This window comes from Halonotius sp. F2-221B (assembly GCF_046719765.1).
In the GTDB taxonomy this organism is placed as follows: Archaea; Halobacteriota; Halobacteria; order Halobacteriales; family Haloferacaceae; genus Halonotius.
On sequence record NZ_JABEBY010000010.1, the window covers coordinates 44,802 to 97,613 of the forward strand.

The 52,812-nt window shown below is 63.9% G+C and carries 67 protein-coding genes, 2 tRNA genes and 1 pseudogene; 30 read left to right on the top strand and 40 right to left on the bottom strand.

Annotation, left to right across the window (positions count from 1 at the left end; all coding sequences use genetic code 11):
* The 4 genes from HKK80_RS08685 to HKK80_RS08700 form a co-directional block, all read right to left on the bottom strand.
* A partial coding sequence (locus HKK80_RS08685; RefSeq protein WP_411799204.1) for a PAS domain S-box protein occupies positions 1-2,684 on the bottom strand: 2,684 nt, incomplete at its 3' end.
* A gap of 116 nt (positions 2,685-2,800) precedes the next feature.
* Positions 2,801-4,291, bottom strand: a complete 1,491-nt coding sequence (locus tag HKK80_RS08690; protein ID WP_411799205.1) for an MATE family efflux transporter — start codon at positions 4,289-4,291, stop codon at positions 2,801-2,803.
* 111 nt (positions 4,292-4,402) lie between these two features.
* A complete protein-coding gene (locus tag HKK80_RS08695) occupies positions 4,403-4,630 on the bottom strand; it encodes a hypothetical protein (protein WP_411799206.1) in 228 nt (75 codons plus the stop codon).
* A 41-nt stretch (positions 4,631-4,671) separates the two neighbouring features.
* Positions 4,672-5,007 carry a hypothetical protein gene (locus HKK80_RS08700; protein WP_411799207.1) on the bottom strand — a complete coding sequence of 112 codons (336 nt, stop codon included), beginning with the start codon at positions 5,005-5,007 and terminating at the stop codon, positions 4,672-4,674.
* Positions 5,008-5,384: 377 nt separating this feature from the next.
* Here HKK80_RS08700 and HKK80_RS08705 point away from each other — a divergent pair, with 377 nt between their 5' ends.
* The gene (locus HKK80_RS08705; RefSeq protein WP_411799208.1) at positions 5,385-6,116 is read left to right on the top strand and encodes a hypothetical protein; all 732 of its coding nucleotides are present in this window, start codon (positions 5,385-5,387) and stop codon (positions 6,114-6,116) included.
* Positions 6,117-6,187: 71 nt separating this feature from the next.
* Here the strand turns inward: HKK80_RS08705 and HKK80_RS08710 are convergent, their stop codons facing one another.
* The 3 genes from HKK80_RS08710 to HKK80_RS08720 form a co-directional block, all read right to left on the bottom strand.
* Positions 6,188-6,889, bottom strand: coding sequence for a hypothetical protein (locus tag HKK80_RS08710; protein ID WP_411799209.1), 702 nt, complete (start codon positions 6,887-6,889; stop codon positions 6,188-6,190).
* A 74-nt stretch (positions 6,890-6,963) separates the two neighbouring features.
* Positions 6,964-7,359 (bottom strand): ArsR/SmtB family transcription factor, encoded by a 396-nt coding sequence (locus tag HKK80_RS08715; protein WP_411799210.1) that lies wholly within the window; start codon positions 7,357-7,359, stop codon positions 6,964-6,966.
* Positions 7,360-7,483: 124 nt separating this feature from the next.
* Positions 7,484-7,846, bottom strand: coding sequence for a helix-turn-helix domain-containing protein (locus tag HKK80_RS08720; RefSeq protein ID WP_411799211.1), 363 nt, complete (start codon positions 7,844-7,846; stop codon positions 7,484-7,486).
* Positions 7,847-8,010: 164 nt separating this feature from the next.
* On the opposite strand from HKK80_RS08720, the gene HKK80_RS08725 reads away from it, so the two are divergent.
* Positions 8,011-8,592 (top strand): response regulator transcription factor, encoded by a 582-nt coding sequence (locus tag HKK80_RS08725; RefSeq protein ID WP_411799212.1) that lies wholly within the window; start codon positions 8,011-8,013, stop codon positions 8,590-8,592.
* On the opposite strand, the gene HKK80_RS08730 is transcribed toward HKK80_RS08725, so the two are convergent.
* From HKK80_RS08730 to HKK80_RS08755, 6 genes are all read right to left on the bottom strand, one after another.
* The gene (locus HKK80_RS08730; protein WP_411799213.1) at positions 8,586-10,250 is read right to left on the bottom strand and encodes a bacterio-opsin activator domain-containing protein; all 1,665 of its coding nucleotides are present in this window, start codon (positions 10,248-10,250) and stop codon (positions 8,586-8,588) included. The two genes, HKK80_RS08725 and HKK80_RS08730, sit on opposite strands and share 7 nt — an antisense overlap.
* Positions 10,251-10,284: 34 nt before the next feature.
* A complete protein-coding gene (locus HKK80_RS08735) occupies positions 10,285-11,313 on the bottom strand; it encodes a sensor histidine kinase (RefSeq protein ID WP_411799214.1) in 1,029 nt (342 codons plus the stop codon).
* A gap of 153 nt (positions 11,314-11,466) precedes the next feature.
* Entirely contained in the window at positions 11,467-12,225 is a 759-nt protein-coding gene (locus HKK80_RS08740; protein WP_411799215.1) for a hypothetical protein, read from the bottom strand.
* Between the two features lie 223 nt (positions 12,226-12,448).
* Positions 12,449-12,733, bottom strand: coding sequence for a translation initiation factor eIF-1A (eif1A, locus tag HKK80_RS08745; protein WP_120084228.1), 285 nt, complete (start codon positions 12,731-12,733; stop codon positions 12,449-12,451).
* Positions 12,734-12,815: 82 nt separating this feature from the next.
* Entirely contained in the window at positions 12,816-12,953 is a 138-nt protein-coding gene (locus HKK80_RS08750) for a hypothetical protein (protein ID WP_411799216.1), read from the bottom strand.
* 225 nt (positions 12,954-13,178) lie between these two features.
* Positions 13,179-13,763 (bottom strand): archaellin/type IV pilin N-terminal domain-containing protein, encoded by a 585-nt coding sequence (locus HKK80_RS08755; protein ID WP_411799217.1) that lies wholly within the window; start codon positions 13,761-13,763, stop codon positions 13,179-13,181.
* A gap of 147 nt (positions 13,764-13,910) precedes the next feature.
* On the opposite strand from HKK80_RS08755, the gene HKK80_RS08760 reads away from it, so the two are divergent.
* Positions 13,911-14,387 (top strand): DUF3592 domain-containing protein, encoded by a 477-nt coding sequence (locus HKK80_RS08760; protein ID WP_411799218.1) that lies wholly within the window; start codon positions 13,911-13,913, stop codon positions 14,385-14,387.
* Positions 14,388-14,426: 39 nt separating this feature from the next.
* Here HKK80_RS08760 and HKK80_RS08765 read toward each other — a convergent pair whose 3' ends face one another.
* The 4 genes from HKK80_RS08765 to HKK80_RS08780 form a co-directional block, all read right to left on the bottom strand.
* Entirely contained in the window at positions 14,427-15,785 is a 1,359-nt protein-coding gene (locus tag HKK80_RS08765) for an MFS transporter (RefSeq protein ID WP_411799219.1), read from the bottom strand.
* Positions 15,786-15,936: 151 nt separating this feature from the next.
* The gene (locus tag HKK80_RS08770) at positions 15,937-17,982 is read right to left on the bottom strand and encodes a type II secretion system F family protein (protein ID WP_411799220.1); all 2,046 of its coding nucleotides are present in this window, start codon (positions 17,980-17,982) and stop codon (positions 15,937-15,939) included.
* Between the two features lie 8 nt (positions 17,983-17,990).
* A complete protein-coding gene (locus HKK80_RS08775; protein ID WP_411799221.1) occupies positions 17,991-20,126 on the bottom strand; it encodes a type II/IV secretion system ATPase subunit in 2,136 nt (711 codons plus the stop codon).
* 45 nt (positions 20,127-20,171) lie between these two features.
* A complete protein-coding gene (locus tag HKK80_RS08780; protein ID WP_411799222.1) occupies positions 20,172-20,972 on the bottom strand; it encodes an HD domain-containing protein in 801 nt (266 codons plus the stop codon).
* A 72-nt stretch (positions 20,973-21,044) separates the two neighbouring features.
* On the opposite strand from HKK80_RS08780, the gene HKK80_RS08785 reads away from it, so the two are divergent.
* Positions 21,045-21,482: a dCTP deaminase gene (locus HKK80_RS08785; protein ID WP_411799223.1), complete on the top strand. Its 438-nt coding sequence runs from the start codon at positions 21,045-21,047 to the stop codon at positions 21,480-21,482.
* A 28-nt stretch (positions 21,483-21,510) separates the two neighbouring features.
* Here the strand turns inward: HKK80_RS08785 and HKK80_RS08790 are convergent, their stop codons facing one another.
* A complete protein-coding gene (locus tag HKK80_RS08790; protein ID WP_411799224.1) occupies positions 21,511-21,987 on the bottom strand; it encodes a redoxin domain-containing protein in 477 nt (158 codons plus the stop codon).
* Between the two features lie 95 nt (positions 21,988-22,082).
* On the opposite strand from HKK80_RS08790, the gene HKK80_RS08795 reads away from it, so the two are divergent.
* From HKK80_RS08795 to HKK80_RS08825, 7 genes are all read left to right on the top strand, one after another.
* Complete coding sequence (locus HKK80_RS08795; protein WP_411799225.1) at positions 22,083-22,343, top strand: twin-arginine translocase TatA/TatE family subunit; 261 nt, start codon at positions 22,083-22,085, stop codon at positions 22,341-22,343.
* Positions 22,344-22,379: 36 nt separating this feature from the next.
* Positions 22,380-22,452, top strand: a tRNA-Arg gene (locus tag HKK80_RS08800).
* A 428-nt stretch (positions 22,453-22,880) separates the two neighbouring features.
* On the top strand, positions 22,881-23,858 hold the full coding sequence (locus HKK80_RS08805; RefSeq protein WP_411799226.1) for a transcription initiation factor IIB: 978 nt from the start codon (positions 22,881-22,883) through the stop codon (positions 23,856-23,858).
* A 171-nt stretch (positions 23,859-24,029) separates the two neighbouring features.
* A complete protein-coding gene (locus HKK80_RS08810; protein WP_411799227.1) occupies positions 24,030-24,272 on the top strand; it encodes a UPF0058 family protein in 243 nt (80 codons plus the stop codon).
* 116 nt (positions 24,273-24,388) lie between these two features.
* On the top strand, positions 24,389-25,129 hold the full coding sequence (locus HKK80_RS08815) for a ThuA domain-containing protein (protein WP_411799228.1): 741 nt from the start codon (positions 24,389-24,391) through the stop codon (positions 25,127-25,129).
* A 46-nt stretch (positions 25,130-25,175) separates the two neighbouring features.
* On the top strand, positions 25,176-25,298 hold the full coding sequence (locus HKK80_RS08820) for a hypothetical protein (protein WP_411799229.1): 123 nt from the start codon (positions 25,176-25,178) through the stop codon (positions 25,296-25,298).
* A gap of 57 nt (positions 25,299-25,355) precedes the next feature.
* Positions 25,356-25,574, top strand: a complete 219-nt coding sequence (locus HKK80_RS08825; RefSeq protein WP_411799230.1) for a hypothetical protein — start codon at positions 25,356-25,358, stop codon at positions 25,572-25,574.
* A 16-nt stretch (positions 25,575-25,590) separates the two neighbouring features.
* On the opposite strand, the gene HKK80_RS08830 is transcribed toward HKK80_RS08825, so the two are convergent.
* The 3 genes from HKK80_RS08830 to pyrB all read right to left on the bottom strand — a co-directional run bounded on the left by HKK80_RS08830 (position 25,591) and on the right by pyrB (position 28,076).
* Complete coding sequence (locus HKK80_RS08830; protein WP_411799231.1) at positions 25,591-26,451, bottom strand: hypothetical protein; 861 nt, start codon at positions 26,449-26,451, stop codon at positions 25,591-25,593.
* Positions 26,452-26,700: 249 nt separating this feature from the next.
* Positions 26,701-27,162: an aspartate carbamoyltransferase regulatory subunit gene (gene pyrI, locus HKK80_RS08835; RefSeq protein ID WP_411799232.1), complete on the bottom strand. Its 462-nt coding sequence runs from the start codon at positions 27,160-27,162 to the stop codon at positions 26,701-26,703.
* A complete protein-coding gene (gene pyrB / locus HKK80_RS08840; protein ID WP_411799233.1) occupies positions 27,159-28,076 on the bottom strand; it encodes an aspartate carbamoyltransferase in 918 nt (305 codons plus the stop codon). The genes pyrI and pyrB overlap by 4 nt, the downstream gene beginning before the upstream one ends.
* Positions 28,077-28,179: 103 nt before the next feature.
* Here pyrB and HKK80_RS08845 point away from each other — a divergent pair, with 103 nt between their 5' ends.
* Entirely contained in the window at positions 28,180-28,494 is a 315-nt protein-coding gene (locus HKK80_RS08845; RefSeq protein ID WP_411799234.1) for an ASCH domain-containing protein, read from the top strand.
* A gap of 18 nt (positions 28,495-28,512) precedes the next feature.
* Here HKK80_RS08845 and HKK80_RS08850 read toward each other — a convergent pair whose 3' ends face one another.
* Positions 28,513-28,848: a 2Fe-2S iron-sulfur cluster-binding protein gene (locus HKK80_RS08850; protein WP_411799235.1), complete on the bottom strand. Its 336-nt coding sequence runs from the start codon at positions 28,846-28,848 to the stop codon at positions 28,513-28,515.
* A gap of 353 nt (positions 28,849-29,201) precedes the next feature.
* Between HKK80_RS08850 and mvaD the strand changes: the two genes are divergently transcribed.
* Positions 29,202-30,188 carry a phosphomevalonate decarboxylase MvaD gene (mvaD, locus tag HKK80_RS08855; protein WP_411799295.1) on the top strand — a complete coding sequence of 329 codons (987 nt, stop codon included), beginning with the start codon at positions 29,202-29,204 and terminating at the stop codon, positions 30,186-30,188.
* A gap of 30 nt (positions 30,189-30,218) precedes the next feature.
* Here mvaD and hepT read toward each other — a convergent pair whose 3' ends face one another.
* Positions 30,219-30,665, bottom strand: coding sequence for a type VII toxin-antitoxin system HepT family RNase toxin (gene hepT / locus HKK80_RS08860; RefSeq protein ID WP_411799236.1), 447 nt, complete (start codon positions 30,663-30,665; stop codon positions 30,219-30,221).
* Positions 30,662-31,096: a type VII toxin-antitoxin system MntA family adenylyltransferase antitoxin gene (gene mntA / locus HKK80_RS08865; protein WP_411799237.1), complete on the bottom strand. Its 435-nt coding sequence runs from the start codon at positions 31,094-31,096 to the stop codon at positions 30,662-30,664. The genes hepT and mntA overlap by 4 nt, the downstream gene beginning before the upstream one ends.
* Positions 31,097-31,221: 125 nt before the next feature.
* Between mntA and HKK80_RS08870 the strand changes: the two genes are divergently transcribed.
* From HKK80_RS08870 to HKK80_RS08920, 11 genes are all read left to right on the top strand, one after another.
* Positions 31,222-31,410 carry a CbtB domain-containing protein gene (locus HKK80_RS08870; protein ID WP_411799238.1) on the top strand — a complete coding sequence of 63 codons (189 nt, stop codon included), beginning with the start codon at positions 31,222-31,224 and terminating at the stop codon, positions 31,408-31,410.
* Positions 31,411-31,412: 2 nt separating this feature from the next.
* Positions 31,413-32,132 (top strand): CbtA family protein, encoded by a 720-nt coding sequence (locus HKK80_RS08875; RefSeq protein ID WP_411799239.1) that lies wholly within the window; start codon positions 31,413-31,415, stop codon positions 32,130-32,132.
* Positions 32,129-32,476 carry a (2Fe-2S) ferredoxin domain-containing protein gene (locus tag HKK80_RS08880; protein WP_411799240.1) on the top strand — a complete coding sequence of 116 codons (348 nt, stop codon included), beginning with the start codon at positions 32,129-32,131 and terminating at the stop codon, positions 32,474-32,476. Before HKK80_RS08875 ends, HKK80_RS08880 begins: the two co-directional genes overlap by 4 nt.
* A gap of 88 nt (positions 32,477-32,564) precedes the next feature.
* Complete coding sequence (locus HKK80_RS08885) at positions 32,565-32,717, top strand: hypothetical protein (protein WP_411799241.1); 153 nt, start codon at positions 32,565-32,567, stop codon at positions 32,715-32,717.
* Positions 32,718-32,753: 36 nt separating this feature from the next.
* Positions 32,754-33,914: an NAD(P)/FAD-dependent oxidoreductase gene (locus HKK80_RS08890; protein WP_411799242.1), complete on the top strand. Its 1,161-nt coding sequence runs from the start codon at positions 32,754-32,756 to the stop codon at positions 33,912-33,914.
* A 44-nt stretch (positions 33,915-33,958) separates the two neighbouring features.
* Positions 33,959-34,375 carry a hypothetical protein gene (locus HKK80_RS08895; RefSeq protein ID WP_411799243.1) on the top strand — a complete coding sequence of 139 codons (417 nt, stop codon included), beginning with the start codon at positions 33,959-33,961 and terminating at the stop codon, positions 34,373-34,375.
* On the top strand, positions 34,372-34,947 hold the full coding sequence (locus tag HKK80_RS08900) for a hypothetical protein (protein WP_411799244.1): 576 nt from the start codon (positions 34,372-34,374) through the stop codon (positions 34,945-34,947). Before HKK80_RS08895 ends, HKK80_RS08900 begins: the two co-directional genes overlap by 4 nt.
* A gap of 45 nt (positions 34,948-34,992) precedes the next feature.
* Entirely contained in the window at positions 34,993-36,345 is a 1,353-nt protein-coding gene (locus tag HKK80_RS08905) for a DEAD/DEAH box helicase (RefSeq protein ID WP_411799245.1), read from the top strand.
* Between the two features lie 111 nt (positions 36,346-36,456).
* Positions 36,457-37,575 carry an aminopeptidase gene (locus HKK80_RS08910; RefSeq protein ID WP_411799246.1) on the top strand — a complete coding sequence of 373 codons (1,119 nt, stop codon included), beginning with the start codon at positions 36,457-36,459 and terminating at the stop codon, positions 37,573-37,575.
* Between the two features lie 51 nt (positions 37,576-37,626).
* The gene (locus tag HKK80_RS08915) at positions 37,627-38,301 is read left to right on the top strand and encodes an SIMPL domain-containing protein (protein WP_411799247.1); all 675 of its coding nucleotides are present in this window, start codon (positions 37,627-37,629) and stop codon (positions 38,299-38,301) included.
* Positions 38,302-38,326: 25 nt separating this feature from the next.
* Positions 38,327-38,500 carry a hypothetical protein gene (locus HKK80_RS08920; protein ID WP_411799248.1) on the top strand — a complete coding sequence of 58 codons (174 nt, stop codon included), beginning with the start codon at positions 38,327-38,329 and terminating at the stop codon, positions 38,498-38,500.
* A 38-nt stretch (positions 38,501-38,538) separates the two neighbouring features.
* Here the strand turns inward: HKK80_RS08920 and lrp are convergent, their stop codons facing one another.
* Positions 38,539-38,997, bottom strand: coding sequence for an HTH-type transcriptional regulator Lrp (gene lrp, locus HKK80_RS08925; RefSeq protein WP_411799249.1), 459 nt, complete (start codon positions 38,995-38,997; stop codon positions 38,539-38,541).
* Between the two features lie 253 nt (positions 38,998-39,250).
* On the opposite strand from lrp, the gene HKK80_RS08930 reads away from it, so the two are divergent.
* Positions 39,251-40,138 (top strand): methyl-accepting chemotaxis protein, encoded by an 888-nt coding sequence (locus tag HKK80_RS08930; RefSeq protein ID WP_411799250.1) that lies wholly within the window; start codon positions 39,251-39,253, stop codon positions 40,136-40,138.
* A 6-nt stretch (positions 40,139-40,144) separates the two neighbouring features.
* On the opposite strand, the gene HKK80_RS08935 is transcribed toward HKK80_RS08930, so the two are convergent.
* The 5 genes from HKK80_RS08935 to HKK80_RS08955 all read right to left on the bottom strand — a co-directional run bounded on the left by HKK80_RS08935 (position 40,145) and on the right by HKK80_RS08955 (position 43,810).
* Positions 40,145-41,185 (bottom strand): ABC transporter ATP-binding protein, encoded by a 1,041-nt coding sequence (locus HKK80_RS08935; RefSeq protein WP_411799251.1) that lies wholly within the window; start codon positions 41,183-41,185, stop codon positions 40,145-40,147.
* Positions 41,182-41,997 carry an ABC transporter permease gene (locus tag HKK80_RS08940; RefSeq protein WP_411799252.1) on the bottom strand — a complete coding sequence of 272 codons (816 nt, stop codon included), beginning with the start codon at positions 41,995-41,997 and terminating at the stop codon, positions 41,182-41,184. Before HKK80_RS08940 ends, HKK80_RS08935 begins: the two co-directional genes overlap by 4 nt.
* Complete coding sequence (locus tag HKK80_RS08945) at positions 41,994-42,929, bottom strand: extracellular solute-binding protein (RefSeq protein WP_411799253.1); 936 nt, start codon at positions 42,927-42,929, stop codon at positions 41,994-41,996. Before HKK80_RS08945 ends, HKK80_RS08940 begins: the two co-directional genes overlap by 4 nt.
* A 91-nt stretch (positions 42,930-43,020) precedes the next feature.
* Positions 43,021-43,329 carry a hypothetical protein gene (locus HKK80_RS08950; protein WP_411799254.1) on the bottom strand — a complete coding sequence of 103 codons (309 nt, stop codon included), beginning with the start codon at positions 43,327-43,329 and terminating at the stop codon, positions 43,021-43,023.
* Positions 43,330-43,477: 148 nt separating this feature from the next.
* The gene (locus tag HKK80_RS08955; RefSeq protein ID WP_411799255.1) at positions 43,478-43,810 is read right to left on the bottom strand and encodes a carboxymuconolactone decarboxylase family protein; all 333 of its coding nucleotides are present in this window, start codon (positions 43,808-43,810) and stop codon (positions 43,478-43,480) included.
* Positions 43,811-43,843: 33 nt separating this feature from the next.
* On the opposite strand from HKK80_RS08955, the gene HKK80_RS08960 reads away from it, so the two are divergent.
* On the top strand, positions 43,844-44,566 hold the full coding sequence (locus tag HKK80_RS08960) for a molybdenum cofactor guanylyltransferase (protein ID WP_411799256.1): 723 nt from the start codon (positions 43,844-43,846) through the stop codon (positions 44,564-44,566).
* 80 nt (positions 44,567-44,646) lie between these two features.
* Here the strand turns inward: HKK80_RS08960 and moaA are convergent, their stop codons facing one another.
* On the bottom strand, positions 44,647-45,666 hold the full coding sequence (moaA, locus tag HKK80_RS08965; RefSeq protein ID WP_411799257.1) for a GTP 3',8-cyclase MoaA: 1,020 nt from the start codon (positions 45,664-45,666) through the stop codon (positions 44,647-44,649).
* A gap of 141 nt (positions 45,667-45,807) precedes the next feature.
* Between moaA and HKK80_RS08970 the strand changes: the two are divergent.
* The 3 genes and pseudogenes from HKK80_RS08970 to HKK80_RS08980 form a co-directional block, all read left to right on the top strand.
* Positions 45,808-46,074: pseudogene (locus tag HKK80_RS08970) on the top strand (MFS transporter); the annotation flags it as partial.
* 97 nt (positions 46,075-46,171) lie between these two features.
* A complete protein-coding gene (locus HKK80_RS08975; RefSeq protein WP_411799258.1) occupies positions 46,172-46,549 on the top strand; it encodes a 6-pyruvoyl trahydropterin synthase family protein in 378 nt (125 codons plus the stop codon).
* Positions 46,550-46,552: 3 nt separating this feature from the next.
* Positions 46,553-47,332 (top strand): hypothetical protein, encoded by a 780-nt coding sequence (locus tag HKK80_RS08980; protein ID WP_411799259.1) that lies wholly within the window; start codon positions 46,553-46,555, stop codon positions 47,330-47,332.
* 125 nt (positions 47,333-47,457) lie between these two features.
* Here HKK80_RS08980 and HKK80_RS08985 read toward each other — a convergent pair whose 3' ends face one another.
* The 4 genes from HKK80_RS08985 to HKK80_RS09000 form a co-directional block, all read right to left on the bottom strand.
* Positions 47,458-47,652: a cold-shock protein gene (locus tag HKK80_RS08985; RefSeq protein WP_021040194.1), complete on the bottom strand. Its 195-nt coding sequence runs from the start codon at positions 47,650-47,652 to the stop codon at positions 47,458-47,460.
* A 162-nt stretch (positions 47,653-47,814) separates the two neighbouring features.
* On the bottom strand, positions 47,815-48,081 hold the full coding sequence (locus tag HKK80_RS08990; protein WP_411799260.1) for a hypothetical protein: 267 nt from the start codon (positions 48,079-48,081) through the stop codon (positions 47,815-47,817).
* Positions 48,082-48,210: 129 nt separating this feature from the next.
* Positions 48,211-48,870 carry an HAD family hydrolase gene (locus tag HKK80_RS08995; protein ID WP_411799261.1) on the bottom strand — a complete coding sequence of 220 codons (660 nt, stop codon included), beginning with the start codon at positions 48,868-48,870 and terminating at the stop codon, positions 48,211-48,213.
* A gap of 45 nt (positions 48,871-48,915) precedes the next feature.
* Positions 48,916-50,259 carry an AAA family ATPase gene (locus tag HKK80_RS09000; RefSeq protein WP_411799262.1) on the bottom strand — a complete coding sequence of 448 codons (1,344 nt, stop codon included), beginning with the start codon at positions 50,257-50,259 and terminating at the stop codon, positions 48,916-48,918.
* Between the two features lie 424 nt (positions 50,260-50,683).
* Here HKK80_RS09000 and HKK80_RS09005 point away from each other — a divergent pair, with 424 nt between their 5' ends.
* On the top strand, positions 50,684-51,202 hold the full coding sequence (locus HKK80_RS09005) for a hypothetical protein (protein ID WP_411799296.1): 519 nt from the start codon (positions 50,684-50,686) through the stop codon (positions 51,200-51,202).
* Between the two features lie 186 nt (positions 51,203-51,388).
* On the opposite strand, the gene HKK80_RS09010 is transcribed toward HKK80_RS09005, so the two are convergent.
* The 5 genes from HKK80_RS09010 to HKK80_RS09030 all read right to left on the bottom strand — a co-directional run bounded on the left by HKK80_RS09010 (position 51,389) and on the right by HKK80_RS09030 (position 52,725).
* A tRNA-Trp gene (locus tag HKK80_RS09010) sits at positions 51,389-51,566 on the bottom strand.
* A gap of 73 nt (positions 51,567-51,639) precedes the next feature.
* Positions 51,640-51,864 carry a DUF5795 family protein gene (locus HKK80_RS09015; RefSeq protein ID WP_411799263.1) on the bottom strand — a complete coding sequence of 75 codons (225 nt, stop codon included), beginning with the start codon at positions 51,862-51,864 and terminating at the stop codon, positions 51,640-51,642.
* A 95-nt stretch (positions 51,865-51,959) separates the two neighbouring features.
* A complete protein-coding gene (locus tag HKK80_RS09020) occupies positions 51,960-52,106 on the bottom strand; it encodes a hypothetical protein (protein ID WP_411799265.1) in 147 nt (48 codons plus the stop codon).
* A gap of 161 nt (positions 52,107-52,267) precedes the next feature.
* Positions 52,268-52,531 carry a hypothetical protein gene (locus HKK80_RS09025; protein WP_411799266.1) on the bottom strand — a complete coding sequence of 88 codons (264 nt, stop codon included), beginning with the start codon at positions 52,529-52,531 and terminating at the stop codon, positions 52,268-52,270.
* Complete coding sequence (locus HKK80_RS09030; RefSeq protein WP_411799267.1) at positions 52,513-52,725, bottom strand: hypothetical protein; 213 nt, start codon at positions 52,723-52,725, stop codon at positions 52,513-52,515. The genes HKK80_RS09025 and HKK80_RS09030 overlap by 19 nt, the downstream gene beginning before the upstream one ends.
* Positions 52,726-52,812: the final 87 nt, after the last annotated feature.

The window sequence follows — 52,812 nt, forward strand, 5'->3', positions numbered from 1 at the left end:
GTGTCGTCATTGAGGTCGTCGTCGATATCGACTGACGGCTGGTCTGTCGGCGACTCCATGGCCCTCGAATCGGTATCGCCAGTACGCAGCGGCACCCGAACGCTGATCGTCGTCCCGCTGTCGCCGGTCGTCGCGCTGATCGAGCCGCCACAGGCGATCGCCAGCCAGTTGACCATCCACAGCCCGAGGCCGCTGCCGTGTCGGAGCGGATCTTCGGCCCCCTCCTCGACGACGACCAGCTCCTGCTCGGAGAGCCCCGGCCCATCGTCGGCGACCGTCAAGAGGAGGTCATCGCCGGCGACAGAGAGCGTCACCCGCACCTCGACGGCCGACGGCTGGTCGTCGTGATGGCGGATCGCGTTGTCGACCAGCTCCTCGATGATCCGGGTGACCTCACCGTCGACCCGCCGATCTGCGATCTCGCCGTCGATATCACAGACACAGCTCGCGCCATGCTCGGCGGCAGTTTCGGTGGCGGTCTCACAGAGCGTGTCGACAGATTCCCAGGGTTGTTCGGCCGGATCATCACCCAATACGGCCTCGATCTCACGGGCGGTTTCGGCCTGGGAGTGGACGTGTTCGATCCGATCGCGGATCGTCTGGAGGGAGTCCTCGATGGCCGCCGGCAGCGCGTCCTCGCCGATCGCCTCCCGAACCCGGTCTTCCAGAAGGCCAGTTTGGCCGGTGATGACGTTGACACTGGCCCGCAGATTGTGCCGGAGAACGCGGTTCAACACGGCAAGCCGCTGTTCGCGCAGCAGCTTGTCGGTGATATCGAACTGGACGGCGACGTAGGCCTCCGGCTCGCCCTCGTCGTTGGTGACCGGCGAGATCGTCTCCTGGAGGATATACCGGTCGCCATCCTTCGTCCGGTTGATCACCTGTTTCTCGAAGATGTCGCCGGCGGTGATGGTGTCCCACAGCTGTTCGTAATGCTGGTCGCTCATCTCGCCGGATTTGAGGATGCTGTGGGTCGAGCCGACGGCCTCGGCCGCGCTGTAGCCGGTCAGCTCCTCGAAGGCGGGGTTGACGTACTGAATCACGCCGTCGCTGTCGGTGATGCTGATGGCGACGCCGGCGTGTTTCATCGCCTCCTCGTACTGAAGGGCTTCCTCGTGGGTTTCGATCGTCGAGACGACCTGCGGGATGCTCTCGCCGATCTCCCCGATGACCTCCCGCTCGACGGCATCGAAGCCGGTCGGCGCGGTCGTATACACCCCGAGGACGAACGCCTGCTGGGCGTCGAATCTGACCGGAACCGCCAGACACTCGGTGAGATCGTGATCAGCAGCCCGCTGGCTCCATTCGGCGGCTGTGTCGTCGACGGCAACATGGCTTGTCGAGTCGGTCGTCGCGGCATCGATCACCGGCTCCGCCGCGGGGGTGTCGTCGGCGAGCCACTCGGCGTAATCGGTGGCCTCGCCGGCAACAACGCCAGCGACCGGCTCGGTATCGGTGTGGAACTGCCGACCGCCGGTGTCGTCGGCCGGGCCGCCATCGCCGGACAGCGAACGATCGGCGGCAGATGGATCGGCGGCGGCGACCGGCACCAGCCACACGAGGTCGTAGGCTCCCACCGCGGCCATGCGCTCGGGGACGCGTTGGATCAGCTCCCACGGTGCCGGTGATTCCAGCAGCGCGTCGGTCAGATCGCGGTTGAGCCGGACGAGCCGCTCGATCCGGGTCACCCGGGTTACATCCTTTAGCGTAATGATCTCCTCGGCGAGAGCCGCATCGTCGATCGACGAGCGGGTGACCTCGTAGGTTCGCTGCCGACCGCCGACGGTGTAGGTGCGGTGACCCGTCTCGCCGGGTGGGAGCGACGCCAGCCCATCATCGATCGCGGCCAGCGGTCGCCGCGGGATCGTCTCCCTGTCGAGAATCGTCGTCGCCTCGTCGTTGTAGGCGATGACCGTCGCCGAGCTATCGAGAACGAGTCCGCCGACGGCGACGCTATCGGCCAGCGTCGACAACCCCGGCGAGCTGTGGTTGGCAAACTCACTGCGGGCATACCGGAGGATGCCAACGGCAAAGACGGCGACACCGAGCGGTTCGTAGTTGATGCGCAACAGCGGCTCGACGGCCGAGGAGACGGCGTAGGGGACGAGCGACAACGCGGTCACCCCGACCAGCGCGTACAGCACCCTCGGCCGGCTGTCGCTTCGCTCGAAGGATTCAAACAGCCAGCCGAAGCCAAGGAAGGCGACCGCGTACACGATCCCGGTGACAAACCAGTGGATCGCCCCGTAGCTAAACTGAAGATACGAAAACGGTGTCGTCGCCGCTGTCGTGGTGTAATAGAGCCCGTGGATCGGGTTGGTGATCTTGATCCCGATAACGACCGCGAGCAGGAGCACGCTGCCGATCTGAAAGGTGCGTTGCCGGTGGTAGGAGCGGCCGGTGTAGGCCGACGCGAAGGCGACCCACGCGACGATCGTCGAGAGTCCGGCGATTAACCCACCAACATGAAAGATCCGCTGGGCCACCGGCGAGGGCGTCGCCAACTGAGCGGCGGTACACAGCGACCAGAGCCCGCTCAACGCAAGCAACCCACCGAGGCCGCGGCGGATGTCGGGATGGGACAGCCGACGAACACCGACGGTGCCGGCGAAACAGATCACCGCCGCAAGCCCGAAGGCGAGAACGTACACACCCCGAACCGAAAGAGGGTCGCTCACGACCATACAGTAGTGTCCGACACAGGTAGTAACAAAGTACCCTGTTGGGATTCCCAGTCGGTCGGAACTGGTGTGTGTCGTCGACGTGGCAGGTAGTCTGTCGTCGCCGACGTGGCAAGTGGTCAGTCGTCGCTAACAGCGGTCGGCTCCTCGGTCGGGTCGGGGTCGCTCTCGGCATCGGCCTCGGCGGCCGATCGCTCCGTCAGATCGCCGCCGCGCCAGCCGCCGCGCTCAAACCAGCCCGCGGCGACGACTGCCGCGACGATCCCGGAGACGGCAAAGGCAAACCAGATGCCGGTGGGGTTGGGTGCGGCGAAAAACCACCCGTCGATCGGGACGAGCCCCTGGGAGGCGACGTGGGCGATCGGCAGCCGGATAAACCCAAACAACAACACCGCGATGGCGGCGGCGGTCAGCGTCTTGCCGGCTCCACGGAACCCACCGCTGTAGGCCCGCAGCACCCCAACAAAGCCGAAGGTTGGTGCGATCCACCGGAGGAAGGTCGCCCCCTCGGCGACAACCGCCGGCGAGTCATCGAAGACGCGGATGATCTCCGGGGCGAACAGGAAGGTGACGACGCCGAGAACCGAGAGGAGCAGAAACGACGTTTTCGCCGCAAACCGGTTGGTGGCGACGACGCGATCCTGCCGACCCGCGCCGATATTCTGGCCGGTCATCGCCTCGACACCGCGGTCGATGGCGATCGCGGGCATGAAGATCATCGAGAAGACGCGGATGCCGACGCCGAAGGCGGCGACAACGGGGGTCGAAAACAGCGTCACGATCACCAACACGGCGTTGACCGAGATCGCTCGGCCGGTGTTTTCGACCGACGCGGGCACACCGATCCGGAGCAGCTTCTTACTGTAGGCGAGATCCGGGATCATCTGTCGGAGGTGGATCTGAATCCCGTGAGCACCCCGGAACATGAGCCACAGCCCGACAACCATCGCCGACCCGCGGGCGAAGACGGTGGCGATCGCCGCCCCTTCGACGCCGAGCTCCGGCAGCGGCCCGACGCCGAAGATCAACAGCGGGTCAAGGGCGACGTTGAGCACGACCGTCCCAAACATGACGAGCATCGGCGTGACGGTGTCGCCGGCCCCACGCATCAGCGCGATGAAGACAGTGAAACCAAAGAGGAACGGGAGCCCGAGGCTGATGACCTCCATGTAGTCGGTCGCCAGCGTCAAAACGGCTGGCTCCGCGCCGAAGACGCCCAACAGCTCGGCGACGAACTGAAAGCCGAGCGTCCCAAGCACGAGCCCCGCCAGCAGGGTAAAAACGACCGTTTGTGAGGCGGCGTACTCAGCCTGTTCGGGCTGGTCGGCACCGGTGTGTTGGGCGACGAGCACGCTGCCGGCGACGGTGAGGCCGAGGCCCAACGAAATAAACAGATACACCAACGGAAAGCCGAGGCTGATCGCCGCCAACGCCGCCGTGCTGTAGCGACCCAGCCAGAAGGTGTCGGCAAGATTGTAGCCGACCTGCAGCAGGTTGGTGATGACGATCGGAAACGAGAGGAAAAACAGCGATCGCGGGATCGAGCCGTCGGTGAGATCAAGCTCCGACTGGCTTTTAAACAGGCTCCCGAGGCGACGGCGGAGGCTCATCGGCGACCTCCAGCGGTCAGCTGATCGTCGACGGCGGGACAGCGAGCTCCGGCAGGAAACACGATTGTATGGTAGGGGACTGAGACAAATAAATCGTATTGTCGCGGGACACTACTCCTCGGTTTTGTGGTCGGCGATCCGCTGGAGCGCGTCGGCGATCGCCTCAACGGCGACGATGAACCGCCAGGTGAGATAGACGGCGAGTAGCGCGGCCGCCGGAACAACAACGAGGAGGAGCTGTTGGACGATGACCAGCGAGTACGCAGAGACCGCAAGGAGGGCAACGATGATCCCGGCAAGCTGTCCACGGGAGAGCGTCGGTGGCGACCACTCAGACATACGTGGTGGATGTGACGACAGCCGGATAAACGGTGGCTCCGTCAGTAGGCCTCGCCGACGACGCTGACGATCCCGTTGCCGGCCTCGACGAAGGCGAGTTCCGTCGGCGCGGTGCCGAGCGTGCAGGTCGCCGCGGCGTCGCTGCCGTCGGTCGCCGCCTGCACGCGGTAATCGCCAGGGGCGATCGGCAGATCGAGGCTTTCGATCGTCAGCGGCTCAAGCGTGACCGTTGTCTCGTGGACAGGGGTGCCATCGTCGCTGATGGTGACATCAACCGTCACCGTCTGTGCGCCCTCGTAGTTTCTGAGGAGCAACGCGTCGGTACAGCACTGTTCGGGTGGCGTCGTCGACTCTTGTGGCGGGGAGGCGAGTGGCATAGGAGGACTGTGGCACCGACACCACCTAAACCGCCACCACGTGTTTCAGCGTGGGAAACACGCCACAGGGTGTTTTTATGCGGGCGGAGAGAGCCTGCGGTGGGGATCGCCACACGACCGCGCTCCGCTCCGTTCGACGGTCACCACCCACTCCGAGATCGCCGCCCGTCGACCCCCCGCAACACGGCTACCGTCGTTTCCACGGTGTTGCCGACACACCGCCGCCGTGGTCAGCCGGACGGTGGCCAGACTTCGGCCCTCCCCATTCCCCGATATCGGCGGTCATCGAACCACCGCCGATCGGTTGCTACCCCCTGTGAGCCAAACCCATACACTCATTACCGATCCGTTGGTATGAGGGAGCAACCACCCGAGATATGAGCGACGCAGACCCGATTGCCCTCTCCGGCGGCGGCGTAACGGTTCACAAATCCTACCACGAAGCGGTGTATCCGGATCCGGCGATAGTCATCGTTATCGAACGGTTCGAGCCCGGCTCCCGGGAGGTGACACTCACCGAATCGCTGCCGGCCGACGCCGACGCGACGCTGGTGGAGTTCGACGCCGACACGGCCGACCACTGGACAGCGCGGACGGACGAACTCGAACTGACCGTCTCGCTGGCCGACGGCGAAAGCATCGAAACCGCCTACGCCTACGCCGGCGGCATCGCCGACGCGCCCGACGAGTGGCTCACACCCCCGAGTGTCGTCATCGAGGATGCCGACGGCAACGCGGTTCGGTTGGACCGCGCTGATGCCGAACCGCCGGAAACCGTCGTCGAACTACCGGACGCGGTGACCGCAGCCGACACCGACAGCGCGGCCCCCGGCTACGGCGACGGCGTTGCCTACGAGCCGCCGGAGCCCGAAGCCGTCGAACCCGGCGATGTCTACGGCCAAGACGAGGCGACACCCTATGAGGATCACACCGAAACAAGCCCGGAGTCGCTGTACGGCGAGATTGAAACCCGGTGGTCGGAGGAGGCCTCGGTTATCGCCGCACGATCCGCCTACGGTGAGGATGCGGCCTACGAACCCGAGGAACCGGAGGCTGTCGACGATGGGGAACGCTACGGCGACGACGACGCTGTCGAGGACGAGAGCTGACGACGCTGTCGAGGACAAAAACTGACGACGCCGTCAACGACGAAAACTGACGGCGAGAGCGACACGACCCGTCAGGCACCGCGAAGCGAGAGCGACCGTTCTCGGTCGAGGACGGTGTACCCCTGGGCGTCGAGCGCGGCGTCGTAATACCGCTGGGCGACCAGCCACGACGGCAGCCCACGGAGGCCGAACCGCCGGTCGCTCCGCACATCGATCTCGACGAGCGTGTTGCCATCCTGTTCGGTCACCGTCACATCGTAGCTCCCCCACGGCGAGCCGCCGGTAGTTGCTCGAAGCGTGAACTCGGCGGCTGCCGACGAGGGGTTCTCACGCGTTGCTGAGGACGCCTCACCCGCGGTCGATGAGGGCTCCTCGATCGTTGTCGTCATCGTGATCGAACGCAACCCGAGTAGATAGGAGAGTTCGTATGTAGCTCCGGTCTCCGTCGGTGTCACGCTGTCGGCGATCCCCCACTGGAGGGCGAGCACCGGCGGCCGCGGGCCAGCAAACTCGTCCCGAACGGCTGCTGGCGTGGCTGTCGTCCGAAAGCGGGCGGTTCCGCCTGTCGTGAACAACGGAACCCGGAAGACAGCGAGAACGATCACGGCGGCGAGGACGCCCTGCCACAGCGGCAGTGCGAGTATCAGTCCGGCGGCAACAGCTCCGACACACAACCCGGCCACACCGCTGGCGGCGCGTTCGAGCCGATGGTACCGTGTGACGACAGCGTCAAGCTCCAAGGAGCTGTCGTCGGCGTCGCTGGTGGAGGGCATTGTCGACGATGGTGGTCGGTTCGACAAACAGATTATGGTTTCCGGCGAGCAGTTGGGTGGTCTCGCCGCGGCCGTTAGGGTGACTCCGATGGGACTGACAGCGTGATCGATGCCTGCTCCTCGGCAGTGGGTGACTCGCCTGACGCCGCTGCGGTGTCGCCAAGATGGATGTCAAAGCCGTCGATCGTGAGTTCGAAAGCCTGCCGGTGGTGGCCGTCGGGATCGACCGTCATCGTCGGTTCGACGACACCGGCGGTCTCCAGGCGGTCGAGTCGGCGGTAGACGGTCGGCCGTGAGATATCGGCGCGGGCGGCGATCTCCCGGGCCGGCAGCGACTCGCCGCCGAGCGCGTCGACGACGGCGCGGGTGTACTCGTCGCCGAGCAGCCGAAGCAGCTGCTCGGGATCGACCGACTCCTCGCCGGCCGCTTCGTCGTGGGACGGGGGGAGCGTTGTTGGTGGGGTTGCCATCGGTAGCGTGATCATCGAACGATCGGGGCATCTATCATGGGGCTTCTATCACCAACCACACCGCGATCGGTGATCTAGCTATACAGAACGCGGTTGCGCCCGCGGTTGGTGGTGTCGGTGACAGCTACGCGCCGACCTCGACCTCGATACCGTCGGTGTCGACCCCGACCTGTAGCTCCTCGACAACGAGGTGGTAGCGTTTGCGGTGGTGACCGTCGGGATCGACAGCGACAGCCGTCTCGACGAGGCCGGCGGCCTCAAGCTCGTTGAGCCGGCGGTAGATCGTGGCCCGCGAGGCCGACAGTGCGTTGCGGAGCGTCGGGGCCGAGGCCGGGCGATCGGACAGCGCGTCGATAACCCGGCGGGCGTACTCGTCGCTCAGCAGCTCAAGGACGGCGTCGGGATCGACAGCGGTCGCAGGTCGGCTGTCGGCCCCCGTCGTCTCCGGCGGAAGCGCGTCAGCCGAGGGGTGCTGGGTCGTTGACATCCGTATCCCTCGGTTGGACTGGTGTGTAGCTATAGCCGGTGGCTACCAGTCACAAGCAGAGCGGCCGTCGGCCTCTAGCTATCCTCACTTCCGGCCCTGATCGCGGCGAGAGCCGGCATCGTCGTCCACCGGCTATTAGTACGGTGCCGTTCCACATTCAGGTAATGGGTGGGGGGCTCCACGTCGACGAACCGCGGGTGCTCATGGTCGACGACGAGAAGCAGGTCGCCGACGCCTACGCGTTGCGCCTGGAGGATGTCGCCGACGTAACCGTCGCCTACGGCGGTGAGGAGGCACTGGCCGTCGTTGAGGAGGGCCGTCCACCGGATGTCGTTCTTCTCGATCGGCATATGCCGGGGCTGTCGGGCGATGAGGTGCTTGCGGAGCTCCGCGACCGCGAGCTCACCACGCGGGTGATCATGGTGACAGCGATCGATCCCGACCTCGGCATCGTTGAGATGCCGTTCGACGACTATCTCTCAAAGCCGGTCGATCGCGCGGATCTGCATGCGGCCGTCGATCAACAGTGTCAGGTGTTGGCCTACGAACTGCTCGGCGACTACTTCCAGCTTGAATCGACCCGGGCGGTGCTTGCGGCCGACGCAACCGCGGCCACCGACGCCGACGACCGCCTTGCTGCGATCGAGGCCGATCTCGAAACGGCCGAACGGCGCGTTCGTGAGCTGCTGCCGGACGCCGACACGCTGCTGTCGACGTTTGACGGGATCGATCGGGAAGGTTACTGATCGCCACCGGCCGGCGTCGCGGGATCGGTCGCCAGAAACGCCGCGATCAGCTTGCGCTGGGCCCGGCGAAGATGGTACAGCAGCGTCGGGCCGGCGATATCGAGGCTGTCGGCGACCTCGGCGGCGGTACTCCCCCGCGGCGACTCGAAGTAGTCGGCAAGGTAGGCCGCCCGGAGCGCGGCCTGTTGGCGGTCGGTCAGCCGGTCGGCCAGCTCGTTGCGGAACGCCGCAACCGGCTCCGGGCTGGGTGTCGTTGCCTCCTTGGCGAGGAGGTCGGTGTCGGCGACCACGTCATTAACCGTTTCGAGCAGCCGCCGGGTGTTTTCCTCGGGCGGGGCTTCGGCGACGATCCGGGTCGAGCCGCCGCGGTAGGTCGCCGAGGTGATCGACGCCCCCCACCCCGTGAGCGCGGTCACCGGCGTCTCGCCGGCGACAGTCACCTGCAACAGCGGGTCGTCGCCGGCCCGGATCCACGACACGTCCGTGACCTGCTCGTAGGCCGCAAGTGTCTGCTCGATCGTGCGTGTGGTCGGAGTCCCCTCGGCAGCGGCGGAACTCGGGTCAGTAGCAGCAGTTCCCTCCTCCTCATTCTCATCATCCTCATTATCCTCATCATCCCCGTCGTCGGCCACAGCAACGATATCGGACTCCGGCGTAACATAACAGATGACCGGGCCGTCGCCGCGGGGGACAGCCCCCGACAGCGAAAACGTCGTGTCGGTTTCGGCGGCGGCTTGATCCAGCGGGATCGACTCCCCGGAAACCGACAGCGTCACCTCGGTTACGGTGTCAGCGACGAGCAGATCCTCCTGGCGGATCGACCGGATCGCAAAGCCGGCGACCCGGCCGAGGGTTTCCAGCCCGGCCCGTTCCTGCTCGCTGAACCCGTCGGCTTGGCCAGCGTACACCGAGAGGACGCCGTACACCGTCTCTTGATACTGTAACGGTACTGCCAGACAGGATTGGAGGCCGCTGGCGAAGGCGGCCTGCCGAACCCCACGGGGCGAGGACGCGTCGTCGGCGAAGGCATCGATCACCTGTGTCTCCCCGGTGTCGACGGCGCGTTGGCCCGGCAGGCTGTCGGTCTCGCCGAGGGCGGTGTCGATCCGGTCGCGAAGCTCCGGGGCGGTGCCGGCGGTGTCGACGACCCGGAGCCGGTCGGTGTTGAACTCCCGGTTGCCGACCCACACGAAGTCGTACCGATCGGCCCCGCCGAGTCGTTTACAGACTGATTGGGCGATCTCCTCGCGGTCGGCCGCGCCGATCACATGCTGGAGGACGCGGACGATCAGCGCGTCGATCCGCTGGACGCGATCGAGCCGGCGGTCGAGTCCCTCGACACGCTGTTGGAGGGCGTGTTTCTCGGTCGTCTCACGAACGAACAGCCGGAGACCATCATCGGCCTGTACGTCGACGGCGAGCCAGCGATCGATCCGGGGGTAATACTCCTCGAAGGCCGTCGGCGTCGGCTCGTCGTCAAGAATCTCACTAAGATGGTCGGCGGCGGAGGCCGGAAAGCCGGTCGCCAGCGGCTCGCCGACGGCGGCTGCGGGGGCGGTCTCGATGAGCGTCGCTGCCCGCTCGTTGACCGCGGTGATCTCGCCGTCGGTCGTCGCCTCGATCACGCCGATCGGGGCACTCGCCAAGGCCTCGTTCATCGGTCTGTGGTGAACGCGTGTACAACGTGTGGGCTCATGTGGTTGACGGCTCCTCCCGTGGATGGAACTCGAAGCGCGCGCCGCCGGCCGCGCTGTCGGTGAGTGCGACCGACCACTCGTGGGCGTCGGCGATCTCCTCGACGATCGTCAGCCCGAGACCGGTGCCGTGGCCGCTGTCGTCGCGGACGTAGCCCGAATCGAAGACCTGCTGGCGGTCGTCGGCCGGAACCCCAACGCCGTCGTCGGCGACAAAGAAGCCATCGCCGTCGCGGCCGACGGTAACGGTAAGGGTATCCTCACCGGTCTGCGACCGGCTGCCCGTGGAGCCATGCTCCACACTGTTCCGAAACAGATTCTCAAACAGTCGTTGGAGGCGGTCGGGATCGGCCGCCAGCGTCGGCAGCTCGTCGGCGATCGACAGCGACGCGGCCTCGGTGTCGACGGTCGCCCACGCGTCGGCGGCGACCGCTTCGAGATCGACGCCGGCCACCGGGTTGAGGGCGTCCTCGCCGCGAGCAAGAGTGAGCACGTCTTGAATGATGCGGGCCATCCGGTCGTGGGCGGCCGCGAGCTGTTCGAAATGTTCTGGATCGCCGGTTTCGCGGGCGGCCTGCAGGTGGGCGTCGGCCACGTCCAGCGGGTTCCGGAGGTCGTGGCTGATAACGCTGGCCAGGCGGTCGACAGCGACGGTTGAGGTTGCCTCGCAAGGGGTCAGCAGCGTGTATGTCACCGCCCCGGCGGGTCGGTCGATCGGCTGAAACCGGTAGCAGGCCGCGTCGCCGTCGCCGGCGGGATGCAATCGGAGGTGGGCATCGTCGGCGGCGTCACCACGGAGGACGGCCACGGCGTCATCGATCGCAGCCGACGACGCTGTCGACGCGGTGTGGGCGTCGATCCACGCCTCGACCGCCGTTCCGACGGGGTCACCGAACCGTCCGACAAAGGCGTCGTTGACGGTTGTGATGGCTGGCTCATCGTCCTGCTGGTCGACGCCGACGATCGGTACCGGCAGCGCGTCCGGCGGGAGTGGCGTCGCCTCGGGCGGGTCGGAAGCATCGTCCATGGGCGCTATCGACCGCGACGACCGGCGTCCCGATGACGACGGGGCTGGGTTCCGATGAGCAGGGCGACTCGATCCGTATCGATCAGCGACATATCCGCGTGTGATCGTCCCGTGGTGTAAGCCTCACCATCTAGTAATCGTCACGGCCGGCGGTTACATCGGCGACGGATCGACACCGGGTGGGGTTTGTCGCCGCCGGGTCGGTGGCTCGCCGCCCAGTTGACGGAACGCGTCGGCGAGAACGCCGTAGGTGACGACAACAGCCGCGGCGGTGGCGATTGCGGCGACGACCTGGCCGGCCGCCGGGCTGATCGCGGCGGCGAGCGTTCCGAGACCACTTGCGAGCCCGATGAGCGCGGCGAGTACCAGCAGCATCCCGAGCAGCCGCCAGCGGTTGCCGGTCGCCAGCGTCCAACTCCGGCGGAAAGCGGTCAGCGGCCCGGCGTCCTCGGTGGCGATAGCAAAGACCGTAAACTGGAGGCTGACAGCGAGATACAGCCCCGGAACGATCAACAGAAAGCCGAAGACGATCGGCGGCGTCATCACGAGCGTTACCGCCAGCGTCGACACCACCAGCCGGCCACATCGCCGGGTGAACAGCGACCGCGGAAGCGTCGCCAGAGCGGTCTGCTCCCGGCTCAACAGCCGAATCGAGATCGGGTAGCTTGCCAGCCCGAACAGCAGCGCGCCGACCGCGATCGCCGCGGCGACCAGCATCGAAACCGGCAGCGTCACCCCGACAGCCGGAACGTCATCGACACCGATCTGCTGTAACAGGTCGACAGCGAGGGTGTTTGTCGCGGCAATCAACACGATTTGGTAGACGAGCGTCAGGAGAAACACGACGAGGCCGCTTCGCGTCGTGCTTCGTCGGAGTCCGTTCTGGAGGGAGGCACCGATGCTGAGCGTCATAGCCGGCTGTCGGAGCGACAGCTGCCTAACGGGCGGTTTAGGGTTTCAGGGCCTGCAACCACGCCACCGACGTACCCGACAGCGGCACGACAGCCACCGCTCCGGTTCGGATGGCGGTCGTAACGAGGAGAGAGGGTTGATTGCGATCAGCAACGCTGGTGGGGATCGATTGCGGTCAGCAACGCTGGTGGGGATCGGTTGCGATCAGCAAAATCGAGACTCGTTAGTCGATGTGGCCTTCGCGGCGAAGCTGGTCGGCATCTTGGCTGTCGTATCGCCACTCGACATCAGCCTTCTCGTCTTGCCAATCCCACGGTTCGATGAGGACGATGTCGTCCTCGTTGATCCACGTGCGGAACCGCATCCGACCAGGGATGCGGCCCATCCGCTCTTTGCCGTCGTTGCAGCGCAGTCGAACGCGACCCCCGCCGAGCATATCGGTGACGACCGCGAACATCTCGTTTTCGTCTGGCATCCGGAGATCGTTCCGGCCTGATTCTTCTGACACACCATTGTAGGGGCTCCGAAGCCAGTTAAATCGTGGCATCTTGCCGTCACCGGCATGCGAGACGGTACCAGTCGTCCACCGCTCACCCCGTGTCGCTGTCGCGTCGCTGAAACAGCCACCGCAACACGAGATAGCCGATGAGCCCACCAACAAAGAGCACGACCGGGATCACAAACGGCCCAACAAGATCGAGCAGCGTCGTCAGTGGGCCAAACACCATACCGTCCCCTCAAGGGCCCGGGATGTAAATCTCTCGGCACCGAACGGCCGACCCGTTTCTTTCGTGGTGGTGAAACCTGAGGCAGGATGGACGAGCAGCGCGGCGCGGTTCGCTCACGCGAACCCCGAGTCGCCGCCTATCACGCATACTGGTTACCGTAGACGGTTACCGCCTCGACCGCCCACCGGGCGGCGGTCGAACGGTACCTTCCGACAGCAAACCGTATCAGAGCTTGACGGCCCCGTCATCCGGGGCGACCGCTGGAACCGTGTGCTGTACCTGTGTGTCCGCGCCGCTGTCGGTCGTGAGTGTGAGCTCAACCGCCTCCCCGCGGCGGAGCGACTCCAGGGCTGCCGTCTCGCCGTCAAGTTCGATCGCAAGCTTCGCCCGATCGGACGGGTCGCTGAGGACGCCGTCAGCGGCGTCACCTTGGAGCGGTTCAACAGTGAACGTCGGCCCTGTCGCATCCTGTGAGCCGTTGCTTACGAGCGTCGTCACCCCCTCAGGACTTCGATACTCCACTGTCGTGTTGTCCAACTCGATGGCGGTCGCATCGGCGGCCGGTTTCACGATGAGCTCCAGCCCGTCGAGTTCGGCTGTCGTCCCATCGACGACACCGACCGAGTAGGCGACCTCAAGCCGGTCGCTCACCTCCGCTGTGCTGCTCTCGCTCGTCTGATCGGATTGGTACTGCAGAAAGCCGGCTGTGTTGGTGACGACACCGGCGGTGGCACCCGCAACGAGCACCACCGAGATGAAGACGAGGAGCGTACCTGTCCCTACTTGTCCGCGCGAACCAGTGCTGAACATGGTAACCGCTACCCAACAGTTGTGGTTGAAATCCTATAAGTGTACCTGTGGCACAGCAGCGAACGGTGCTGTGACGCCACCACACGGCCGTCTCCAGGGCACCGCTGGTGATCCGGTTGTTAAGTAGCAGGATCGACTACGGTAGCTATGATCGACGCACCGCTTGGTGTGGTAGATCTCCTCGCCATCGGTGTCGTCGCTGGGGGGAGCCTCATCGCGGCTGTTGGCGGGCGGCGATACCGACGGCTGCGTGCGGTCACCCGGCGGGCCGTCGAGACGACCGGCACGATCAACCGGGTAACGATACAGCGCGTCAACGGTTCCGGTGGCTCACAGAGCTACGTGCCCGTTGTCGACTACGAGTATCGAACCCCGACGGAACGACGGGACGGAACAACCGTCTACCCCGGCAACAGCCGGTTTGCCAAACAGTTCGGTACCGAATCCGCCGCCGAGACGGTGGTCGCCGACTACGAGCCCGACACCCAAACAACCGTCTACTACGACCCAGATGAGCCAGCCCACGCATTTCTTATCGCCGAGCCACAGACAGCCCAGGCGATCACCACGGTCGTGATCGGGCTCACGGTGCTCCTCGGTGGGGGCGTACTTTTCATGGCGTAATAGCCCATGAGGTAACAACCCACAGCGTAACAACCCAGCTTAGACAGCCGCCTCGAACTCCTCGCCGAACACGAGGAAATACCCGGTTCCGATCATCCCGATCACGGCGGCGATCGTAAAGGCGATCTCAGGGCTCACAAACTCCCAGAGGTAGCCGCCGAGGGCGGCACTCGGGATCACCGCTGTGTTGCGCAGGAGATAGTACGTCCCCGTGACGCGCCCGCCAGCACCCTGTTTGGCCGGCCCGACGATCAGTGCCTTATGCGAGGGGAGTCCGGCAAATCGCAGCCCCGAAAACGCGAAGATGAGCACCATCGCCCACTGCAGCGGTATCACCGGAGCCAACACCGCCGGCCCGCCGATGAGGACGACGGGAAACAGCGCGTACACCGCAAACCCAACGGCGACCACGGGTTTGAGCCCAACCCGCTCGGCGGCTTTCGCGGCCGGAATCATCGAAAGAAGGGCGATCAGCATCTCGACGCCGAGCAAAGCACCGAAAAACGCCGGCGGCGAGAGGTCGATCGGAGACGAAAACCCCGCCAGCGAAACGGTCGTCTCGAAGCCAACCTCGTAGAATTGGGTGATCACCAACACGAAGAAGACGTACACCATCCCGTTGGCAAACCGGACGAGCGTGTCGCCGACCAACAGCGGGCGAAGCGGATCGGGTAGCTCCCGCAGATCGCGTTTGATCTGATCGATTCCCGCGAAAGAATCGCCGAGGGCGTCCTCGCTGGCGTCATAGAGGAGGTGTTGGGCAACCGTGCCGATGACACCGACGCCGACGGCGACAGCGAGGACGTACCGAAAACTCACCGTGAACGCGGGATGGAGATCGATGAGGACGGCCGCAACCACCGGGCCGATCAGAAACGCCGTCCGGCGAACCGTTTCGATGCTGGCAAAGCCGGCGGCCAGCCGCGAGGGGTCGGTCGCCTGCTTGACGACCGCAAACGTCGCGCCAAGCCCGAAGGATTTCCACCCCTGTGCGAACAGCAATCCGACGAAGATCCACACCCACGGCTGAACCGTCAGGCCGGCGACGCTGATCGCTCCGAGCGTCGGTGCGACCAGCCAGATCCCAAAGCCGAGCGTCGACAGCAACCCAAACAGGGTGAGCGCGTACCGGGAGCCGATCCGATCGGAGATGGCCCCACCCGGATACGGGAAAACCGCCGAGATGACGTTGCCGACGGTACCAAACAGCCCGACGACGAACCCCGAGGCACCAAGCGCGACGAGATACTCGGGGAGAAACCGACTCGTCATCTGGAAGCCGAGGCTGAAAGCGAACATCGCCACCGACAACACCAGCACGTCCCGCTGGAGGGCAAAAAACTGTCTGAGCGTCCCCAACAGCCCGGTCTGTTCGGCGTCGACGCGGGCGCGGCTCATCGATTGAGGTGGGAGTTCACTGCCGTTCTGTCAGCGGATTCACCGCGCCTTGCTCGCCGTTGCTGTGGGTGAAGGGTCATCGCTCGACCCGGAGGTAGGTCCATTACGGGGACAATATGTCTGCTCCAATATAGCGATTGGTACGGATGAGTTAGATCACCCGGAGGACGATCTGAGCGAGCACCAACAGCACCGCAACGTGTTTGACGCCGGCTCGGAGCCGGCCCTCGCCGAGGCGGCCGGCAACAAGGCCGGAACACACCGCCTGAACGGCTACAACCTGTGCGAGCAGTGTCTCGTAGGGATCGACGCTGGTGGCCACGCGGCCAACACGACCGACACCGGGGCCGGGAACCCCAGCGGTCGCCGGGGCACCAGTTGCCATATCAGCAGTCTCGATCGCCGGGATGAACGACACCGAGAGGGCGGCGATGATCCCGAGAAAGACGAGAAAGGCGACGTAGATCACGACGAGATACGTTGCCATCGCGCGCCGGCGACGCCGGGCGAGCCGCTGGCTGGCGCGGAGTTCCGCGGCGGCGATGGCGGCGACCGGCCCGATCCGATTGCTGGCGCGTAATGCGTTGGTGACCAACGCGACAGCACCGGTGACCGCCGGCGAGCGACACCGCTGGGCCAGCCGGCGGAGCGCGCTCGTCACGTCGGCTCCCCACCGTACATCACGCCGCGCCCGGGCAATCGGCTCCGAGAGCGCGCCGAGATCGCCGTCGGCCACCTGATCGAAGCCGTCGACAACCGAGAGGCCAGCCTCGTTGACACCGGCAAGCCGGTCGAGAAACGCCGGCACGGCGGCCGTGAGTCGGCGACGGCGGGCAGCACCGAGCTCGTAGGCGACCGCGTAGCCGCCACAGACGCCGATCGTTGCGACCGACAGCGGGTGGGTGGCTGTTGTGAGCGTCGCCGGCGACAGCCGCGGTGGCTCGGTGGTGACACCGATCCAGCCGACGGCGAGCGGAACGGTCACCAGCAGCGTCAGCCACGGGTTGGCCGCAAGCGTTGCCGCCGGCCGCCGCAGCCAGCGACGCCACTGCGACAGCCGATCCGCGATCAAAAGCAGCGACCGCTGAGGGGCCCAGTCCCGCGTGGTTGTCGTCGGTTGAGGCCGCGCATGGTCGCCCGGCGGATCGGTCGCTCGCTGCGACGGTTTCCTGTGATCGTGGGGTGCCGCGGGGAACCGCCGGCCCGCAAGCAGCCGGTTGAGCCCGAACAGAAAGCCGCCCGTCCCGATCGGGATGAGCCCGAAGGTGACCACACCCAACACCGGAAGCGTGTCGGTAACAACCAATCCAACGATCGTCAGCGTTGTGACCACGAACAGCGGGCCGACAACCAGGCCGGTCACATACCCCTCGGCAACGGTCGAAAGCCGGTCGAGAACCCCCTGTTGGCTGTCGACGGCAGCCTCACGGTACCGCTCATGCTGTTGGTGAAGGTAGTCGTCGATCGGTTGTCCGCTGTCGACAGCAGCGGCGAGATCGGAGGTGAACTCCGCGAACTCAGCCGACGGTGTGCGGTCGCTCGTCGCCGCAAGCGCGGAGATCACGTCCGCCCCGAAGTGGTCGATCTCGCGGACGGTCACCGCGATGGCGGCGGCGGTTTCGCCGTACACATCCTCGTGGGCAGCCACCGTCCGCAACACCGCCGGCAACGGCATCCCACTGCGAGCGAGGGCGTACATACACGCGACGGCGCGGGGAAGCGTCCGATCGATCCGTCGCTCGCGGGCGGCGGCTCGCCGATCGATGAGCTCCCACTGAAGTCGGTAGGTCGACACCCCGACAGCGATGGCGACGAGGAGGCTACAGCCACCCGCGAACGCGGCCGTCAGTATCGGCGGGGAAGCGATCGCATCGGTGCCGATCCGGCTGGTCTGCTGTGCCACTATTGCGGGCTCAGCACGGAGCAGGAGAACCACCGACAGCGTCGCCAATCCGCCAGTAAGGCCGGTGAGGACGGCGTACAAGGCGGTGCGGGCGGTAACAAGATCCGGTGGGCTGTCGGCGTGGATCGCCGCCAGCCGCGCGTGCCGCTCGCGGCGACCGGACGCTGGGACGAGCGGGCGACACCACGCGAGCGCGATGGCATCAAGGCCGCACCGCAGTCGATCCCCGAGCGACCGGATCGTCGCCAACAGGTCCGGCAGGCGGCGAGAACCGATCAGTTGAGTGGGAGTCATCAGCGCGATCAACTCCCCGTGGTCGACGATGGCGCGTCATCAAACTGGTCGGCGGTATCATCGGTATCATCGGTCTCCCAGATGGGAGCAGCGGCGTCCGATACCGCGGCATCGGCGGCGGTGTCAGGAGCCGTTGTCGACGAGGCGTCATCGGCGGATTCACGCGTCGGCGACGCGGCGGTGGGTTGGCTGTTCAGCACCGTCGCGGCGGTTGGCTGTGTCTCCCGGCGATCGGTGTCGTCGGCGTCGGCGGCGTCGGCGGCGTCGTAGTCGCCGAGGCGCGCGGTGAACTCGCGGTAGTCGGTCACCCCCTGCTCCCACAGCGTGTTCAGGAACTGTTCGCGGGCGGCAAGCTCCGCCCGCAGATCGGCGGGGTTCCAGCCGCGTTCGGCCCGAATCGAGTCCAGCACCTCGCTGTGCGATCGGGTGAAGCTATCATCCTGTGGCTGCCAGGCGACGGGATTGGCGTAATCGAGATCGCCCGTGCGGTCGTCGATCCCGCGGATCTCGGCGATGCGTTCGACCCGCCGGACACGCTGGCCCCCAAGGCGTCGCTGTGTCTGGACGGCACACAGATCCAGCGATTCGACCATCGTCCGCGGGAGGCCGATCGGCTCGTTTTCCAGCCGGGTAACGGCGGTCTCGATGGAGTCGGCGTGAATCGTCGACAGCGTCGTATGACCGGTGTTCATCGCCTGAAACAGCGTTTCGGCCTCCTCGCCACGAACCTCGCCGACGAGCAGATACTCCGGGCGATGCCGGAGCGCCGACCGCAGGAGATCGTACATGTCGATGGCGGTGCCCTCGGTCAGCTGCTCCCGGGTGACCGCCGCCAGCCAGTTGTCGTGGGCGAGGGTAAGCTCGCGGGTGTCCTCGATGGTGACGACCTTCGCGCCCGGCGGCACAAACATCGACAGCGCGTTCAGCGTGGTGGTTTTGCCGGCGGCGGTGCCACCAGCCACCAGCAGACTCTTGTTGTGCTCGATACAGAGCCAGCAGTAGGCCAACCCCGCGGCGTCGAAGGTGCCGCGCTCGATGAGGTCGATCGGGGTGAACGGATCGGCGGCGTACTGCCGGATCGTAAACGCCGAGCCGTGTGGGGTGATCTCATCACTGAGGCTGAGCTCCGCCCGCGAGCCATCCGGCAGCGTCGCCTCGACCAGCGGGTCGCCAACGCTGATGTGGTGGCCGGCTTGTTGGGCCAGTCGGACGACGAAATCGTCGAGTGCGGCGGGCTCAAAGGCAACGTTGGTTTTGAGGTCGGCGTGGGTTTCGTGGTAGATAAACACCGGATGGTCGGGGCCATCACAGGAGATGTCCTCGATGTTGTCGTCCGCCAAGAGCGGATCAAGCCGGCCATAGCCACGAAAATCGCGGTACAGGTAGTACCACAGCGCGTGGAACGTCCGGCTGTCGATGGTGATCCCATATCGCTCGATCAGCGCGGCGAGTTCGGTACGCAGTCGCTCGGCGGCGGTGTCGGCATCGGCGGCGTCAGCACCGGTAGCGTCAGCACCGCCACCGGCACCGGCGGCGTCAGCACCGCCACCGCCACCGGCACCATCAGCGTCGCCCCCGTCAGCAACGCGATCAGCAGCAGAGTCAGCGACTGGATCGTTGCGGTCGTCATCCGTTTCGGCAGCCGTGTCGACAACGGCTGCATCGATATCGGTGTCGTCGTTCGATCCCGCTGCAGGCGTGGCCGCCCCGATGTCGTGATCGACAGCCATCTCGCTGGCGTCGGTAGCGACATCGGCTGGTGGTTCGGTGTCACCGTCGCCGGTCTCGTAGAGCAACGGCGCGCGGATGTCGTTGCGGACGCGGTCAAGGAGTTCGACCTCGAAAGCATCGAGATCCGGCTCGACGGCGTAGTACGATCGGTCGCCGTCGGCGACATGTTCGGTGATAACAACGAAGGCGAACGGCCGGTTCACCCAGTAACGGTCGAGTTCCTGTTCGCCATCGGGAACCGAGAACGTCGCCAGCGGGTCGTCGACCGCGGGATCGTAGGGGCGAGGGTCGAACGTCGAGCCACGAAGCGCGCGGATGACCCGACGCAGGCGGGCCAGGAGCTCAGCAGCGATCGACCCATCGGGGGCTGCCGTGTCGGCGTCGATCGGTGTCGGGCGGTCGGAGTTCGACATGAGGTGGCGGCTGTGGCCGCCGCTTCCGGTTTAAACTCTCGCCGGCTACAGCTCGATCCGCTCAACCAGCCCGTCGTCGCCTTTCGTGTTGACCGCGATGATGCGAATCTGGTCTTCGAGCCGGGAGTTCGCCAGCTTTGCTTTCAGGAGATTGTCAACCTGATAGACACCGGCAGCGTTGTTCATCTCGATTTCGACCAAGACAGGGGTGTCGTCGCCGGCTTTGAGTCGCACGTCCTCGATGGCCTGACTGGAGAGGGTGTTGATCCCGCGGCCGCCGTGTTCGTAGGGGATGCGTGAGCGACCCCGCTCCATATCGAGGCCGTCGGCGATCCGGATGATCCCCGCCTCGGTTGTCAGCGGCGTCTCCTCGGTGTGATGGCAGAGGATTGCATGCAGCACCTCGCTTTTGAGTCGAACCGCGGTGTCAGTGTCGTAGCGATCCCCGAGCAGTCGATCGAGGAGGTCGGCCGCGAGCGGAATGGAGTAGTAGGAGTGCTCCTCGCGGTGGACAACGTGACCGATGTCGTGGAGCGTGGCGGCCAAGACGAGGATCACGGGCTCGAATCGCTCGTCGAGGCCCTGTTGGCTCGCGCCGTTGAACGCGACATCGGCCTGTTTCAGCAGTGTATACAGCCCAAGCGCGCGGTTGCGGACGATCTCGATGTGTTTCGGGCCGTGGTCGCTGTACCCCATCCGATCGACAGCGGTGACATTCTGGGCGTCAAGATAGGTCGTGATCTCGGGATCGCTGGTGAGTACCGGCAGGATGTCGTTGAGTGCTGTGTCAGGAAACGGGTGGTCGGCGTCGGGGTCGTACGCCGAGACGCCATCGGGTGATCGCATACCGGTAGCGTAGCCGCCCGGCGATGAAAAACCCACACCACTGCTTTACTGTCGGGTGTTGTATGGCGACATATGCCGACCACAGATCTCACCGCCTTCGTCGACGGCATCATCCACGAACCGACACAGACCGAGAGCCCAGGGGTCGATCTCACCGTCAGCGAGATCTACGAGATCACGGCACCGGGCCGTATCGATTTCGGCGGCGGCGAGTTAGAATCGGCCGACATCGAGCCTCATCCCTCGGCCAAACGCAACCCGGATGACGACTACGAGTGGTGGACACTCGACGCTGGCCAGTATCTCATCGAGTACAACGAGACGCTGTCACCGCCCGAAGACGTGTTCCTCGTTGTCCAGACCCGCGATGAGATCCTGACGCGCGGGGCGTTTCACCCGACGCTGCACACACAGGAACGCGGGCGTGTCCCTCTCAGCGTCGGCGGTGCCGGGCTCACACTCAAAGAAAACGCCCGTGTGTCGACGATCTGCCGCGCCGAGCGGCCGTGAGTATTCGTCGCACCGCGTCGGCTCCGGCTCAAGCCAGCGATTCGACTGCGTCGGCGACCGCGTCGTACTCGGGTTCTTCGCCGGGATTGTCCGCGCGCCATGCGTAGCGGACGGTTCCCGCCCTGTCGATGACGAAAACGGCTCGTTGGGCGATCCGTGAGAGGTTGATCTGTTCCCACTCGTCGACAACATCGTAGGCGTCGATGATCGCCCCGTCGTTGTCGCTGACGAGATCAAAACCAAGCTCGTGTTCAGCCCGGAATCGACTGAGGGCATATGGCAGGTCGGTGCTGATCCCGAAGACGCGGGCGTCGAGGTCAGTAAAGTCACTCAACTCGTCGCGGAACGTACACAGCTCCTCGGTACAGGTCGTCGAAAACGCCGCCGGGAAGAAGGCGAGGACCACCGGGCCACTGCCGGTGCAGTTCGAGAGTCGGAACGGTTCGGTCTCCGCGCCGACCAGTGGGGCCGCAAAATCGGGTGCATCGTCGCCAACGGTGAGCATACCGTCCCAACACGGCGATTTGCGTTGAAGATTACGGTTGGCGGCGCGGTAGACGGAGCAAAAGGCCTATATTCGCCACCGGAGTAGCCAGATACATGAGTGGTCTGCTTCCGCTGTTTGGTCCGGTCGGCCCAGAGATGCTCATCATCCTGCTCGTGCTCGTGTTGCTGTTCGGCGCGAACAAGATCCCAAAGCTTGCCCGCTCGACGGGTGAAGCGATGGGCGAGTTCAAAAAGGGTCGTGAAGAGATCGAGAAGGAACTGAACGAAGCCGCCGATCCGGATGCCGATATGGTCGAGGACGTCTCGGAGCTCGACGACGAAGAGCTTGAAACCGAGAAGGAATCAACGAACTGAGCCGCTTCGAGTCGCCGACCGCGAACCTGATTTTTGGGGCATGTGGCCTAGTGGACAAGGCGAGTGGTTCCTAACCGCTCGATCGTGGGTTCGAATCCCACCGTGCCCGCTGTCTGCGAACGATAGTGAGCAGCAGCGGCTACGGGGATTCGAAGCAGGGAGAACACGCGCAGCGGCAGCGAGCATGTTCGACCGTGGTTCGAATCCCACCATGCCCGTTTCCTCCCAGTGGGTCGGTCTCGGGCATGGCTGAGTCCCCCTCGCTCACTACGTTCGCTCGCGGGACTCCCACCATGCCTGCTGTCTGCGAGCGTAAGCAAGCAGTGACGACATGGCGAAACGAGCCATAGCAGCGCGGTAGCGAGCCTAATCCAAATATCACGAACGTTGCCCATGAAAATAGCACGTACGTAGCTATCACGGGGCTGAATTTGACCGGTATATTTATAAGCTTCGATCACGTGTATACCATACGGACTCGGCTCTGCCCCTACATGTTCTTTCTCCGGGCAGCGGCCATCCACACTCACCCAATCAATGAGCAACAGCACACCACGACCCTCACCAACCGTCCGACAGCACGAAACCGAATCCGAAACGGAGTCGGCCGATGAGACGACCCGCTGCCCCGAGTGTAGCGGCCAGCTCATCACCGACGAAGAACACGGCGAGACCGTCTGCCGTGAGTGCGGCCTTGTCGTCGAGAGCGACGAGATCGACCGCGGGCCGGAGTGGCGCGCCTTCGATAGCGCGGAACGTGACTCGAAGTCCCGTGTCGGCGCGCCGACGACGAACATGATGCACGACAAGGGGCTGTCGACCAACATCGGCTGGCAGGACAAAGACGCCTACGGCAAGTCGCTGTCCTCGAACCAACGCCAGAAGATGCAGCGGTTGCGGACGTGGAACGAGCGGTTCCGCACCCGCGACAGCAAGGAGCGCAACCTCAAGCAGGCCCTCGGCGAGATCGATCGGATGGCGTCGGCGTTGGGCCTCCCGAAGGCCGTCCGTGAGACGGCATCGGTGATCTATCGTCGCGCACTCGACGAGGATCTCCTCCCGGGTCGCTCCATCGAGGGCGTTGCGACCGCCGCGCTCTACGCCGCCGCGCGCCAGCTGAACAACCCGCGCAGCCTCGATGAGTTTGCCGCGGTCTCCCGGGTCGAGAAGATGGAGATGACCCGCACCTACCGGTATATCGTCCGCCAGCTCGGCCTCGAGGTCAAGCCGGCCGACCCCGAACAGTACGTCCCGCGGTTTGTCTCCCGACTCGACCTCGACGAGGAGGTCGAACGTGAGGCGCGGGCGTTGCTGCGGGCCGCCAAGGACGCCGCCGTCACCAGCGGGAAATCGCCGGTCGGTCTCGCTGCCGCCGCGGTGTATGCGGCCGCGCTGCTGACAAACCAGAAGGTCACACAGAGCCAGGTCGGCGAGGTTGCCGACATCTCTGAGGTCACGATCCGCAACCGCTACAAGGAGCTGCTCGAACTCGATCACGGCGAGTTGGTACAGTAGTCGAAGCCGAACCGGCGGAGCGTGAGCATCGTGGAACCCGGTGCTGATCGGTGTTTTTCAGCCGTCTACACGGGGGTTAGCGGCGAAACTACCGGGTCATATTGTGGGCGACCTATGGTAACCTATCTCAGGATACTACTATAACCCTCCAGTCGTTACGACTTGTTGCTCATGAAAAAGCAGGAGCTCATCCACCTACACGGCCTGCTTGCCGAGGTACGTACGCAGTGTGAAGCGTGGGAAGACAACGTTGATCTTACTGAGTACGAATCGCTTGGCATCAAGCCGACATCGATCCACAAATCAAAGACCGACCACAAAGCAGCTGTTTTCGAGCTGGCAAAAGGTATCACGTCCTCGATGGACGAGGTTGACGCCGAAACCGCCGAGCCGCTGGCGCCGAACGCGGACTAACACAGTTTCTCGCTGTGTGTTGCGCTACCCGTTGAGCCGTAGCACGCGGTTTGTCTCGATGCAGGACAGCCGGTGTCGACCCAAACACTATCAGCGACCGTCGACTCCGAGCGGCTATGACACAGGTGACCGTCTGGAACGAGTTTCGCCACGAACGCCAAAATGACACCGTCGCTGCGGTGTATCCTGACGGCATCCACTCCGTCATCGCCGACGCCCTCGACGAGGCCGGATTCGAGACCCAAACCGCCACCCTCGATGAGCCGGAACACGGGCTGACCGAGGCCGTCCTTGATGACACCGACGTACTGACCTGGTGGGGACATGCCGCCCACGACGAGGTGCGCGATGAGATCGTCGACCGCGTTTGTGAGCGTGTCCGCGAGGGGATGGGTTTGATCGTTCTCCACTCCGGGCACTACTCGAAGCCGTTTACCCGACTGATGGGCACCTCCTGTTCGCTAAAATGGCGGGAAGCCGCCGAAACCGAGCGGCTCTGGGTGCTCGAACCCGGCCATCCGATCGCCGATGGGATCGACGAACACATCGAGATCGATGAGGCCGAGATGTACGGTGAACGGTTTGACATCCCCGCGCCCGACACCCTCGTTTTCACCTCATGGTTCGAAGGCGGCGAGGTGTTCCGCTCGGGCTGTTGTTACCGCCGCGGCAACGGGCGGATCTTCTACTTCCGACCGGGCCACGAGACGTATCCGATCTACCACAACGAGTCGATCCAACGGGTGGTTGCCAATGCGGTCGCGTGGGCGGCCCCGGATGACGGCCCGACGCCGACGTTCGGCAACGCCGAGCCACGCGAGGACATCGACACAAGTGACGAACGAAGCGTGCACTGACTGTGTGAACCTAGCAGCTAAACCGCTGGCAGCCATACAGAGCCCAATGAGCGATGACGGTGATAGCACACAGGCCGGACTGACGCTGATGGTCGCCCTTGGTGGCGTCGCCCTCCTGATCTTTCTGCTTGGTGTCGGCGTGATCTACTATCTGAGCTATCTCGGATAGCCACACAGAACGCAAGAAAGGGTGATTTAAACCATCGGCGGTGGTTGGGAGAGCACGATGGCACGCGATCAGTCCGGCGGCATCGTAGGGTGGCTCGCGGAGTATCCGAATCTCAAAAGCATGCGGATCGGTGGATTCGGGCTGCTATTCGTCCTGTTTGGGGCGATCTATCTCTGGGTCAGCGGTGGCCTCACCGCGCTATCGCTCTTCGTATTCGGATTCTCCGCTGTCATGTGTCTGTGGATCATGTGGGCTGACTACTACACAAGTAAGTAGCCGCTTTTACCGCTCGCTATTCCGACCCATACGTCTTGCCGTCCTGCTGGTCTGCATCTTGGCGTCGGATCGCGGCCGACGCCTGAGCAGCATCGTAGCCAAAGAAGACCTCCTTCGCGTAGGTGCCAGCCACCTCGGCGGCCTGAATCAGATTGTCGACATCGACATCGACCGCGTAGAGCTCGATCGAAAACGGCGTTTCGGGGTCGGGGCCGTCGACCGCATAGCTACCGCCGAGTGCGCTCCGGAACCCGCGGGCCAGCGATTCCAGCCAGTATGTCGTCCCGTACTCCAGGTCGTAGAGCGGAACGACGAACTCATCGACATACGGCCGAAGGGCCGCAAGATCGATCCCCGCCCGCTCAGCGAGATGGCCCGGATAGGGGTCAGGATATAGCGTCAGGTACATGCGCCCCGGCACGCGCTCGCTGGCGGCGGCGACAAACTCGGTGATAATCGATTCGCGCCACGCCACCCAGTCGTCGAACTCGCTGGCGGCAAACCGTTGCTTACAGCGGTCACAACGGCAGTAGTCCTCTCGTGGGAAGCCAACATCATCGAGTCGGACAGCGTCGTTGGCGGCCGCACAGTCGCTGATCATCTCCAGTAACCCCTCTCGGTAGGCGTCGTGGGTCGGACAGATGTAATCCCAATCGAAGTACGCTCGCTCGCGGGTTGCTTTGTGGCCCTCGCTGTCGATGGGCACGAGGTCAGGATTCTCGCCCGCAGCAGCGTTGTCACCGAAACAGGAGACCATGTTGATCGCGCCCGTGATCGGCTCGTTGGGGCGGCCGGTGACATCCTTCACCTCATAGAAGGCACGGTCGAACTCCTCCCACTCGGTTTCAGGTTCGTTTCGTGTGACGATCCCATCCATAACGCCGGTTGGCGATAGCCGTGGGTAAGTGGTTCGCTCTTCGGTGTCGTGATGACCGCACGGAGAATCCGGCCCGCGCCGGGGAGAGTTATTCGTCGACGTTGACTTCGACAGGTTCGGTATCGCCCGAGAAGAGGACGTAGGCCAGTACGATGATGACGAGGACGCCAAGCAGTTTGAGTTTCTTGGACATACACCCACCAACAGTTGGGTGGGTAATAGGCTTTGCGTGGACAGGTCGTGAATGGCTTACTCGGGGTCGATGTGTGCGGCCAACTCCTCGCGGATGATCGTCCCACAGTAGGTACAGCGAACCCCCTCATCGACAACATCGAACTTTGTTTCGACGGGCTCGTTGGCGTTGGTGATACAGTTGCGGTTTGGACACGTCAGGAGACCAACGACGGTTTCCGGGCGGTCAACACGGTTCTTTTCGACGACATCGAACTCACGGATGATGTTGATCGTCGCCTCGGGGGCGATCAGCGAGATCACGTCGACCTCCGATTGGCTCAGTTCGCGGTCTTCGACCTTGACCACATCCTTCAGCCCCAACCGATCGCTGGGGACGTTCATCACGACAGAGACGCCCAACCCCGCGGAGCCGTCGATGCCAAGAATCGACAGCACGTTCAGGGCCTGGCCCCCAGAGACGTGGTCAATGACAGTGCCGTTGCGGATCTTTGAGACGCGAAGTTCACGGTCGCTCATAGTTCACCCTCCGACAGCAGGACATCAAGCAGTGCCATTCTGACCGGGACGCCGTTGTGCGCCTGTTCGAAGTACGTCGCCTGTGGCAGCGCGTCGACGGCGGGATCGATCTCGTCGACGCGAGGCAGGGGATGCATCACCGCAAGATCGTCGCTGGCGGCGTTGAGGGTGTCGGCGTCGATCTGGTACTCGCCGGCGATCTGTTTGTACTCGGTTTCGTCAGGGAACCGCTCGCGCTGAATCCGGGTCACGTAGAGCACGTCAAGTTCCGGAAGCACGTCGTCAAGTTCGGTGTGTTCGCGGAGTTGCGCGCCGGCGTTGTGGAGGTCAAACCGGACGCTGCGGGGGAGTTGAAGGCTTTCGGGGCTGATGAAATGTTGGCGCACGTCGAAGTTGGTCAGCGCGTCGGCAAGGGAGTGCACCGTCCGGCCGTACTTGAGATCGCCCATGATCCCGATTGAGAGATCATCGAGGCCGACGTTCTCGCGGATGGTGTAGAGATCAAGCAGCGTTTGACTCGGGTGGTGGCCCGCGCCGTCGCCGGCGTTGATCACCGGTACGTCGACGAACTGAGCGGCCATCTTTGCCGCGCCCTCGCTGGGATGCCGGAGCACGAGCGCGTCGGCGTAGCCTTCGACGACGCGGACGGTGTCGGCGAGGCTTTCGCCCTTTTTGACCGAGGAGGATTCGACCGTCCCCATGTCGGTTGTCGCCCCACCGAGTCGTTTGATCGCGGTCTCAAAGCTCATCTTCGTGCGCGTGCTCGGCTCGAAAAAGCAGAGGGCGAGGACGGCCTCCCGGTATCGGTCGGCGACCGCCCCGGGATCGGCGTCGATCTCCGCCGCTCGGTCGAGCACCGCCTCGATGTCGGCCCGCGAGAGTTGGGTCGCGGTGATGAGGTGGTCCTGACGCATTGTTCCAGGTGGGTCGCCGAACGCTCTTGAATCCCGCGGGTTGGGGTCGGCCGGCTTGCATCGCCAGCCGGATGTTTTTGCTGTTAGACGCTCAAACGCCAGTATGGCACACATCGATGCCGACACGCTGCTGCCGAACGGACACGTCAAGGAACTGGTCGCCGACGGCGAGATGACACAGCTCACCCGCGGACAGGCCTACGCCGACGAGGGCGATCACTTCGAGGTCGATGGCGACACCTACGCAGTCACGAGCGTCGAAGAACTCACCCTAGGTGACTTGACTGATGAGGATGCCCAGCGCGAGGGATCAGCAGACTTAGACGCGTACAAAAAGCGGCTCGTTAGAGCCCACGGCGGTGATTTTGAATGGGATGACGACGCAGACGTGGTGCGGCACCGATTCGAACCACAGTAGCGGCGTCGACACCGACAGTTAGTCGTCGTCAGCGGGCGCGGCGTCAGCGGCCCCGCTGGCTGCGTCAGTTTCGATGCTCGGCGGGTAGACACCGCGTTCGAGTTTGAGATCCGACTGCGGGCGCGCCATACAGGTCAGTGCGTAGTTTTCTTTCTCGTCTTCGGTGAAGCCGCGGGCAGCGGGCTGGGCCACGTCGCCCTCGATGATCTCGGCCGAACAGGCCAGACACATCCCGACGCGACAGGAGTACTCCTGTGCGATGCCCGCCTCCAGACAGGCACTGAGGATGGTTTCCTTGTCGGAGACCGTGATCGTCTCGTCGGTTCCGACGAACTCGACGGTGTAGTCGGTCATGTCTGCGAGGTTCGGTGACTCCGCCCAAAACTCTTGTTATGGGTTTCGTCGTCGACGGGAGGTCGGATTCGGGCACAGCCGACGGCGACGTTGAAAGACAGGAGCCGACAGGTGAAGCGGCCGGCCGATCAGCCGGCTTCTTGGCGGAATGAAAGGGCGAGCCGCTCTCGGCGAACCCGGACGACGCAAGCACCACAGTGAGCGAAGCGAACGAGGAGCGCAGCGAGTCCCGGGAGTCGAGAGCGGCGAGGGCTTTCTACACTGTGTCCAACCTGTAATCACCCAATCAAAACAGTATAGCCGACGATCCGGAACGCCTAACCCCCAACCGACCGCCATACCGACCTATGAGCATGAAGGCGACTGCGCGAGCCCACCCGATCCAAGGGCTCGTCAAATACCACGGGATGCGCGATCCGGAGCTCCGCCTGCCATACCACGACTCGATCAGCGTCTGCACCGCGCCGACGAACACGACGACGACCGTCGAGTGGCTGACCGATGTCGATGCCGAGGACGGCAACCAAGATACCTACCGCATCGACGGCGAAGTCGTTGAGGGCCGTGCCGCCGAGCGGATCAACATGGTCGTCGATCACGTCCGCGAACTCGCGGAGTTCGATCACGCCGTCCGCTTCGAAAGCGAGAACTCCTTCCCTTCGAACATCGGCTTCGGCTCCTCGTCGTCAGGCTTTGCGGCGGCCGCGATGGCACTCGTCGAAGCCGCTGGCCTCGATATGTCGCTGCCGGAAATCTCGACGGTGGCGCGCCGCGGCTCGTCGTCGGCCGCCCGCGCCGTCACGGGCGCGTTCTCGCATCTCTACGCCGGGCTCAACGACGAGGACTGCCGCTCATACCGACTGGAATCCGAGCTCGAAGACGACCTGAAGATCGTCGCCGCCCACGTGCCATCCTACAAGGAAACCGAGGAGGCCCACAAGGAGGCCGCCGAGAGCCACATGTTCCAGGCGCGGGTCGCCCACATCCCCGACCAGATCGTCGAGATGCGGGACGCGCTCCGGAAAGCCTCCTTCGAGCGCGTGTTCAAACTCGCCGAACACGACTCGCTGTCGCTGACGGCGGCGACGATGACCGGCCCCTCGGGGTGGGTCTATTGGCAGCCCGAGACGATTGCAGTGTTCAACGCTGTCCGCGAACTCCGCGAAGAGGGCGTCGAGGTCTACTTCTCAACCGACACGGGTGCGAGCGTCTACGTCAACACGACTGAGGAGTACGTCGATGAGGTCGAATCGCGGATCGCCGACATCGGCATCGAAACCGACGTGTGGGAGGTCGGCGGGCCAGCACACGTCCTGCCCGAAAGCGACGCGCTGTTCTGAAACACACCGACGCGCTGGCGACCAAGAAGATCAAGAAAACGCGTCTATCTCATCGAGATAGGAGCGCACTGCTACCAAGAAATCACGGTATCTGGTCAACTCCTGCAGCGCGTTGTACACCTCGTCGTGGTCGATGACATCGCCGTAGGTGTGTGCCAAGACGTTTCGGAAGCGAGCGGCTTGCGCCATTTCTTCGGCTGTCTCCGGCTCCAACACATCGAGATCAGCCAAGGCCATCATCGCCGCCGGGTTGCTCTCAGGGTGCACATCACGTTCGTGAACGACGATGGTTTCCGCAATATCGAGGACGGCTTCGGTTGTTTTGACGAAGCGTCGCTCAACCACGTCTCTCGTCTCGCAGTCGGCACGGTACGCCTCGCGTGACAGCGACTGTTTGTCAGCGAGTACAGCGAGACTCTTCTCAGCGGTTTCAACCGCAGTGACAATCCGTTCGATGTCGGCTTCGGAGAGCGTCATGCCAAGTGATCGTCGAGTGCAGCGAGCGCGTCATCGAACCGTTCGGCCGGCGACCGCTGGGTCGCGTCGGAATCAGTCAGCAGCTGATCGCGGAGCCGGCTCGCGTCCTGTTTTGTTCCGACAAGCTGCGTTCCGTCGTCGAATATCGACCGAACGAGTGCCGGTGGTGCGGCCCGGAGATCAACGACATCAACAGCATCTGTGCCGAGTTCAAGCGCGAGGTCGGTGCTGAGAGCCAGCCGCTGCTCAGTATGATCGGTGGCCACTGATGGCTGGTCGGTAAAGGCGACTGCCACGTCGATGTCGCTGGCGTCGGTGGCGTCACCACGGGCCAGCGATCCGAACAGAAAGCCGACCGTCACGGGGTAGTCGGTGAGAACCGTCCTGACCGTCTCGCGGACTGCGGCCTCGTCGGCGGTCGAAGGGGCCATATATAACTGTATAGCGGAATCAGACATAAGGATTCGGCCGCTGACCGGTCACGACCACAGGCCGGAAGCGACCGCCAGAACCGCAACCTTTACAATCTAATTTTCAAAAGGCAAAGTAGACTTTCATGACCTCGCAATCCGACACGGTCGCCGACCGGATCGACACCGCGCGCGCCGAGATCACGCCGACGACAGCCCTTGCGATCTTCGGCTTCGGCGCGGCGATCACGTTCACCCTGCTCGTCGTCCAGGAGCCGCTGGCTCACGAATCCCTGCACAACTTCCGGCACGCCGCCGGGATCGTCTGCCACTGACGATGTTTTTCACCTACCTCAAGCGCGGCCTGCTGGCCGGCGGCGTCGCCGGTCTCGCCTACGGGCTGTTTATGGCGACGGTCGCCAACCCGCTCGTGGGGTATCTCGAACACGCCCAACACGGCCACAGTCACGCGCCCGAGGGCGGTAGCGTCGTCGCCGAATCGACGACCGCCATCGTCAGCGTGGGCGGGGGGCTGCTGTGGGCCCTCTTTCTCGGCGGTTGCTTCGCGATCGCGCTGTATGTCCTCGAACCGGCGTTGCCCGGTCGCGGCGCGGCGAAAGGGTTCGTCCTCGCTGCGGGCGGCTTTTTAACCATCTCGGTGACGCCGTGGCTCGTCCTTCCGCCGTTTGCCCCCGGAGCCGAGCAGGCCCTGGCAACGGACACCAGATTCGCGCTCTATGCCGGCCTCGTCGTCCTCGGCGGAGCCATCGCCGCGAGTAGCGTCCTCGCGTACAACCGCGTCGAACCACAGAGTCGCGCGCTCGCGGTGGTTGCCGGCGCGCTGCCCGTCGTCGCCGCCATCGTGGTGCTGCCAGTGGTGTCGCCAACGCTGGTCACGCATCCGGAGCTGTCGGCTGACCTCGTCGCGGCCTACCGTGCGATGGTCGTCCTGAGCCAGGGCTCGATCTGGCTGCTCATCGCGGCGACGTCCGGCTGGCTCCAGCGACGGACGCCGTTCGAATCGACGACGACCGAGCCGACGCAGGCGACGCCATGAAGGATCGAACCGCCGACCACCGCGAGCGACTCGACGCCCACGTCCTCGTCTGTACGAACAGCCGCGAGGAGTACGACTGCTGTGCCGACGCGGGCGGTGAGGAAACGCTGGCAGCAGTCAAAGACTGGCTCCGCGAGCGCGACGCCTTCTGGTCGTCGGTGTCGGTCGTCGAAACCGGCTGTCTCGGCCTCTGTAGCGAGGGCGGCGCGGCGATTGCGATCCAGCCGCGCGACGAGTGGTACTCCGACGTGCAGCCCGAGGACGTGCCCGCGTTGCTCGAATCAGCGTTTGGCCCCGAGGCCGACCGCGTTGACACCGCCGCCAGCCAGCCGGCCGACGACTAACGGTAGCCGGTAAACCGACAGCCTGGCGGATTGAAAGGGCGAGACGCTATCGACGAACCCCGGCGACGTAAGCACCGTAGCGAACGTAGTGAGCGAGGAGCGCAGCGAGCCGCGGGAGTTCTGCGAGCGAAGCGAGCAGAACCTCGAAAGACGAGCGCAAGCGAGTCTTTCGGTGGTCGATAGCGTCGAGGGCTTTCTATCGCTACCCGTTCTCAACTGCTACCTCTCACACTACATCTAACGCCATGTTCATTCGGCTGGCTCCCCAACCATAGGTATGCACGTCGTTGTTCTCGGAGCCGGCTACGCAGGCGTCACCCTCACCCGCAAACTAGAAAATGCCCTCCCACCAGAGACAGACCTCACAATCGTTGACGAAGCCGACGATCACCTCGTCCAACACGAAGTCCACCGCGTCATCAGACGGCCCTCGATCACCGATGCCATCGAAGTCCCGCTTGAATCGCTGTTCGACCGCGCGGAGGTCGTCACCGCCCATGTCGAAAGCGTCGATACCGACGCCAACGAAGTCGCCCTCGACACCGGCGAAACACTCACTTACGATTACGGCGCGCTCTGCCTCGGTGCGGAAACCGCCTTCTACGACCTGCCGGGCGTCGAAGACCACGGCCTCCCGCTGAAATCCGTCTCCGACGCCGAAGCGATCCGCGAGCGCGCACTCGACCTGTTCGACGGCGACGAACCGGCGTCGGTCGTCGTTGGCGGTGCGGGGCTGTCGGGCGTCCAAGTCGCTGGCGAACTCGCCGCACTCGCGGACGAAGAAGGAGCCAGCGATCGGATCGACATCACCCTGCTCGAACAACTCGACTCCGTCGCGCCCGCCTTCCCCGAAGCCTTCCAAGACGCCGTCGCCGACGAACTGACCGACCGCGACATCGAGATCCACACCGAGACGGCCGTCACCGAAGCGACCGACTCGACGGTCGCAACGCGGCACGAAGCCACCGGCGAGAGCGACGAACTCGACGCCGACCTGTTCGTCTGGACGGGCGGCATTGCCGGCCCCGAGGCGATGGCCGGCGACCGGCCGGTCGTCCGCCGCGACCTCCGGCTGACGAAATCGACGTTCGCACTCGGCGACACCGCCCGCGTCGTTGACGCCGACGGCGAAGCGGTTCCAGCGAGTGCGTCCGCGGCGATCCGCGCCGCCACCCCGGCTGCCGAAAACATCACCAAACTGGTCGAGTGGGAGCTGGCCGGCCGCGAAGGGTTCGAGCCCGAACTCACGCCGTTTCGGTTCAATGTCCCCGGCTGGATCGTCTCGGTCGGCGACGGCGCGGTCGCACAGGTCGGCCCGGAAGTCGTCACCGGCAACGCGGCCAAAGCCCTGAAAGCCAGCGTCGGCGCGGGGTATCTCAGTTCGATCCGCGCAGTCCAGAAAGCGACCGAGTTAGTCGGCGAGGAGCTTGAGGCCTGAGGTCGACACAACGGTTATGTCTCTGTGTGCAGAACTTGCACATCATGAGCGCGAGCGACGACCCGCGGCGCGTCCATTTCCAGTCGCCGGAGTACCTCGTCGACCGGCTTGACGCAATTGCCGACCTCTTCGATACGGATCGCACCGACCTGCTCGTCGAGGCGATCCGCGAGTACATCGAGGAGACGGCCGACAGCGACAGCTTTCAGACGTTGGTTGCGAGGAAATACTACGACGGACAGCTGGATTTTGAGACTGCGAAAGAGCTCGTCGGCACCGAGACCGCCCAGCGGCTGCGGCTACTCAAGCGTGATCTCGACGACGAGCCGCTGGATCTCGACGAGCCGACCGACGAGGATATCTACGGCGGAGAGGCCGTCTCGGTCGAGCCGGGCGCGACCGACGACGCCGAGACCGTGGAAGCCGACGACGACACGGAACACCAAGCCGACGAGGAATGAACCGTCGCATGCGACTGCAGACTGTTGTTGCCGACACCAGCGCGCTCGTTAGCTTGGCGGTTCCGCGGACGGACGCAACTGTTGACACCGACGAACTGCCCGACCCACTTCAGTACGTCCTGACATCGTGTGCGGTCTCGATTCCTCCGACTGTCCGATCGGAACTTGAGACGATGGCCAGCTACGACGACATTCACGGCGCGGCAGCCAGCAACGCGCTCGCCGCCGAGGGTCACTACAGGATCGTCGATCCCTACGGCCGAACCGAAACGCCCGACGAACGACCCGAATTCGGGCTCGATGATGGCGAAACCGACGGGATCGTCCTCGCCAACAGCCTCGGCGTCGACGGGTTTCTGACCGACGAGTTCGGCGGGAGTAACTTTCCGTTGATTCACGCCGCACTACGCGGCCCGCGAATCGTCCCAACGCCTCGGCTCATCCACGATTACGCCAGCAACGGCCACATGTCGACTAGGGAGGCACGGCAACTGCTGGATTGCATCGGCGCACATCGAAGCTGGGGAGCCAGCCCGTACGTCGCGCTGCTCCGCGAGCAGCTTGAGCACTAATCGACCACCGGAGTACATTTACCGACGCCGCCGCGACCACCCATCGTGACGATCACGCTCGGCTTCGAGGACGGTACGCTCCGGGTTGAGAGCGACCGCGAGAGCGATCCCGCCCTCGATAGCCTGCCTGGCGTCGAAGCCGACCCACGCAGCGAGACGGCCCGCGCGCCGGCCCACCACTACGCGGCGATCCGCGATGTGCTCCGCCATGTCGACGCCGACGTTGCCGACACTGTCCTCGATACCGAGCCCGTCTCCTTGGCGACGAGCTACGAGCTCCGCGAGTACCAACAGGACGCCCTCGATGCGTGGCTCGACAACAACCGCCGTGGCGTGCTCGAACTCCCGACCGGGGCGGGCAAGACGGTCATCGCCTTAGCCGCGATGGCCGCCTGCGACGAACCAACCCTCGTTGTCGTCCCGACGATCGACCTCTTAGAGCAGTGGCAGCGCGAACTCGAAACCGAGTTTGAGGCACCCATCGGCCGGCTCGGCGGGGGCGAGCAGCGCGTCGAAGCGGTCACGGTGGCGACCTACGATTCGTCATATCTGCGAGCCGACGAACTCGGCGACCGGTTCGGGCTCGTCGTCTTCGACGAGGTTCACCACCTCGGCGCGGAAGGCTATCAGGATATCGCGCGCCTGCTGGCCGCACCCGACCGCCTCGGTCTGACGGCGACCTTTGAGCGGCCCGACGGGGCCCACGAGACGGTGGCCGATCTCGTCGGCTCTCGCGTCTACACCATCGACACCGACGAACTGGCGGGCGACCACCTCGCACCCTACGAGATCCGGCGGATCGAAGTCGAACTCACCCCCGAGGAACGCGCCGAATACGACGAGGTACAGGGCACGTTCGTCGATTACGTCCGGGATTCGAACATCAACTTCACCAGCGGCAGCGACTACCTCCAGTTGGTCAAACGCTCCGGCAACGATCCCCAAGCCCGCGAGGCCCTGCTCGCCAAACAGCGCGCCCGCGAGATCATGATGAACGCCGCAAACAAACGCCGCCAACTCGGCCGAATTCTCGACCGCCACCGCGAGGATCGACTCATCGTCTTCACCGCCCACACGCAACTGGTTTATGATCTTTCCGAGCGATTTCTCATCCCGGCGATCACGAACGAAACGGGCGCGAATGAGCGACGCGAGATCCTCGAACGGTTTCGCGACGGCGAGTACAGCCGGATCATCACCGCCAACGTTCTTGACGAGGGCGTCGATGTGCCGGACGCCAACGTCGGCGTCGTCCTCTCGGGCAGCGGCAGCGAACGCGAGTTTACCCAGCGACTCGGCCGGATTCTCCGCCCGAAAGCCGACGGCGGCCGGGCGATCCTCTACGAACTCGTGAGTAGCGAGACCGCCGAGGAACGAGTTGCCCAGCGACGGCGGTGACGGCGTGGCGATGGGGCGACGATGACGATGTGGTGATGTGGCGGGGATGTCACGTGTCGACGACGAGTCGGCGGCGGTGAGAGTTTTATCGCTGGCGACCCCGGTGGTGGTATGGACGACCGAATTCATGAACACGCCGCCGTCTTGGTCGACTGGAGTGCCCGGATCGATCCCGGCGACAACGTCGTCATCAGCGTCGCCGAGGGAGCCCACGAGCTTGGGGTCGCCGTCGCCGAAGCCGTCGGCGAACGCGGTGGCACCCTGCTCGCTGTCAACGATTCCGCGGAGCTCTCGCGGGCGTACCTCCAAGGACGAGCCACGGGCGAGGCCGACTTTGACGACCCCCCGGCTCACGAACTGGCGATGCTGGAGGCGACGGATGTCTATCTTCGGCTTGGCGGCGGGCGAAACACCGCCGCAACCGCGGACGTGCCACCCGAAACCCGGCAGGCCGCCCGGCGCGGGCGAACCGAGGTTCGGGAGGCGCGGCTGGCGACCGACTGGGTCTCGACCGTCCACCCGACCCGATCGCTCGCCCAGCAGGCCGGGATGTCGTTTGAGGCCTACCAAGATTTCGTCTACGATGCCGTGCTCCGCGACTGGGAATCGCTGGCCGCGGAGATGGCGCAGCTCAAAACAATCCTTGACGAGGGAGCAACCGTCCACATCGAAACCCCAACGACCGACCTCCGGCTGTCGATCGAGAACCGAACCGCGGTCAACAGCACGGCCTCGGTCGCCGACGACTCCCACAATCTCCCCTCCGGCGAGGTGTTTACCGCGCCAGCCGACGCCAACGGAACGATCACCTTCGACCTGCCGCGAACCGTCGACGGAACACGACTAGAGAACGTTGAGCTCACCATCGAGGACAACAATGTTGTCGACTACACGGCCGACCACGGCGCGGAAACGCTGCAGGAGCTACTGGAAACCGACGACGGAGCCAGCCGCATAGGTGAGCTTGGGATCGGGATGAACCGCGGGATCGATCGGATCACCGACCGAATTCTCTTCGACGAGAAGATGGCCGAGACGGTTCACCTGGCGATCGGTCGGGCCTACGACGCTTGCCTGCCGGACGGTGAGGCCGGCAACGCGTCGGCGATTCACGTTGATCTGCTGGCCGACATGCGCACCGACAGTCGCCTTTCGGTGGACGGCGAGGTGATTCAACGAAACGGTATCTTCCGGTGGGAGGATGGATCCACGGAGACCCTAACCGACTGAGCCAATCGGGTTGCCGCCGGATTCATTACCCGCTCGGCCGACCAGTGGGATGTGACAGCACGAACCGTAACCACGACAGCGTCGGCAACACGGACGGCGGCCCCCGATAGCGCGACGGTCGCGGTCACCGCCCTCGGTGAGGGTGCCTCTGCAGCCCGCGCCCGCGAGCGGGCCCAAACCCGCGCGGCGACGGTACGCAGAGCGATCGAAGCGGTCGCCGAGGTGACGATCGAAACGGTCGACCACCGGGTGACCAATGCCGGAGCCAGCTTCGAACCCGAAACCGACGCCGCGTTCCGCGCTGTCGAGGAGTTTCACGTTCGCTGTGAGCCGGCAGCGGCCGCCACAATCGTCGTTGAGGCGACCGACGCCGGCGGGACGATCGACAGCGTGCAGTACGCCCTCACGGAAGGAACCCGGGACGCGGTGCAGGACGACGCACTGGCGGCGGCCGTTCGTCGGGCCCGCCGGAAGGCCGAGCAGGTAGCAACCACCGAAGGGCTCGCGGTCGGCGAGGCCCAAACAGTGACCACAAAGCCCGAGTATCCCGGCGGCGACCCCGTTGTCGACGATGCCTGGGAGTCGGATCCGGCCGTCCATCCCGCACCGATCAGCGTTACCGAGCGGGTCGAAGTCGCCTACGAACTCGTTGCAGCCGAGACAGCCGAACCGACCGGCGTGGCCGACATCGACGAAACAGCAACCGACGACAGCGGCAAAGATTGATACCGCTCTCGGGCCATATTGCGATATGGCTGTTGCCGGCATCTGTGAGCACTGCGAACAACGACCCGGAGCGTTCAGCTGTCGCCGCTGTGGCGCGACCGTCTGTCGGCTCCATTACGACGGCGAGCTAGAACTGTGTGCTGACTGCGCCGACAAACGGACAGCCGACGGTCGACGTGGGGACAGCTTCCGGCTGTGAGTGCGGAAAAATCGGGAGTAAGCGGGAGAGCCCCGGAGCTATTCGGGGATATCGAGTTCGAACTGCTCGTTGTCCTTGACAGCGTTAAGTACAACGCTGGTGTTGGACTCGCGGATGTCGACATCCTCTAAGAGTGACTTGATCTGGTCGTTCATGTCGTCGGTGTCGTCGAACTTCCCGATAGCGATGATATCGTAATCGCCGGTCGTCTCATACACCGAGATCATCTGCTTTTCGGCTTCAAGCTTGTTGGTGATCTGCGGGAGGGCACTCCCCTCAACTTTGAGATGCATGATCGCGGTCACATCGTAGCCAAGGCTCTCGTAGTCAACGATCGGCGAATACCCCTCGATAACACCCTCGGCTTCGAGATCCTTCAGGTGATTTGAGACGGTCGTCACCGACACATCGAGTTCCTCGGCGAGACTCCGGAGACTGGAACGGCCATCGCCGAGCAGGGAATTAATCAGCTTCTCATCAAGATGTTCGTGTGCCATACCACCCACGAGATAGTTTGTATTATTAAATTTACTGGTATTAATCTCCACATCCGCATAGCGGTTTCCCGTCGGAGCCGAGAATACGACAGAAGATTCAGCTGGGTGGTGGATGGATCCGGGTCACCAGACCCGATACATGTTCGATCAGGGCAAGCAGTGTCACCACACCAGCAGACGGGTGCGTAGTTGACAGCCGGTGGTGGTCGGGGCGGTCACAAGATTGAATATTCTGGCCGGCGAGTGATTGACAATGTCACGATCTTCCGACGGCGAGACAGTCGAAATCGACAAAGCGTCATTTACGCAGCTACAGGATCTGATCGCTGAACTTGAGCAGAGCGGGCAACAGCTCGGTGATATGGTGACCGCCAACAACGAGGTTATCCAGGGGTACGCGCCGACGCTCAACGAGATCAACGACGAGGTCTCAAATCTCACCGCGACCATCGAGGAGATCGCCGCGACCGTCAGCGACGTTGACGAGCAGGCCGACGAGGCCGCGACCCTCGCCGCCCAAGGCGAGGAATCAACCGACGACGCCGTCGAGGCGATGCACGACGTGACCGACGCCTCCGAGACGGTGTCGTCGGAGATCGAAGACCTCCAGGAGAAGGCCCACGAGATCGACGCGATCGTCGAGGTGATCAACGGGATCGCCGACCAAACAAATCTGCTGGCGCTCAACGCCTCGATCGAGGCCGCCCGCGCCGGCGAATCCGGTGACGGGTTCGCGGTTGTCGCCGACGAGGTGAAAAATCTCGCCGGAGAATCCCAAGAAAACGCCGAGACGATCGAGGAGATGATCAACGCGATTCAGGCCTCCACCGAGGAAACCGTCGACAGTCTTGAGACGATGCACGACCGCATCGACACCGGGATCGACGAGATCGAGACCGCGGCGGACAATCTCGCGGAGATCAACGACAGCATCGACGAGGTCTCCTCAAGCCTGCTGCAGGTCTCGGATGCGACCGACGAGCAGGCCGAAAGCACCCAGGAGGTCGCCTCGCTGATCGACGAGACCGTCGACGGGCTTGACGATGCTGTCAGTGCGATCGAAAACACGGAAGCCGTCGCCGAGACCCACCAGCAGGATATCGTCGAGATCAGACAGCTTGTCGACGATCAACTCCAGTAAGGCCGATCAAAAGAGGTGAAGCTCCGCGGTCGGGACGGCAACGGTGACCGTCTCGTCGACGGCTGGGGGTGATGACTGTTGGATAACAACGAGTTCCACACCCGCGGTCGTCCGAACGGTCACCGCAAAGTGACGACCGTTGTCAGTCACCCGCTGTACCGTCCCTGAAAGACCGATCTCGCCCTCGCGGGGTGGACGGATCGACAGCGAGGACGGTCTAACATAACAGCGAAGCGTCGCTCCCGGTGACTGCTGGGGAACCGTTGACACGGATCGCTCCTGTCCGGCGACTTCGATACGAGGTGGGTCACCGTCGACGACAGACGCCGGGAGTTCGATCGAGCGGCCCAGAAACGACGCGACAAACGGCGTCGGCGGCGATTCATAGAGCTCGCGGGGCTGACCGACCGCCGCGACCGCTCCATCGCGCATGACGACCAGCCGATCGGCGAGGGCCATCGCATCCGTCTGGTCGTGGGTCACAAACAGCGTCGTGACACCGGTTTCACGCTGAATACGGGCGATCTCCTCGCGGAGTTGAACCCGCAACCCCCGGTCGAGTGCCGACAGCGGCTCATCGAGCAACAGCACGTCCGGTTGTGGAGCCAACGCCCGGGCGAGTTCGACCCGCCGCCCTTGGCCACCGCTGAGCTCGCTCGGATACGCCGCCCGTTGGGCTTCGAGATCGACTAACGCCAGATACTCCTCGACGATCGCATCCCGCTCGTCCGGCTCGATCCCCTGGGGGCCGAGCCCGTAGGCGACGTTTTCGCCGACGGTCATATGCGGGTACAGCGTCGACTGCTGGAAGACAAGGCCGACCTCCCGTGCCTCCGGCGGCCGGTCGGTCACCGCCTCGCCGCGGAGCCGAATCCGGCCGCTGGTGGGGGTGAGATGGCCGGCGATCGCCTGAACGAGTGTCGTCTTGCCGCACCCACTCGGGCCGACGACCGCGACCACCTCCCCGGCTTCGATACTGAACGATACGTCCGCAAGCGCTCGTTCAGTCCCGTAGCGGTGGCCGAGCCCCTCGATGTCAAGCGTCACCGCTCGACCACCGCCGGCAGGCGGCCGAGCCGCTGAAGCGTGGTGACGACCAGCAGCGTCAGCCCGAACAACGCCAGTGCCAGCGGCAGGATGGCATCGATCCCGCCGCCGATGAACGCGACCCAGATCTGGGTGGGGATCGTCCGCGGGTTGTAGGCGACCATCATCGTCGCGCCGAACTCACCCATCGCGCGGGCGAAAGTGAGGACGACCCCCGCGACGATCGAGCCGCGGGCCAGCGGCAGCGAAACGTTCCAAAACGTCGCCAGCGGCCCGTAGCCGAGCGACCGGGAGGCCTGTTCGAGCCGCTCGTCGACCGCCCCGAACCCCGCCCGCGAGGTGATGACCACGAACGGCGCGGCGACGAACGTCTGGGCGAGGACGACCCCAAGCAGGCTCCCGGTCAGCGGGATCCCAGCCGCCGCGGCCGCCGACCCCAGCGGCGTGAACCGTCCGACCGCGGTGAGAATCATCGCCCCACCGACGACCGGCGGAACGACCAGCGGGAGGACGATCACCGCCGCAACGAGTCGCTTCCCCGGAAACGACTGCCGGGCCAACACGTAGGCCAGCGGGACACCGAACACCGTTGCGATCGCCGTCGACACCGGCGCGGTCAGCAGCGAGTGGCGGATCGCCTGCCGGGCGTCCGGCGTCGACAACCCCGCAACGATCGGGGTTGAGCCAACGCGGCCAAGAAAGGCCACAAACGGCAGCAGAAAGTACAGCAGCAACACCCCACCCAACAGCGCGGGGACAACGAGCTCAGGGCGGCGACGCCCGCCGTCGAGCCAGCCGCGGGCAAGGCTCACAGATCGATCGCCTCCGGAATGTCGCCGGTCGATCGTGGGAACGCCTCGCCGACAGTCAGTCCCGCCTCCTGGAGGATATCGGGGTTGTCCAAGAGATACTGGACGAGCCGGTGGGCCGCCTCACGGTTGTCGGCATCGCCGGGCACGGTGAGATTGTACCGGATCGGGCGGCCCGCAACCGTCGTGCCGTCCTCGAAGGTGTAGGTCGCTTCCGCGTAGGCCGCCGCTCGCTCGGGGTCGGCGAAGTTGTACGCCGGGGGGAACTCATGGAAGGGCAGGTCGTGGTCGACGGCCATGTTACGGTAGACGACCGCCCCCACGCGCGCACCGGTTTCGACGCCCGCCAGCAGCTGTGGTTCCTCGGGTTCCATATAGACCCGATCGGTCATCGCCTCGCGGAACCCCGCAAGGTCGTGTTCGGCTTCGGCGAGGTCGAAGGCCTGTATCGCCCGGTAGCCCAGCGGGTCGAGTTCCGGGTCGCTGATAGCGAGGTCGCCGTCGTCGGTCTCTCTGGCGAGGGCGTACCACGGCTCGTCGCCGGCGACGAGTCGCCGACCGAACGCTGTCTCGGGGTTGGCGGCGATCCCGAGGCTGTTGGCCGCGAACTCGATGTCCCAATCGGGCGACAGCCGCTCCCGCAGCAGCGTCGCATCCGCGCTGACGATCACGTCTGGGTGTTTGGTTTCGTCCTCGATCATCCGCAACACCGCATTGGTGCCGTGATACTCACCGTGAATGCGGATGCCGGTGTCGGCCTCGAACGCTGGATTGAGGTGATCCTCGAACGTGCGGGCGAGACTCCCGGCCGACAGCACATCAACGGAACTGCCGCCGCCGCCGAGACAGCCTGCAAGCCCACCGAGCGTCGACACGGCGACCGTCCGAAGAGCTGTTCTGCGGGAACATCGCTCGCTTCTCCATCTCGAAACCATCTGTCGTGTACTACGGTGGGATAGAACCATTTCTTTTCGGTATCGATGTAATTGGTGACCGTTTCATCCGTGTTGTGAAAGCTGTCTCGCGCTAGGAGTCGACCGGCGGCGAGCCGAGCACGTCAGTCGAGGTCTGATACAGCGAGTAGACAACGGTCAGGACGGCCACCGCCGTCGAGATACTCTGGGTGACAACCCCCATATACAGGGTGCCGGCACCGAGCGACAGAACGGCACTGGTTGCTGCACCGACACCGAGACAGGCAAACCCGATACCGATGGTTCGCAGCGCGGTACTGCCGGTTCGCCCGTATGCTCGACGGGCGAGCAGGGCGACCGTGCCGCTGCCGACCAGTATCGTGGCGTTCGCGACGAGGAACACGAGTGTGTAACGATCCATACGTGGCGTCCCCGACGGGTAACAACCGTCTCTACCTACACCGTTGTCTCCCCAACGTATGAGACCCGGTGGTGATTCTCACTGAGAAGGAATCAGGGCGAGACACCGTTGCGGTCACCCGGGACGACAGCGGAGTCGGTCGGAAGAGCTATTCGTCGACCAGATCGTCGATCCACGTCAGCGTCGCCATCGCCTTCGGGAAGCCGACTGTTGGGATCGAGAGAATCGCCACGTGTCGCAATGTTTCGGGGTCGACACCCTCATCGAGTGCGCGCCGGACGTGGGAGTGAACCGCCCCCTCGGATTCGGAGCCCGCAGCCAATGCGAGTTTGACAAGCCGCTTTGTCTCGTCGTCGATCGGGCCGGCGTCCGAGCAGGCCTTGCCGAGTTCGGAATACTGCTCCCAGACAGCAGGATACTGCTCGGCGAGTTCGCCGGCGGTCGATGGTAGCTCGTCGGTGTCGTCAGGTTCGTCGGCCATACATACTCTCGTGGCGAGTCGCAGAAAACTGTTGTGTCACGCTCGTCGACAGGGATCGGTACCTTCGAGAGGGTTGAACCCGACACCGCAGCTACCGTGACAGACCACCACCGAACCGGCGTGGTGCTCGCTGGCGGCTACTCGACCCGCTTCGGTGACGCCGATAAGGCGCTCGCCGAGATCGACGGCACACCGATGCTCGCTCGCGTCGTCGACCGGCTTTCGGCGGTTGTCGACAGCCTCGTCGTGAGCTGTCGGGCCGACCAGGAGGCGGCCTTCGATCGGGCGATCGCGGAGCTCGATCTCGACGTGCCGGTTCGCTTCGCCCTCGATCCCAACCCCGACAGCGGGCCACTCGCCGGAATCGCACACAGCTTCGATGGGATCGAATCGACATACGCCGCCGTCGTCGCCTGCGATATGCCCTTTGTCGATCCCACCTTTATCGAGTTGCTGTTCGAACAGGTGGTCGGTCACGACGCCGCGGTTCCCGAACTCGACGACGGCCACCGCCAGCCGACCCAGGCGGTCTACCACGTGGATCGAACGGCAACCGTTGCCGGACGACGGCTTGCGGCCGAGAAGCTGAGCCTTCGGGGCGCGCTGTCGGAACTTCATACCCTGACAATCCCCCCGGCAACTGTCTCCGAGCACACCACGTGGCGGTCGCTACAGGATGTCAACGACCGTGCGGCGTTCGACCGCCTCACCGGCGAGAGGAACCGTCCGAGCGACGAGCCGGACGGCGATTGCTGAGACACACTGCGAGAACAGGCACAGCCGGCCCGCGGTGGCGATAGGGGAGACGAAACGCTGGGTGTCACGCAGCCGGGTTCTCAGTCGGCACTCGTTGAGCGTGTGAGATACGCGTCGTTGACGATCCACTCGCCGTCATCGTTGCGAACCATATACTCGCCGTAGTAGGGGACGCGGTTGGCGACCGTCTCGCGGAACGTCTCCCGGATCTCATCGCGGCTCATCTCCCCCATCGAGCGGAGATCGTCGGTGCGGTTGAGACAGCCCTTCAGGTAGCCCTCGTGGGTGACGCGCACGCGGTGACAGTTCGCACAGAAATTGGGGTTCTCGACGGGATCGACGATCTCGACCATCCCGCCGTTGGATTCGTCGATCGGCTCCTCGGCGTCGTCGCCGGCGATCCAGTACCGGGTTCGGTTGTGCATCTCGCGGTGTTCGACGCGCGCAGCGAGGTCGTCCAGCCAGTCGTGGACACGCCCGATATCGATGTTCCACTCCGGATGACCGGTTAGCTCCGGCATATACTCGATCAACTGGAGCCGGAGACCATCGTTGTTGGCGGCGTGTTCGACCATCCCCTCGACGTAGCCGGCGGTGTGTTCAAAAACGACCATGTTGAGCTTCACCGGCGCGAGGCCGGCATCGAGGGCCGCCGTAACACCCTCCACGACCTGTTCGTACGCGCCGGATTGTGTGATCTCGGCGAAGGCCTCGGGGTCGATGGCGTCCTGTGAGACGTTGACGCGTTCAAGGCCAGCGTCTTTGAGATCCGCGGCGCGACCCGGAAGGAATGTTCCGTTGGTCGTCATCGACGCTTCCATCGAGTCGGGGGTGCGGCGGACGATCTCTTCGAGATCCTGCCGCAACATCGGCTCGCCGCCGGTGAATTTGACCTTCCCAACGCCGAACTCCGCGACGACCTCCAGAAACCGAACCACGTCGTCGGCGGTCATCTCGTTGTCATCGGGCTCCATCGGGCCGCGGGTGTCGCCGAGCCCCTCGTTGTGACAGTAGACACAGTCGAAGTTACACCGGTCGGTCAGTGACACCCTGACACCGGTAACCTCCCGACCGAAGTCGTCTTCCAGCGGCCCATCCATACGCGACCCTGCGTCGCTGAAGGAATTAAATCCGGTGGGTTCTCCGCGAATAATGTAAATAAAACCGATTTCGCATGCCGCATTCGTTCGGGTATTATGTTTCACAGGTGGCATGAACCACGCGTGCTATCGATTGCACACCCCCAGATCTATCCCAACAGCTCCGGGGCGGTCGCCGGCATCGTCGGCGGCGTCGGCACGGTCGGCGGGATCGTCTACCCGCTGATCTACTCCGCGCCGTGGCTCGCCAACTTCCATATCGGCTACTCGGTGACCGCCGTCTCGATGATCCCGATCGTTCTGCTGGCTGCATGGGTGTTCCAGCCGGAGATCGCTGCCGTCGCCAACAGTGCCGGCTTTGTCGGTGATGGCGGCGACACCCCATCGGCGACCCCCAGCGACGACTGACCTCACCGGCGACGAACCACACCAACAACGGCCGCTCTCACCTGTCGGGTGCGTCGCCGGCCACATCTTTTATTCACGGCTCGGTCGTGGAAGGCGTATGTACACGGTCGCCGTCAGCCGGAGCTTTGTCGCACAGCATTATCTGACCGTGCCGAACCCCGGCCCGGAGGGCGAACTGCATTCCCATCACTTCACCGCCGAGGTGACCTTCCGCGGCCCGGAGCTCGGCGAGTACGGCTATCTCGTCGATATCGACGCGGTCATCGAGGCTGTCGAGGCCGTCGTCGAGACGTTTCGGGATGCGACGCTCAACGAGCTGCCGGCCTTTGAGGGGCGCAATCCGAGTGCCGAACACTTTGCGCGGATCTTCGCCGGGCGACTCACCAACCGGCTCACCCCGGAGCCGGCAACGGAGCTCACGGTCGCCCTCCAGGAAGACGATGTTGCAACCGTCAGCTACACCGAGTCGCTATAGCCAATGAGCGGGACTCGCAGCCGACTCATCGTCGGGGTGTTCATCGCCGTGTTGTTGTGTACCAGCGGCCTGCTCCCCCTGCCGATCGCTGCCTCACCCTATGAGACAACCACCCCAGCCCCGTATCTCCACCAGGCGGTTCCCGAGACCAGCGATCGGTTTGATCGCCTAACTACCGAGTACGGCTTCGATCCCGACGACGCTGTCGATGTTTCGACGTTGTCGCCGACAGGCCAACAGGTCGTCGAGCGGACTATCACGGGGTCGCCGGATGCCGACGGCTGGTATCGGTATGAACTGCCGGTGTGTGTCGACGGCGTGTTCGGCTGTGATTCGGTACGGGAGCCGCCGACAGCGTTCACCTACGGCACGGCCCAGCCGTCGGGGATCTTCACTCTCGTCGCCGTCGACGGCGAGCGGTATCTCTTCCAAACCGGCGTCCAGCCGGGGGCTGATACGACTGGTGATCTCCGCGGACAGTCGGTTGGCACCTACACATGGCTGGCCGGTCTGCTCCCGCTGGGCGTGCTTGTCGGCGCGGCCACCCTCATCGGCCACCACAGCGATCGACGACGGGTGGCTGCTCTCGTGGTCGCACTCGGTGGTGTCGTTCTCGCAGTCGGCCTCGCAGTCCCGTATCTCGTTGTCGGCGATGTGGTCGCCTATGACACCATCGCCTGGCCGCTGTTCGGCGGTGTGCTCGCCGCGGTCGGCGTCGCCCTCGTTGGGGTCGCGTGGCTCGCGGTGGGGTATGCGGGGACAACAGGGACAACACCCTCGTAGCGGTAGTCTGCGGCGGTACGTCGGCACGGTAGCGTTCCGATAGCAGCCGCGACTGCTGGTGCTCGCGGTCGTGAAAATGAAAGAAAATCGGGTAGTTGTCTGTGGCTGTAAGCGGTGAAACCGACTTACAGGCGGGTCAGGTTCGAGGCCCGCGGGCCTTTCGGGGACTGCTCGATGTCGAACTCAACGTCCTGACCCTCTTCGAGGTCCGGGCCGCCGACGTCTTCCATGTGGAAGAACACGTCGTCGTCAGCATCGTCAGTATCAATAAAGCCGTAACCGCCAGTGTCGTTGAAGAAGTCAACCGTACCGTTTGCCATTGCACCTGTAGGGAGCAGCGACACGGATATAAGCGTTGTGAAGCACGGATCTTCTGCTACTCGGCCGATGCAAGCCCTCAGACGTGCGTTGACACCGATCAACTCCTGGGGGATCGAGCGTGTAACACACCCCTCGGGGGTATCGGGCGGCGACAGTGACAACTACTGGTCGGTGTCGTCGTCCGCCTGATCGGCAGCAACGATCTCCATCACGTAGCCAGCGATGCCGGCGGCGGCCAGCCCGATCCCGAACGCGCGTGTCTGTCGGCGGTAGGCCGGTTTCGCTTCCAGGGCGTCAGCGTTCTCGAAGTTCTTGCCGACCAGCTTTTTCGTCAGTGTTGCCGACAACCCCGGCGCGAGGGCGGTCACGATCCCCTGCCCGATTGCCATGAGCGATCCAGCCTTCCGACAGCGGTCTGTATCCATCATACCTGTCGTTGGGTGTCGATGGGTATGAGTACTGTGGCTGTTCTCTCCTAATGGGAGTACGCACAGGCGGATCTCCGCGGTTGTCACTGGTCGCTGGCTGGGCCGCGACAGATAGTCGCAGGTCGCCGATCAGGAGCTACAGACGCGGTGGAGATCCTCAAGGGAGTCGATATCCCAGGTCGGCCAGACGTTGAGATCCCAATCGGTGCGGTGGGGCCGACGGATGAACGCCGAGTCGATGCCGGCGTTTTCGGCGGCCTTGATGTCGGATTCGTTGTCGCCGACAAACAGCGCGGAGTCGGCGTCAAGATCCGCCAGCGCGCGCTCAAGATAGTGCGGGTTGGGCTTGCGGAGATCAAGGCTTTCGACGGTCGCCTCACGGCCGTAGGCCGTCTCGAAGAGGCCACCGATCTCAAAGTGATCGAGCAGGAAATCGACCGTCTCCTGTTGGTTGGAGCTGACGATGCCACAGGTCGCATCAAGGTCGTCCAACACACCAAGGTCGCCGTACGGCGTCTTGCGGCCGGCACGGGCTTCGGCTTGCTGAGCCCCGGACATCGTCTTATCGCGGACGCGCCAGAACGTCTCCGGCTGGAGGTCGTAGGTCTCACACACGTCGGCGACACTGCGTGGGGTCGCGCCGATCGTCATATCCTCGATGTGATCGGGATCGGGATCGCTCACGCCAAACTGTTCAAACGTCTCCTCGGTCGCCGAACGCAGCACGTCAAACCGGGTACGGCCAACAAGGACACCGTCGTTGTCAAACACGACAGTATCATAACTCATAGGTCACCTACCGGGGCTGCCGGGATAAGGGTTTCAGTCCGACTGTCAGGAGCCAAGCTCCTCGATCGCCGTCTCGACATCCTCGTTGGTCACGGTGTCCTCACGTTTCAGCGCCGAGCGGGCGGCCTCGGTGGCGACCTGTTCCATATCGGCCGCCGAAAGCCCTGTTGAGGCCTCGGCGATCCGCTTGGCGTCAAGATCGTCGGCGCGGGGGGCCTCAAGATGCGTATCAAAGATCGCCACGCGGGTTTTCGCGCCGGGGTTGCCGACCTCAATCTGCACTGACAGGCGGCCGGAGCGCAACATTGCGGGATCGATCTGATCGCGGCGGTTTGTCGCCGCGACGATCACGATCCGGTCGTCGCTTTCGTTGATCTCGCTGACCTCCTCAAGGAACTGGTTGACCGTCTGGGTCTGATCTTGGTGTTGGTTCGCACCGCCGCGTTCCGGGGTCAGCGCGTCGATCTCGTCGATAAAGACCAGACAGGGCTGATGTTGGCGGGCTTCATCGAAGAGGGCGGCGACGTTTTGGGTGCTTTCGCCGAGCCACTTCGAGATGATGTCGGCACCTTTGATGCCGACGTAGTTGATCCCCAACTCGCCGGCGAGTGCCTTCGAGAGATAGGTTTTGCCGGTGCCAGGCGGGCCGTGGAGCAGAAATCCGTTTTCGACCGACAGCCCGTATTTGGCGTACTTTTCGGGCTCCCGGAGCGGCTCGATCACCCGCTCTTGGAGCTTTGTTTTGACCGACTCCATGCCGGCGACATCATCGAAATCGATCGACGGCGGCTCGGAGACATACTGGGTGCCGACACCGGCTTGTTCAGCGTCGCCTGTCTCGCCCGGCGATGCGTCGTTTTGGCCGGCCTCCGGCTCCTCGTCGCCGCCGGACTGGTCTTCGGTGTTGGGTGTCGCGTCGTCAGCCTGTGCCGTCGCGTTGTCGGGTGACGACTGGCTGTCGGTGGTCTCTGTGTCGGTCGTCGGCGATCGATCGGGGCGCACATCCGGTGAGAGGCCGGGGATGCTGGCGACGATATGCGGGCGGTAATCACGATGGGCGGTATCATCGAGGGTCAGCGAGCCGGCCGTCGAGGCGAGAATAAGCCCCCCAGCCGCGAAACCCCCAAGCGCGATCGCCGACAGTGGCGGGTACTGCAACACCACGGCCGTAGCGGCGACAGCCCCGCCGATGCCGAGGACAACGACGGCCGTATAGATGATCCCGACAGCCGGCCGGCGGCTGAAAGCATCACGAACGCCGTAGCCGACCGTGCTCCACAGCCCGACAACCACAAGCCACAGCTCTGTGGCCCGACGGATACCCAGCCGATAGCGGGGGCTGGTGAGTGAGTCGGCGGTCGCGTCGCCGTCTGGCTCCTGTTGACTCATTGCTGGTGTCGGCGCGAGGGCTCCTGAACGCAGTTGATGCCGATACAATCAACTGTTGGTAGCCGCCGACAAAAATCTCTCCCTCACCGGTCGGCGTCAGCCAGCGTCGTCGACAACAGGGTCGCTCCAGTTCCCACGCAAAACGGGTGCTGTACCTTGCCTGGACTCCACCAACGACCAGTATCAAAACAAAAAATAGCTGTTTGGCGCGATGTACCCGCTTCGAGAGATCTTCGTCGTCGGTTTTGATGGCTATCGGCTCAGCCTAAATATCTAATTTGATAATTTTGGAGCCACATTTAATGACCTCCTGACTGCAGATACAGGTAACGCCGCACCTGTTCCGGGGCGGCGAAGTCACACCATGTCCGAACCAGCGGCCCGTGGTCAGGTCGGGATCGGGACACTCATCGTTTTCATAGCGATGGTGCTCGTTGCGGCGATCGCCGCCGGCGTCCTGATCAACACGGCCGGACTGTTGCAGGCCCAAGCGCAGTCAACCGGCGAAGAGGCAACCGCCGAGGTCAGCAACGTTATCCAGCTCAAACACGCGATCGGCGCGGAAACCACCACCAACGGTGAGATCGACACGCTGAATGTGAGTATGCGGCTCACGCCAGGGTCGGATGCGATCAATCTCAGCGAATCGTCCTACACCCTTGAGGTCGACGGCAATGCGACCGTTGTTAGCGGCAACGATGCCACAACCAGTGGGGTATCCTACTATGCTGTCCAGGGCATCGCTGACAACGAGAACACGACGTTAACTGATCAAAACGACCTGATAACCGCGCAGTTTGACCTGACAGAGATTCAAGGCGTGAGCCAGCTTGATGAGCGAACCACGGTCAGATTCGTGGCGATCGCCCCGGATGGTGGGACGACCTACAAGGAGTTCCGAGCACCAAACATGATCGCCGACGGGGAATCGTACATCCTCTAATCGAGTTCATCGTCCGGCTGTGCAGGTGACATCTCAATAACCCGGTGACGGGAGACTGCTATCATCGATACGGGGTTCATGTCGGTTCGTGAAATCTGCAAATACGGCTCTCAAATTGAACCATCAAATCCTAAAATGGCAATAGCGGCTCTGTAACGTATAAATTACGACTGAAGGGAGTAATTATGGGGACGGAGGGATTTGAACCCCCGATCGACTGATATCTCCGGTACGCGCCTCGGAACTCCAGAGGGTCGTCATCACACCCGATGATCAGTCGGTTGCTCGGTATATCAGTCTGGAGTGTCGTCCCGGGCGCGTGGCCTCTGGAGTCAGTCGCCATGCCTGGCTTGGCCACGTCCCCTCGCCAGCATCTTACCCGAACCACAGTAAAGGGGTTTCGGTCGCCCACGACACTGGCCGTCGATCACGACCGCCTACTCCTCCTCGGTCTCACTCCAGGCACAGTCCTGGCACTTGTAGCCGGTCAGAAAGGCCGTCACGCTCGGCATGTAGCCGACGCTGATGACGTTGCCGCCGCAGTCCGGACACTCCCGATCGGCGTCCTCGATCTCGGTTGCTTCCATCGGTGTCTCCCCTTCGATCAACTCGGCCAGCGATTCGGCGGTCACCATTCGCCCCTCGACGACGCGGTTGCTCATACTGATCGGGTAACGGCGGCGACACCAAAGACCTGTCGTGGTGACACGCACCACCGACACGGCCGGTCGGCGATCCGGGCTGTGGGAGTCCCACCTCAGGCTTCGACCCAGATCGTCTCAATCCCGCAGTTCAGACAGTCGTGCAGCGTCTCCATCGGCCCGTCGTCGTCCGGTACCTCCTCGTCGTCGACCATTGCGATCGCTGTGTCGCCGCAGATGATACATTCGAACTCGACGTTCATGCGTCGATACTACCCATTCCCAGCCGATATATCTGACTCGATTGCTGGACAGCAACGACGGGCTCACCGACGAGTCAGTGTCAGGATCGATCCGAGGTATGTCGACCGGTGAGACGGTGGCAAAACCTGATTCGTCACGTCCTGGAACCGTTCACCGATGGCTACTCGTCGGGCATCCACGCCGGCGGGTTCACCGTTGCCGTTCCGACCTCCGAAAGATCATATCTCGCCTGTCTGCTGTTCCCGTCGCTTGCTCTCGTGATATTGTACTCCGCGATGAACCCTTCTTCGGCAACCGTAATATGGCCGGCTGCAGTATCGAACGGGATCGAGTCAGGATCTCTGAAACCGGACACAGTGTATCTGACGGCTGTCGTTCCCTCCACGGTGACCGTTCTCGTCGCGTTCATGTCGAGAGACACCATGGGTTGTCGCAACCGATCGTGTGAGTCGATGCGATCCGGATCCCAGTTTCATCGGGGCTTCGATTCAGTTCGCCCGTCGTTCGGTCGTATTCGAAGACGCCCGCCGCGTTGTAGTAGGCGTGGATATCGTTCCCAAACAGCGTGTCGCTAAATCGTACCGAAGCGGTGCCAGCGTCGGTGTCCAGTGTTCTCACTATCGGACGATTGCTGTCGTCATCGACAATGGTCAGTCGGCTCCTGCGGGACGTGTTCTCCACTGCCGTTTGATGTGTCTGTACCGC

What these genes read in the sequence shown, in the direction of transcription:
- HKK80_RS08980 (WP_411799259.1), top strand. Translation starts at nt 46,553, where the DNA reads ATGAGCGGGACTCGCAGCCGACTCATCGTCGGGGTGTTCATCGCCGTG.
- HKK80_RS08775 (WP_411799221.1), bottom strand. Translation starts at nt 20,126, where the DNA reads ATGTCGAACTCCGACCGCCCGACACCGATCGACGCCGACACGGCAGCC.
- HKK80_RS08945 (WP_411799253.1), bottom strand. Translation starts at nt 42,929, where the DNA reads ATGGTTTCGAGATGGAGAAGCGAGCGATGTTCCCGCAGAACAGCTCTT.
- HKK80_RS08735 (WP_411799214.1), bottom strand. Translation starts at nt 11,313, where the DNA reads ATGGACGATGCTTCCGACCCGCCCGAGGCGACGCCACTCCCGCCGGAC.
- HKK80_RS08715 (WP_411799210.1), bottom strand. Translation starts at nt 7,359, where the DNA reads ATGGCAACCCCACCAACAACGCTCCCCCCGTCCCACGACGAAGCGGCC.
- HKK80_RS08720 (WP_411799211.1), bottom strand. Translation starts at nt 7,846, where the DNA reads ATGTCAACGACCCAGCACCCCTCGGCTGACGCGCTTCCGCCGGAGACG.
- HKK80_RS08730 (WP_411799213.1), bottom strand. Translation starts at nt 10,250, where the DNA reads ATGAACGAGGCCTTGGCGAGTGCCCCGATCGGCGTGATCGAGGCGACG.
- HKK80_RS09025 (WP_411799266.1), bottom strand. Translation starts at nt 52,531, where the DNA reads ATGGTGTCTCTCGACATGAACGCGACGAGAACGGTCACCGTGGAGGGA.
- mntA (WP_411799237.1), bottom strand. Translation starts at nt 31,096, where the DNA reads ATGGCCCCTTCGACCGCCGACGAGGCCGCAGTCCGCGAGACGGTCAGG.
- HKK80_RS08765 (WP_411799219.1), bottom strand. Translation starts at nt 15,785, where the DNA reads ATGAGCCGCGCCCGCGTCGACGCCGAACAGACCGGGCTGTTGGGGACG.
- HKK80_RS08990 (WP_411799260.1), bottom strand. Translation starts at nt 48,081, where the DNA reads ATGATGGATACAGACCGCTGTCGGAAGGCTGGATCGCTCATGGCAATC.
- HKK80_RS08785 (WP_411799223.1), top strand. Translation starts at nt 21,045, where the DNA reads ATGCCGACCACAGATCTCACCGCCTTCGTCGACGGCATCATCCACGAA.
- HKK80_RS08700 (WP_411799207.1), bottom strand. Translation starts at nt 5,007, where the DNA reads ATGCCACTCGCCTCCCCGCCACAAGAGTCGACGACGCCACCCGAACAG.
- pyrB (WP_411799233.1), bottom strand. Translation starts at nt 28,076, where the DNA reads ATGCGTCAGGACCACCTCATCACCGCGACCCAACTCTCGCGGGCCGAC.
- HKK80_RS08820 (WP_411799229.1), top strand. Translation starts at nt 25,176, where the DNA reads ATGAGCGATGACGGTGATAGCACACAGGCCGGACTGACGCTGATGGTC.
- HKK80_RS08850 (WP_411799235.1), bottom strand. Translation starts at nt 28,848, where the DNA reads ATGACCGACTACACCGTCGAGTTCGTCGGAACCGACGAGACGATCACG.
- HKK80_RS08760 (WP_411799218.1), top strand. Translation starts at nt 13,911, where the DNA reads ATGATCGACGCACCGCTTGGTGTGGTAGATCTCCTCGCCATCGGTGTC.
- HKK80_RS08880 (WP_411799240.1), top strand. Translation starts at nt 32,129, where the DNA reads ATGAAGGATCGAACCGCCGACCACCGCGAGCGACTCGACGCCCACGTC.
- hepT (WP_411799236.1), bottom strand. Translation starts at nt 30,665, where the DNA reads ATGACGCTCTCCGAAGCCGACATCGAACGGATTGTCACTGCGGTTGAA.
- HKK80_RS08725 (WP_411799212.1), top strand. Translation starts at nt 8,011, where the DNA reads ATGGGTGGGGGGCTCCACGTCGACGAACCGCGGGTGCTCATGGTCGAC.
- HKK80_RS08795 (WP_411799225.1), top strand. Translation starts at nt 22,083, where the DNA reads ATGAGTGGTCTGCTTCCGCTGTTTGGTCCGGTCGGCCCAGAGATGCTC.
- HKK80_RS08690 (WP_411799205.1), bottom strand. Translation starts at nt 4,291, where the DNA reads ATGAGCCTCCGCCGTCGCCTCGGGAGCCTGTTTAAAAGCCAGTCGGAG.
- lrp (WP_411799249.1), bottom strand. Translation starts at nt 38,997, where the DNA reads ATGGCACACGAACATCTTGATGAGAAGCTGATTAATTCCCTGCTCGGC.
- HKK80_RS08770 (WP_411799220.1), bottom strand. Translation starts at nt 17,982, where the DNA reads ATGACTCCCACTCAACTGATCGGTTCTCGCCGCCTGCCGGACCTGTTG.
- HKK80_RS08995 (WP_411799261.1), bottom strand. Translation starts at nt 48,870, where the DNA reads ATGAGTTATGATACTGTCGTGTTTGACAACGACGGTGTCCTTGTTGGC.
- mvaD (WP_411799295.1), top strand. Translation starts at nt 29,202, where the DNA reads ATGAAGGCGACTGCGCGAGCCCACCCGATCCAAGGGCTCGTCAAATAC.
- HKK80_RS08710 (WP_411799209.1), bottom strand. Translation starts at nt 6,889, where the DNA reads ATGCCCTCCACCAGCGACGCCGACGACAGCTCCTTGGAGCTTGACGCT.
- HKK80_RS08895 (WP_411799243.1), top strand. Translation starts at nt 33,959, where the DNA reads ATGAGCGCGAGCGACGACCCGCGGCGCGTCCATTTCCAGTCGCCGGAG.
- HKK80_RS08975 (WP_411799258.1), top strand. Translation starts at nt 46,172, where the DNA reads ATGTACACGGTCGCCGTCAGCCGGAGCTTTGTCGCACAGCATTATCTG.
- HKK80_RS08750 (WP_411799216.1), bottom strand. Translation starts at nt 12,953, where the DNA reads ATGGTGTTTGGCCCACTGACGACGCTGCTCGATCTTGTTGGGCCGTTT.
- HKK80_RS08695 (WP_411799206.1), bottom strand. Translation starts at nt 4,630, where the DNA reads ATGTCTGAGTGGTCGCCACCGACGCTCTCCCGTGGACAGCTTGCCGGG.
- pyrI (WP_411799232.1), bottom strand. Translation starts at nt 27,162, where the DNA reads ATGAGCGACCGTGAACTTCGCGTCTCAAAGATCCGCAACGGCACTGTC.
- HKK80_RS08790 (WP_411799224.1), bottom strand. Translation starts at nt 21,987, where the DNA reads ATGCTCACCGTTGGCGACGATGCACCCGATTTTGCGGCCCCACTGGTC.
- HKK80_RS08825 (WP_411799230.1), top strand. Translation starts at nt 25,356, where the DNA reads ATGGCACGCGATCAGTCCGGCGGCATCGTAGGGTGGCTCGCGGAGTAT.
- HKK80_RS08705 (WP_411799208.1), top strand. Translation starts at nt 5,385, where the DNA reads ATGAGCGACGCAGACCCGATTGCCCTCTCCGGCGGCGGCGTAACGGTT.
- HKK80_RS08805 (WP_411799226.1), top strand. Translation starts at nt 22,881, where the DNA reads ATGAGCAACAGCACACCACGACCCTCACCAACCGTCCGACAGCACGAA.
- HKK80_RS08985 (WP_021040194.1), bottom strand. Translation starts at nt 47,652, where the DNA reads ATGGCAAACGGTACGGTTGACTTCTTCAACGACACTGGCGGTTACGGC.
- HKK80_RS08810 (WP_411799227.1), top strand. Translation starts at nt 24,030, where the DNA reads ATGAAAAAGCAGGAGCTCATCCACCTACACGGCCTGCTTGCCGAGGTA.
- HKK80_RS08740 (WP_411799215.1), bottom strand. Translation starts at nt 12,225, where the DNA reads ATGACGCTCAGCATCGGTGCCTCCCTCCAGAACGGACTCCGACGAAGC.
- moaA (WP_411799257.1), bottom strand. Translation starts at nt 45,666, where the DNA reads ATGGATGGGCCGCTGGAAGACGACTTCGGTCGGGAGGTTACCGGTGTC.
- HKK80_RS08780 (WP_411799222.1), bottom strand. Translation starts at nt 20,972, where the DNA reads ATGCGATCACCCGATGGCGTCTCGGCGTACGACCCCGACGCCGACCAC.
- HKK80_RS09000 (WP_411799262.1), bottom strand. Translation starts at nt 50,259, where the DNA reads ATGAGTCAACAGGAGCCAGACGGCGACGCGACCGCCGACTCACTCACC.
- HKK80_RS08870 (WP_411799238.1), top strand. Translation starts at nt 31,222, where the DNA reads ATGACCTCGCAATCCGACACGGTCGCCGACCGGATCGACACCGCGCGC.
- HKK80_RS08890 (WP_411799242.1), top strand. Translation starts at nt 32,754, where the DNA reads ATGCACGTCGTTGTTCTCGGAGCCGGCTACGCAGGCGTCACCCTCACC.
- HKK80_RS08950 (WP_411799254.1), bottom strand. Translation starts at nt 43,329, where the DNA reads ATGGATCGTTACACACTCGTGTTCCTCGTCGCGAACGCCACGATACTG.
- HKK80_RS08830 (WP_411799231.1), bottom strand. Translation starts at nt 26,451, where the DNA reads ATGGATGGGATCGTCACACGAAACGAACCTGAAACCGAGTGGGAGGAG.
- HKK80_RS08920 (WP_411799248.1), top strand. Translation starts at nt 38,327, where the DNA reads ATGGCTGTTGCCGGCATCTGTGAGCACTGCGAACAACGACCCGGAGCG.
- HKK80_RS08930 (WP_411799250.1), top strand. Translation starts at nt 39,251, where the DNA reads ATGTCACGATCTTCCGACGGCGAGACAGTCGAAATCGACAAAGCGTCA.
- HKK80_RS08815 (WP_411799228.1), top strand. Translation starts at nt 24,389, where the DNA reads ATGACACAGGTGACCGTCTGGAACGAGTTTCGCCACGAACGCCAAAAT.
- HKK80_RS08955 (WP_411799255.1), bottom strand. Translation starts at nt 43,810, where the DNA reads ATGGCCGACGAACCTGACGACACCGACGAGCTACCATCGACCGCCGGC.
- HKK80_RS08845 (WP_411799234.1), top strand. Translation starts at nt 28,180, where the DNA reads ATGGCACACATCGATGCCGACACGCTGCTGCCGAACGGACACGTCAAG.
- HKK80_RS08755 (WP_411799217.1), bottom strand. Translation starts at nt 13,763, where the DNA reads ATGTTCAGCACTGGTTCGCGCGGACAAGTAGGGACAGGTACGCTCCTC.
- HKK80_RS09020 (WP_411799265.1), bottom strand. Translation starts at nt 52,106, where the DNA reads ATGAACGTCGAGTTCGAATGTATCATCTGCGGCGACACAGCGATCGCA.
- HKK80_RS09015 (WP_411799263.1), bottom strand. Translation starts at nt 51,864, where the DNA reads ATGAGCAACCGCGTCGTCGAGGGGCGAATGGTGACCGCCGAATCGCTG.
- HKK80_RS08900 (WP_411799244.1), top strand. Translation starts at nt 34,372, where the DNA reads ATGAACCGTCGCATGCGACTGCAGACTGTTGTTGCCGACACCAGCGCG.
- HKK80_RS08875 (WP_411799239.1), top strand. Translation starts at nt 31,413, where the DNA reads ATGTTTTTCACCTACCTCAAGCGCGGCCTGCTGGCCGGCGGCGTCGCC.
- HKK80_RS09005 (WP_411799296.1), top strand. Translation starts at nt 50,684, where the DNA reads ATGGTGCTCGTTGCGGCGATCGCCGCCGGCGTCCTGATCAACACGGCC.
- HKK80_RS08910 (WP_411799246.1), top strand. Translation starts at nt 36,457, where the DNA reads ATGGACGACCGAATTCATGAACACGCCGCCGTCTTGGTCGACTGGAGT.